The 57,671-nt window shown below is 35.1% G+C and carries 52 protein-coding genes and 1 pseudogene (2 of these 53 only partly in view); 7 read left to right on the top strand and 46 right to left on the bottom strand.

All coding sequences use genetic code 11. The annotated features are described in order from the left end of the window. The 13 genes from clpB to BHY08_RS04875 form a co-directional block, all read right to left on the bottom strand. On the bottom strand, positions 1–2,034 hold the 5' portion of the coding sequence (gene clpB / locus BHY08_RS04935; protein ID WP_071456817.1) for an ATP-dependent chaperone ClpB. It extends 564 nt beyond the left edge of the window; only the first 2,034 of its 2,598 coding nucleotides appear in the window; it begins with the start codon at positions 2,032–2,034; its stop codon lies beyond the left edge, outside the window. Positions 2,035–2,236: 202 nt separating this feature from the next. Next, on the bottom strand, positions 2,237–3,472 hold the full coding sequence (pepT, locus tag BHY08_RS04930) for a peptidase T (protein ID WP_071456816.1): 1,236 nt from the start codon (positions 3,470–3,472) through the stop codon (positions 2,237–2,239). A 13-nt stretch (positions 3,473–3,485) separates the two neighbouring features. Continuing rightward, on the bottom strand, positions 3,486–4,604 hold the full coding sequence (locus BHY08_RS04925; protein ID WP_071456815.1) for a Nif3-like dinuclear metal center hexameric protein: 1,119 nt from the start codon (positions 4,602–4,604) through the stop codon (positions 3,486–3,488). Beyond that, entirely contained in the window at positions 4,601–5,302 is a 702-nt protein-coding gene (locus BHY08_RS04920) for a tRNA (adenine(22)-N(1))-methyltransferase (RefSeq protein ID WP_071456814.1), read from the bottom strand. Before BHY08_RS04920 ends, BHY08_RS04925 begins: the two co-directional genes overlap by 4 nt. Positions 5,303–5,434: 132 nt before the next feature. Then, positions 5,435–7,279, bottom strand: a complete 1,845-nt coding sequence (typA, locus tag BHY08_RS04915; protein WP_071456813.1) for a translational GTPase TypA — start codon at positions 7,277–7,279, stop codon at positions 5,435–5,437. Positions 7,280–7,405: 126 nt separating this feature from the next. After that, the gene (locus BHY08_RS04910) at positions 7,406–8,173 is read right to left on the bottom strand and encodes an inositol monophosphatase family protein (protein WP_071456812.1); all 768 of its coding nucleotides are present in this window, start codon (positions 8,171–8,173) and stop codon (positions 7,406–7,408) included. Further along, positions 8,163–8,456, bottom strand: a complete 294-nt coding sequence (locus tag BHY08_RS04905; protein ID WP_084657302.1) for a UPF0223 family protein — start codon at positions 8,454–8,456, stop codon at positions 8,163–8,165. The genes BHY08_RS04910 and BHY08_RS04905 overlap by 11 nt, the downstream gene beginning before the upstream one ends. 126 nt (positions 8,457–8,582) lie before the next feature. Then, the gene (locus BHY08_RS04900; protein WP_071456811.1) at positions 8,583–10,019 is read right to left on the bottom strand and encodes a sensor histidine kinase; all 1,437 of its coding nucleotides are present in this window, start codon (positions 10,017–10,019) and stop codon (positions 8,583–8,585) included. A gap of 6 nt (positions 10,020–10,025) precedes the next feature. After that, positions 10,026–10,748 (bottom strand): response regulator transcription factor, encoded by a 723-nt coding sequence (locus tag BHY08_RS04895; protein WP_071456810.1) that lies wholly within the window; start codon positions 10,746–10,748, stop codon positions 10,026–10,028. Further along, positions 10,729–11,076 (bottom strand): SdpI family protein, encoded by a 348-nt coding sequence (locus tag BHY08_RS04890; protein ID WP_169817665.1) that lies wholly within the window; start codon positions 11,074–11,076, stop codon positions 10,729–10,731. The genes BHY08_RS04895 and BHY08_RS04890 overlap by 20 nt, the downstream gene beginning before the upstream one ends. Positions 11,077–11,381: 305 nt before the next feature. Beyond that, positions 11,382–12,029 (bottom strand): pyroglutamyl-peptidase I, encoded by a 648-nt coding sequence (gene pcp, locus BHY08_RS04885; RefSeq protein ID WP_071456808.1) that lies wholly within the window; start codon positions 12,027–12,029, stop codon positions 11,382–11,384. A gap of 20 nt (positions 12,030–12,049) precedes the next feature. After that, positions 12,050–12,970, bottom strand: a complete 921-nt coding sequence (locus tag BHY08_RS04880; protein WP_071456807.1) for a DUF979 domain-containing protein — start codon at positions 12,968–12,970, stop codon at positions 12,050–12,052. Further along, positions 12,970–13,659 carry a DUF969 domain-containing protein gene (locus BHY08_RS04875; protein ID WP_071456806.1) on the bottom strand — a complete coding sequence of 230 codons (690 nt, stop codon included), beginning with the start codon at positions 13,657–13,659 and terminating at the stop codon, positions 12,970–12,972. The genes BHY08_RS04880 and BHY08_RS04875 overlap by 1 nt, the downstream gene beginning before the upstream one ends. A gap of 242 nt (positions 13,660–13,901) precedes the next feature. On the opposite strand from BHY08_RS04875, the gene BHY08_RS11115 reads away from it, so the two are divergent. Further along, entirely contained in the window at positions 13,902–14,057 is a 156-nt protein-coding gene (locus tag BHY08_RS11115) for a hypothetical protein (protein WP_169817664.1), read from the top strand. A 196-nt stretch (positions 14,058–14,253) separates the two neighbouring features. Here the strand turns inward: BHY08_RS11115 and BHY08_RS04870 are convergent, their stop codons facing one another. The 9 genes from BHY08_RS04870 to parE all read right to left on the bottom strand — a co-directional run bounded on the left by BHY08_RS04870 (position 14,254) and on the right by parE (position 26,939). Beyond that, positions 14,254–14,604, bottom strand: coding sequence for a hypothetical protein (locus BHY08_RS04870; RefSeq protein WP_071456805.1), 351 nt, complete (start codon positions 14,602–14,604; stop codon positions 14,254–14,256). Between the two features lie 19 nt (positions 14,605–14,623). After that, complete coding sequence (locus tag BHY08_RS04865; RefSeq protein WP_071456804.1) at positions 14,624–14,962, bottom strand: thioredoxin family protein; 339 nt, start codon at positions 14,960–14,962, stop codon at positions 14,624–14,626. A gap of 56 nt (positions 14,963–15,018) precedes the next feature. Further along, a complete protein-coding gene (locus tag BHY08_RS04860) occupies positions 15,019–15,978 on the bottom strand; it encodes a DUF1803 domain-containing protein (RefSeq protein WP_071456803.1) in 960 nt (319 codons plus the stop codon). Between the two features lie 61 nt (positions 15,979–16,039). Next, the gene (locus tag BHY08_RS04855) at positions 16,040–16,969 is read right to left on the bottom strand and encodes a manganese-dependent inorganic pyrophosphatase (protein ID WP_071456802.1); all 930 of its coding nucleotides are present in this window, start codon (positions 16,967–16,969) and stop codon (positions 16,040–16,042) included. Between the two features lie 513 nt (positions 16,970–17,482). Continuing rightward, on the bottom strand, positions 17,483–18,100 hold the full coding sequence (locus tag BHY08_RS04850; protein ID WP_071456801.1) for a PepSY domain-containing protein: 618 nt from the start codon (positions 18,098–18,100) through the stop codon (positions 17,483–17,485). Between the two features lie 935 nt (positions 18,101–19,035). Continuing rightward, positions 19,036–19,809, bottom strand: a complete 774-nt coding sequence (gene pflA, locus BHY08_RS04845) for a pyruvate formate-lyase-activating protein (RefSeq protein ID WP_071456800.1) — start codon at positions 19,807–19,809, stop codon at positions 19,036–19,038. Between the two features lie 78 nt (positions 19,810–19,887). After that, positions 19,888–22,134: a formate C-acetyltransferase gene (pflB, locus tag BHY08_RS04840; protein WP_071456799.1), complete on the bottom strand. Its 2,247-nt coding sequence runs from the start codon at positions 22,132–22,134 to the stop codon at positions 19,888–19,890. A gap of 304 nt (positions 22,135–22,438) precedes the next feature. After that, complete coding sequence (gene parC, locus BHY08_RS04835) at positions 22,439–24,895, bottom strand: DNA topoisomerase IV subunit A (protein ID WP_071456798.1); 2,457 nt, start codon at positions 24,893–24,895, stop codon at positions 22,439–22,441. 28 nt (positions 24,896–24,923) lie between these two features. Then, entirely contained in the window at positions 24,924–26,939 is a 2,016-nt protein-coding gene (gene parE, locus BHY08_RS04830; protein ID WP_071456797.1) for a DNA topoisomerase IV subunit B, read from the bottom strand. Positions 26,940–27,201: 262 nt separating this feature from the next. Here parE and BHY08_RS04825 point away from each other — a divergent pair, with 262 nt between their 5' ends. After that, positions 27,202–28,407: an MFS transporter gene (locus BHY08_RS04825; protein WP_084657178.1), complete on the top strand. Its 1,206-nt coding sequence runs from the start codon at positions 27,202–27,204 to the stop codon at positions 28,405–28,407. A gap of 43 nt (positions 28,408–28,450) precedes the next feature. Here the strand turns inward: BHY08_RS04825 and BHY08_RS04820 are convergent, their stop codons facing one another. Both BHY08_RS04820 and BHY08_RS04815 read right to left on the bottom strand, forming a co-directional pair. Beyond that, positions 28,451–29,080: a DUF1361 domain-containing protein gene (locus tag BHY08_RS04820; RefSeq protein ID WP_084657177.1), complete on the bottom strand. Its 630-nt coding sequence runs from the start codon at positions 29,078–29,080 to the stop codon at positions 28,451–28,453. A 44-nt stretch (positions 29,081–29,124) separates the two neighbouring features. Further along, positions 29,125–29,313, bottom strand: coding sequence for a hypothetical protein (locus BHY08_RS04815; RefSeq protein ID WP_071456795.1), 189 nt, complete (start codon positions 29,311–29,313; stop codon positions 29,125–29,127). A gap of 163 nt (positions 29,314–29,476) precedes the next feature. Here BHY08_RS04815 and BHY08_RS10945 point away from each other — a divergent pair, with 163 nt between their 5' ends. Then, a complete protein-coding gene (locus tag BHY08_RS10945) occupies positions 29,477–29,650 on the top strand; it encodes a hypothetical protein (RefSeq protein ID WP_157093631.1) in 174 nt (57 codons plus the stop codon). Positions 29,651–29,931: 281 nt separating this feature from the next. On the opposite strand, the pseudogene BHY08_RS04810 reads toward BHY08_RS10945, so the two are convergent. Together BHY08_RS04810 and gdhA are read right to left on the bottom strand one after the other, a co-directional pair. Next, positions 29,932–31,282 (bottom strand): annotated as a pseudogene (locus tag BHY08_RS04810) (glucose-6-phosphate isomerase). Positions 31,283–31,399: 117 nt separating this feature from the next. Continuing rightward, entirely contained in the window at positions 31,400–32,746 is a 1,347-nt protein-coding gene (gene gdhA / locus BHY08_RS04805) for an NADP-specific glutamate dehydrogenase (protein WP_071456794.1), read from the bottom strand. Positions 32,747–32,876: 130 nt separating this feature from the next. Between gdhA and BHY08_RS04800 the strand changes: the two genes are divergently transcribed. Continuing rightward, positions 32,877–34,148 (top strand): BaiN/RdsA family NAD(P)/FAD-dependent oxidoreductase, encoded by a 1,272-nt coding sequence (locus tag BHY08_RS04800; protein WP_071456793.1) that lies wholly within the window; start codon positions 32,877–32,879, stop codon positions 34,146–34,148. Positions 34,149–34,171: 23 nt separating this feature from the next. On the opposite strand, the gene BHY08_RS04795 is transcribed toward BHY08_RS04800, so the two are convergent. From BHY08_RS04795 to BHY08_RS04780, 4 genes are all read right to left on the bottom strand, one after another. Continuing rightward, complete coding sequence (locus tag BHY08_RS04795; RefSeq protein WP_071456792.1) at positions 34,172–35,884, bottom strand: hypothetical protein; 1,713 nt, start codon at positions 35,882–35,884, stop codon at positions 34,172–34,174. Between the two features lie 179 nt (positions 35,885–36,063). Beyond that, positions 36,064–36,564 carry a Cys-tRNA(Pro) deacylase gene (ybaK, locus tag BHY08_RS04790; protein ID WP_071456791.1) on the bottom strand — a complete coding sequence of 167 codons (501 nt, stop codon included), beginning with the start codon at positions 36,562–36,564 and terminating at the stop codon, positions 36,064–36,066. A 2-nt stretch (positions 36,565–36,566) separates the two neighbouring features. Continuing rightward, complete coding sequence (gene aroD / locus BHY08_RS04785; protein WP_071456790.1) at positions 36,567–37,340, bottom strand: type I 3-dehydroquinate dehydratase; 774 nt, start codon at positions 37,338–37,340, stop codon at positions 36,567–36,569. Between the two features lie 30 nt (positions 37,341–37,370). Next, the gene (locus BHY08_RS04780) at positions 37,371–38,546 is read right to left on the bottom strand and encodes a class I SAM-dependent rRNA methyltransferase (RefSeq protein ID WP_071456789.1); all 1,176 of its coding nucleotides are present in this window, start codon (positions 38,544–38,546) and stop codon (positions 37,371–37,373) included. 206 nt (positions 38,547–38,752) lie between these two features. On the opposite strand from BHY08_RS04780, the gene BHY08_RS04775 reads away from it, so the two are divergent. Further along, a complete protein-coding gene (locus BHY08_RS04775; protein WP_071456788.1) occupies positions 38,753–40,921 on the top strand; it encodes an LTA synthase family protein in 2,169 nt (722 codons plus the stop codon). Positions 40,922–40,940: 19 nt separating this feature from the next. Here the strand turns inward: BHY08_RS04775 and abc-f are convergent, their stop codons facing one another. Next, positions 40,941–42,521 carry a ribosomal protection-like ABC-F family protein gene (gene abc-f / locus BHY08_RS04770; RefSeq protein ID WP_071456787.1) on the bottom strand — a complete coding sequence of 527 codons (1,581 nt, stop codon included), beginning with the start codon at positions 42,519–42,521 and terminating at the stop codon, positions 40,941–40,943. A 351-nt stretch (positions 42,522–42,872) separates the two neighbouring features. Between abc-f and BHY08_RS04765 the strand changes: the two genes are divergently transcribed. Together BHY08_RS04765 and BHY08_RS04760 are read left to right on the top strand one after the other, a co-directional pair. Continuing rightward, entirely contained in the window at positions 42,873–43,571 is a 699-nt protein-coding gene (locus BHY08_RS04765) for an AzlC family ABC transporter permease (RefSeq protein WP_071456786.1), read from the top strand. Next, the gene (locus BHY08_RS04760) at positions 43,568–43,900 is read left to right on the top strand and encodes a branched-chain amino acid transporter permease (protein ID WP_211267918.1); all 333 of its coding nucleotides are present in this window, start codon (positions 43,568–43,570) and stop codon (positions 43,898–43,900) included. Before BHY08_RS04765 ends, BHY08_RS04760 begins: the two co-directional genes overlap by 4 nt. A 195-nt stretch (positions 43,901–44,095) precedes the next feature. On the opposite strand, the gene BHY08_RS11350 is transcribed toward BHY08_RS04760, so the two are convergent. The 15 genes from BHY08_RS11350 to pcrA all read right to left on the bottom strand — a co-directional run. After that, positions 44,096–44,218, bottom strand: a complete 123-nt coding sequence (locus BHY08_RS11350; protein WP_276325582.1) for a hypothetical protein — start codon at positions 44,216–44,218, stop codon at positions 44,096–44,098. 55 nt (positions 44,219–44,273) lie between these two features. Next, entirely contained in the window at positions 44,274–45,125 is an 852-nt protein-coding gene (locus tag BHY08_RS04750) for a VOC family protein (RefSeq protein WP_071456784.1), read from the bottom strand. Positions 45,126–45,218: 93 nt separating this feature from the next. After that, positions 45,219–45,515 (bottom strand): sensor histidine kinase, encoded by a 297-nt coding sequence (locus BHY08_RS10705; RefSeq protein WP_276325591.1) that lies wholly within the window; start codon positions 45,513–45,515, stop codon positions 45,219–45,221. A 34-nt stretch (positions 45,516–45,549) separates the two neighbouring features. After that, positions 45,550–46,611 carry a histidine kinase dimerization/phospho-acceptor domain-containing protein gene (locus BHY08_RS04745; RefSeq protein WP_084657174.1) on the bottom strand — a complete coding sequence of 354 codons (1,062 nt, stop codon included), beginning with the start codon at positions 46,609–46,611 and terminating at the stop codon, positions 45,550–45,552. Further along, complete coding sequence (locus BHY08_RS04740) at positions 46,590–47,258, bottom strand: response regulator transcription factor (protein ID WP_071456783.1); 669 nt, start codon at positions 47,256–47,258, stop codon at positions 46,590–46,592. Before BHY08_RS04740 ends, BHY08_RS04745 begins: the two co-directional genes overlap by 22 nt. 2 nt (positions 47,259–47,260) lie before the next feature. Then, positions 47,261–47,992: an ABC-2 family transporter permease gene (locus tag BHY08_RS04735; protein ID WP_071456782.1), complete on the bottom strand. Its 732-nt coding sequence runs from the start codon at positions 47,990–47,992 to the stop codon at positions 47,261–47,263. Further along, positions 47,985–48,740 carry a lantibiotic immunity ABC transporter MutE/EpiE family permease subunit gene (locus BHY08_RS04730; RefSeq protein WP_071456781.1) on the bottom strand — a complete coding sequence of 252 codons (756 nt, stop codon included), beginning with the start codon at positions 48,738–48,740 and terminating at the stop codon, positions 47,985–47,987. Before BHY08_RS04730 ends, BHY08_RS04735 begins: the two co-directional genes overlap by 8 nt. After that, a complete protein-coding gene (locus tag BHY08_RS04725; protein WP_071456780.1) occupies positions 48,733–49,440 on the bottom strand; it encodes a lantibiotic protection ABC transporter ATP-binding protein in 708 nt (235 codons plus the stop codon). The genes BHY08_RS04730 and BHY08_RS04725 overlap by 8 nt, the downstream gene beginning before the upstream one ends. A 120-nt stretch (positions 49,441–49,560) precedes the next feature. Next, positions 49,561–50,937 carry a 23S rRNA (uracil(1939)-C(5))-methyltransferase RlmD gene (rlmD, locus tag BHY08_RS04720; protein WP_071456779.1) on the bottom strand — a complete coding sequence of 459 codons (1,377 nt, stop codon included), beginning with the start codon at positions 50,935–50,937 and terminating at the stop codon, positions 49,561–49,563. 33 nt (positions 50,938–50,970) lie between these two features. Further along, positions 50,971–51,996 carry a diacylglycerol kinase gene (locus tag BHY08_RS04715; RefSeq protein WP_071456778.1) on the bottom strand — a complete coding sequence of 342 codons (1,026 nt, stop codon included), beginning with the start codon at positions 51,994–51,996 and terminating at the stop codon, positions 50,971–50,973. Positions 51,997–52,029: 33 nt separating this feature from the next. After that, positions 52,030–53,460, bottom strand: coding sequence for an Asp-tRNA(Asn)/Glu-tRNA(Gln) amidotransferase subunit GatB (gatB, locus tag BHY08_RS04710; RefSeq protein WP_071456777.1), 1,431 nt, complete (start codon positions 53,458–53,460; stop codon positions 52,030–52,032). Beyond that, positions 53,460–54,929 carry an Asp-tRNA(Asn)/Glu-tRNA(Gln) amidotransferase subunit GatA gene (gene gatA / locus BHY08_RS04705; RefSeq protein WP_071456776.1) on the bottom strand — a complete coding sequence of 490 codons (1,470 nt, stop codon included), beginning with the start codon at positions 54,927–54,929 and terminating at the stop codon, positions 53,460–53,462. The genes gatB and gatA overlap by 1 nt, the downstream gene beginning before the upstream one ends. Further along, positions 54,929–55,234, bottom strand: coding sequence for an Asp-tRNA(Asn)/Glu-tRNA(Gln) amidotransferase subunit GatC (gene gatC, locus BHY08_RS04700; RefSeq protein WP_071456775.1), 306 nt, complete (start codon positions 55,232–55,234; stop codon positions 54,929–54,931). The genes gatA and gatC overlap by 1 nt, the downstream gene beginning before the upstream one ends. 13 nt (positions 55,235–55,247) lie before the next feature. Next, the gene (gene ligA / locus BHY08_RS04695) at positions 55,248–57,278 is read right to left on the bottom strand and encodes an NAD-dependent DNA ligase LigA (protein ID WP_071456774.1); all 2,031 of its coding nucleotides are present in this window, start codon (positions 57,276–57,278) and stop codon (positions 55,248–55,250) included. A 6-nt stretch (positions 57,279–57,284) separates the two neighbouring features. Continuing rightward, a protein-coding gene (gene pcrA / locus BHY08_RS04690; protein WP_071456773.1) for a DNA helicase PcrA crosses the window boundary here: on the bottom strand, positions 57,285–57,671 show its end. Its footprint extends 1,857 nt past the window's final position; 387 of the gene's 2,244 nt are visible here — the last part of the coding sequence; the start codon falls outside the window, past its right edge; it ends in the stop codon at positions 57,285–57,287.

Genomic DNA, 57,671 nt, shown 5'->3' with positions numbered 1-57,671 from the left:
ATCAAGTAAAACAATGGTGTAGGGACTTCTTCTTACTGCCTCTGTTAATTGGCCACCTTCTTCGTAACCAACATAGCCAGGAGGAGCTCCGACTAAACGAGACACGCTATGTTTTTCCATGTATTCACTCATATCCAAACGCACCATATGGTCTTCAGAGTCAAACAAGTTTTCAGCTAATGATTTCGCTAACTCTGTTTTACCCACACCAGTAGGTCCTAAGAATAAGAATGAACCAAGTGGACGATTAGGGTCTTGCAATCCGGCACGAGACCGAATCACCGCATCAGATACTGCATCGACTGCCTCATCTTGACCAATCACACGTTTATGGAGTGTTTCGTTTAAGCGTAAGATTTTTTCTCTTTCGCCTTCTTCAAGTCGTTTCACTGGAATACCAGTTAAGCGACCCACAACAATTGCGATTTCTTTTTCAGTTACCACTTCTTGTACCATACGGCCGTCATGTTTTTCTTTTTCTTCTAATTCTTTTAACTCTTTTTCAAGTTTTGGAATTGTTCCATGACGTAAGACAGCAGCTTCTTCTAAATCATAGTTGCTTTCTGCATTTTCAAGTTGTGTTCTAGCTTGATCTAACTCAGAACGTTTTTCATTTATTTTATTTAATTCTTCTTTTTCAGTTTCCCATTGCATTTTTAGTGTATTGGCTTCTTCTCTTAATTCAGCCAACTCACCTTGAAGAATGTCTAAACGTTTTTTACTTGCGTCGTCATCTTCTTTTTTAAGAGCCGCTTCTTCAATTTCTAATTGCATTAAACGTCTGGTTACTTGGTCTAATTCAGTTGGCATTGAATTCATTTCCACACGAATAGTCGCACACGCTTCATCGACTAAGTCAATCGCTTTATCAGGTAAGTAACGATCAGTGATGTAGCGGTTAGACAACGTACTTGCAGCGACTAACGCATTATCATGAATGTTTACCCCATGATGAATTTCAAAACGTTCTTTCAACCCACGTAGAATACTAATAGTGTCTTCTACAGTTGGTTCTTTAACTAATACTTTTTGGAAACGTCTTTCTAAGGCTTTATCTGTTTCCATGTATTCACGGTATTCATCAAGTGTTGTTGCCCCAATACAATGCAACTCACCACGAGCAAGCATTGGTTTAAGTAAGTTTCCGGCATCCATACTACCTTCTGTTTTACCCGCACCTACTATTGTATGAATTTCATCGATGAACAAAATAATCTCGCCATCGCTATTTTTGACTTCTTTTAAGACTGCTTTTAGACGCTCTTCAAATTCACCTCTGAATTTCGCCCCAGCAATCAATGATCCCATATCTAATGAGATGATGGTTTTATTTTTTAAGTTTTCAGGAACGTCTTTTTTCACGATACGTTGTGCCAATCCTTCGATGATGGCTGTTTTACCAACACCAGGTTCACCGATTAAAACAGGATTATTTTTTGTTTTACGTGATAAAATACGAATCACATCACGAATTTCTTCGTCACGTCCAATGATTGGATCTTGTTTTCCAGATTTTACTGCTTCATTAAGGTTTGTTCCGTATTTTTCTAGTGCTTCATATTGTTCTTCTTGATTTTGACTAGTCACACGTTCTCCTCCTCTCAAATCTTTAATACGTTCAGTTAGTTCAGCTTCGGTCACTTTTTGTGCCATTAAGAAACGGGTTAAACTAAAGTTTTTAAGTTTCATTAAGGCTAAAACCACTACTTCAGTTGACAAATAGTCGTCATTAAATGATTCTCTAATTTTATCTGCTTCTTGCAATAAGTGAAACAAGTTTTGACTTAAGTTTTGTCCATATTGGACATTTCCACTAACGGTTGGTAATTTATCTAATTCATTATCGACTTCTCTTTCAAATGCATCAACATCTAAGCCAATACCGGCATATAAGTTTCTAGCAAAATGATTGGGTTGTAAGAATATTTTCCATAAGTGGACAATATCAATCTCTTGATTTTTTCGAGTGATTGCAACTTGTTGCGCTTCTGCGATTGCTTGTTGCAATGTCGTAGTCATTTTTTCTATATTCATATCATTACCCCCTTATTCTTAACTACAAAATATATTTTACATCATAGGTCAAAATAGGTCAAACAAAAAGACTCGACATCAAACTGATAAGTTTATTCTAATATATATAAGTGATTAAAACCACACTTTTTAGGTCTTTAAAACGACAGTTTTCATCAAAAGACATAAAAAAGACTCGATTATCACCGAGTCTTCAAACTATTTACGATTTTTCTTCATTAAGTTTAACAATTTCTACGATTAAGCTAGTCGCTTTTTCCATGCTTTCAACTGCCACATATTCAAAACGTCCATGCATGTTTTCCCCACCAGCAAAAATATTTGGTGTAGGTAATCCCATGTAAGAAATTTTAGAACCGTCTGTTCCACCGCGTACGGGTGCTTTATTTGGTTCAATGTCTAAATTACGCATTGCTTCGTCTACTAAATCAATGATACTCATATCTTTTTCGATAACTTCACGCATGTTGTAGTATTGGTCAAATAAGTTTAATGACACACGTTCTTGACCAAAGTTGTCGTTAAATTCTTTTACGATGGATTCAAGTAGTGATTTACGTGCTTCAAATTTTTCACGGTCATGATCGCGAATAATGTAAGTCATCGTTGCTTCATCAGGCACACCATCTAATTGTAATAAATGGAAGAATCCTTCATATCCATCTGTTTTTTCAGGAACTTCATCTTGTGGTAATTTATTATGTAAGTCAATGGCTACTTGCAAGGCATTAATCATGGTATTTTTCGCTGTACCTGGGTGAACGTTTTTACCTTCAATTGAAATTTCTGCTTGAGCAGCACTAAATGTTTCAAATTGTAATTCACCAACTGGTCCACCATCCATCGTATAAGCAAAGTCTACTGGGAATTCTTCGACATTAAATTTATCCGCTCCAACACCGATTTCTTCGTCTGGACCAAACGCTACCATGATTTTACCATGTTTAATTTCTGGATGATTCACTAAATATTCCATCGCAGTCATAATTTCAGCAATACCTGATTTATCATCTGCTCCTAAAAGAGTTGAACCATCCGTTGTAATCAATGTTTGACCTTTGTAGTTAGCTAAGTTAGGGAAATCTTTAACGGTTAACTTAAATTTGCCTTCTTTATCTAAAGGAATATCACTTTGACCATCATAATTTTCTACAAATTGTGGGTTCACACCAACTGCATTAAAATCAGCTGTGTCCATATGTGCAATAAATCCAATGCTACGCACGTCTTTGTCTGTATTGCTTGATAATGTCGCAATCACAAACCCGTTTTCTTCGTTATGGAATACATCTGACATACCAATCTCTTCTAATTCTTTTTTCAACTCTTTGGCAAAGGCAATTTGAGTTGTTGTTGATGGTGTTGTCTTGCTTGTTGCGTCCGATCTTGTTTCTGTCTTAACATACTTGATAAATCTTGGTACTAAATTTGTATACATAATTGACACTCCCTTATATTATTTCAAATGGATTAGTATTCACGTCACTTTCGATGAACGTGACATCCCAATCATTTTGTTGTTTCCATTGATTAAATAAATCAACATAGTATTTTTTACATACTGACTCAATATAATGTCCTGGGTCAATCACTGATAACCCTTCTTCCATCATATCGTGAGCTGTATGGTAATACACATCTCCGGTAATATAAACATCTGCCCCTTTTTTAAGGGCGTCTTTATAAAACTTCTCACCACTACCACCACAAATGGCCACTGTTTTTACTTGTTTATCTTTTGTATCAGTCGTTAAACGAATGGCATTTAAACCAAATGTCTGTTTAACTTTTTCAACAAAATCAAGCAAAGGCATTGGTTGTGGTAGAATACCAATACGACCGATTCCATATGTTTTTGATATATTTTCTAGTGGAAAAATATCAAACATCGGCTCTTCATATGGGTGATACTCATTAATAATTGACAGCACTGTTGGGTACTCTTGGGGTAAAAACATCACTTCAATTTTTTCTTCTTCAACACTTGTCAGCTCGTTATTCTCACCAATTGCTGGTTGCGCCTTTTCAAGTGGACGGAAACGACCTGTTCCATGAGAAGAAAAACTTGTGTAATCATAATCATGATAAGCACCAATGCCTGCAGCACCAAATGCTTCTCGTAGTGACTCTGCATGAGTTGTCGGAACATAAACTACTAACTTGCGGTAAAAATATTCGTGAGTTTGACGTAAATAATCCGTCGCGTCAATATCTAACATCTCACAAAATAAATCATTCAACCCATTGTCAACAATATCCATATTTGTGTGTGCTGCGTAGACGGCGATATCATGTTTTAATAAGTCAGCATACATTTTAGTTTGAAAATCATCGACCAACAAATGCTTCACTGGGCGAAAAATCGGTGGATGTTTGGCAACGATTAAATCTATCTTTTTATCAATTGCTTCTTGCACCACATCTGGTCTCACGTCTAATGTCATCATCACACGGTTAATCGGTTTATTCAGTGTACCAATATGCAAGCCAACTGGATCGCTATCTTCAGCTAGATCTAATGGTACGACTGATTCAAATTGTTTAATAAATTCAGCTCCTGTTATTTTCATGACAGTACCTCCTTGATTAAATCACATTGATGATTAATTTGGGCGATTTTCTCGTCTTGATTTGTTTTAGATTGAGATAGTTGTTTTTTCACACGTTCATATTGTTCTAGTTCAAATTGCCATTTTTTCTTAAAGATATCTGATGACTCTTTCATTAAAAATGGACCAAATAATTCTTCTGATTCAGTTAGCTCTACTTTTCTATCAGATGCTTCAGCGACCATAATTTCGTATGTTTTATCATTCTCACTCAATATTTTTTCATCTTGAATGATGTAATGATTTTCAACTAACCAATGTCTTAGGACATGAGAGCCAACGTTTGGTTGTAAGATTAATAATTCTTTGCGGGTTAAACATTTTTTGTTTTTACCTCGTTCTAAAATATCTCGAATTAATGTGCCACCCATCCCACAAATCGTGATAGCACTCACGTTATCATAAGCTTTGATGACTTCCAAGCCATCTCCTAATCTAACATCTATTTTATCTGTCAGTAATAAATCATTGACTAATTTTTCAGCAGATTCATATGGACCTTTGACGACTTCTCCGGCAATAGCTCCTGTAATCTGATTATTTAATATTAAATGAGCAGGCAAATAAGCATGGTCAGAGCCGATATCAGCTAAAAAACTACCCTGTGGTACTAACTTCGCTACTGCTTCCAAACGGTTTGATAATTGTTGATAATCCATATATTCGCCTCACTTTTTGTCATTAATCTTATTATAACACTAATCGTATTTTTTTAAATAATATTAACTGTATGATTTGTGTTATTTATAAAAAAAGACCGACAAGTAAACTTGCCAGTCCTTTAAATTTAATTAAGCATTGTCTGCTTGTTTTTTACGTTTTGCTGCTTTTTCACGTTCAGCTTTGTTTAATATTTGTTTTCTTAAACGAATGCTTTCTGGTGTTACTTCACAGTATTCATCGTCATTTAAGAATTGTAATGATTCTTCTAATGTTAAGATTTTTGGTTTTTTAATAACTGATGTTTGGTCTTTTGTTGCAGAACGCACGTTAGTCATTTGTTTTGCTTTCGTGATGTTAACACCTAAGTCATTTTCACGAGAGTTTTGACCAACGATCATTCCTTCGTATACTTCTGTACCTGGCTCAACAAAGACAGTACCACGTTCTTCAATACTCATGATAGAGTAAGTTGTTGCTTTACCTTGGTCGATAGAGACTAAGGCACCATTACGACGACCACTTACTAAACCAGAAATAACTGGTAAGTATGAGTCAAACGTGTGGTTCATGATACCATATCCACGAGTTAATGACATAAATTCAGTTGAGTAACCAATTAATCCACGAGCTGGAGCTAAGAAGATTAAGCGGACTTGACCATTACCTGAGTTGATCATGTCTTGCATTTCTGCTTTACGTTGACCTAATGACTCGATAACCCCACCCATGTATTCTTCAGGTGTATCAATTTGCACACGTTCAAATGGCTCACATAATACGCCATCAACGTCACGATAAATAACGCTTGGTCGAGATACTTGTAACTCATATCCTTCACGACGCATGTTTTCTATTAAGATAGATAAATGCAATTCTCCACGTCCAGAAACGATCCATTTATCTGGCGATTCAGTTTCTTCAACTTTTAGAGACACATCTGTTTGTAATTGGTTTTGTAGACGTTCTTCGATTTTACGAGCAGTCACGTATTTACCTTCGCGACCTGCAAATGGAGAGTTGTTTACTAAGAAAGTCATTTGTAATGTTGGCTCATCAATGTGTAAGATTGGTAACGCATCTTGGTTGTCAACGGGTGTAACAGTTTCTCCAACGAAGATATCTTCCATACCTGAAACCGCAATTAAATCTCCCGCTTTAGCTTCATTGATTTCCACACGAGTTAGGCCTAAGAAACCTAATAATTTAGTGACACGGAATTTTTTAACAGAACCATCTAATTTCATTAAGGCAACTTGGTCCCCAACTTTGATTGTTCCGCGGAATACACGACCAATCCCAATACGTCCAACATAATCGTTGTAATCAAGTAATGATACTTGGAATTGTAATGGCTCATCACTATTATCAACTGGAGCTGGAATATGCTCAATAATTGAATCAAGTACGTGATTCATTGTGTGTTCTTGATCAGCTGGATCATCAGATAAACTTGATGTTCCGTTTACAGCTGCAGCATAAACAACTGGGAATTCCAATTGATCATCATCAGCCCCAAGCTCGATGAATAACTCTAATACTTCATCCACTACTTCAGCTGGACGAGCAGTTGGTTTGTCAATTTTATTTACAACCACGATTGGTGTTAATTTTTGCTCTAAGGCTTTTTTCAACACAAAACGTGTTTGAGGCATTGTTCCTTCATACGCATCAACAACAAGTACCACACCGTCTACCATTTTCATGATACGTTCAACTTCTCCACCAAAGTCCGCATGTCCTGGTGTATCTAAGATGTTGATGTGTTTTCCAGCATAGTTGATGGCTGTATTTTTAGCTAAAATCGTAATACCACGTTCTTTTTCAATATCACCAGAGTCCATTGCACGTTCTTGTAACTGTGTATGGCCTTCCAATGTATTAGATTGTTTTAACAACTCGTCTACCAAAGTTGTTTTACCATGGTCAACGTGGGCGATAATGGCCACATTACGAATATCTTCTCTTAATTTCACTATTATATACTCTCCTTACTGTTTAAAAAACATAAGCGATTAATCCTCGCTTAAATTAACCGACTATTCAGTATAACAAAAAAATTACATGAAAAAAAGTGAAAGTTTTTCATTTTTCACTTATTTTTAAAAAAATTTTTGCATATCACTAAATGTTTGTGGTGTGGCAACGACAAAATACTGGCGATCGCCTAAAATATCATAATCAGAATCTGGGTATTTCCGACAAACAAATCCTAATGCCTCAGCTAAAACTGTACCAGCTGCAAAATCCCAAGGAGCTAAGTTTGATATATAGCCATTTTGTTTGCCACGAATGACACTTAAAAAGTCTAATCCGGCACAACCTAACATTCTAACGCCAATAGCTGCTGAAGCAATCTCTTTACTGTGCTTGTAGTTCTCCGAATACATACCAACATTACATCCTATCAAGCCATCTGCCAAAGATAAATCTTCTGGTTTATCTAATTTTGTTCCATTTAGATAAACGCCGATTTCTAGTCCACCATAAGCAAATTCATTTTTCATCACATCATAAATAAACCCAAGAAGTGGTTTACCGTTTTCAAAAATCCCAACCATAATACAAAAATTTTCTTGTTGTTTTACGAAATTCAACGTGCCATCGATTGGATCGATAATCCAAATACGTCCATCAGTTGTCGACACATCTCTTCCTGTTCCTTCTTCTCCAATAATCAAGTCATCTGGATAAGTTTCATTGATTTTATTTACTAAAAAGGCTTCGGTACCTTTATCGACATTAGTAACTAGGTCGCTGCGATTTGATTTTTGTTCCACTTTAACAACTTGTTTTAATTCAGTTTTTATGTATTCACCAGCTTCTTCAACCCATCCCTTAACTTGCTGCATTAATTCTCTATTTTCCATTGTCTAGGTCCTTTCTTTTGATGATTCCTGTTTGCTTTTTCTTTGCGACAGTTACAACCCGGTATAACGAATACCCGCTAACGTCCTCAAAGTCTCGCCCTAATTGACGTTCTTCTCCGATACTTTTTACCACTGATTTAAATTCTTTATAGGTATCAAAAAATTCATCCACGTCTATTTTTGATTCGTAAGCCCTCTCAACTGCTTGCCAAATTCCCATTACTTTTATCAATTCATCTGTCGTCCAATCTGGATTCATTGGATACGTAAAGTTCTCTTTCACATACTCACCTGTTCTTTTTATAATATCTTGTCTAGTTAAAAGTGTATCAAAAAAACAAGTAAAGAGATAGTAAAAACGAACAAAAGCCAAAAAAGACTTAAACAAACATCTTTCTTGGCTTTATTTTTATTTTGGTAACTCATGATCTGGAAATGTTACTTTAAAAGTTGTCCCTACACCAGGCTCACTAAATACTTGGATGGTTCCTTTATGAAGCTTGACTAATTGGTCAACAATCGATAGACCTAGTCCTGATTCACCGTATTTTGTGTTTTTGCGTGATGGGTCAGCTTTATAGTAGCGATCCCACATATTTTTTTGCTGTTCTTTATCCATTCCAATACCATTGTCAGAAATCGTGACAACAGTCGCATCATCAAGACGTTCAAGACCTAATTTAATTTCACCATCTTCGGTAAATTGGATCGCATTTGTTGTGATATTCACCACTACCTGCACGAAGCGGTCATAATCAGCGTATACATCAATCGGTTCAACTGTCTCTAAAATAAGTTTATCATTTTTGTCGGTCGCCTTACCTTTAAGCTGTTCAACAATCAACTCAAGCACTTCTGTGGCATTAAATTTCTGGATAATCATCTTTATCTGATTGGTTCGAATTTTTTCATAGTCAAGATTTTCATTAACTAACCGAATCAATCGTTTTGTTTCATTTTGCATTAATGTGATACATTTTTCTTCTTGATCTTTCGGAATAGCACCATAAGCTATACCTTCTAATAAGCCATTTATCGTTGTCAATGGCGTACGCATTTCATGAGCAACATCTGCCATAAAATTACGTCTTCGCTCTTCTTGACGCTCGATTTCTTCCTGTGATTCTCTTAGCGCAATGGCCAATAAATTAAAGTCAGATGCTAATTCATCCAACTCATCACCTTTATCTTTTACCTTGATTTGCACATCATAATTTCCATTAGCTAATTGGTTGGTTGCTTGTTTCATACGATCGATTCGTTTTACTTGAAATTTCGCTAAAAAATAACTTAACCATATGGCGATAATGGTTGCGATTAAAAATCCTTTAAATAAATCGTTGGTTAGTGATTTTAAACTGGCATCTATGCTGCTATCAGGTCTGGATACAAGAATCAATCCAATAAACTGCAAGTCAGGTGAAGAGAAAATCGGTTGGATAAACAGTGAGGTTGGTTGACTACCTACAGAAAGTTTTGTGTCTTTCACTGTTTTTTTGATCGTATTACCATTTCTTAACGATTCCAATTCACTCTTTGTTACATAACTTGAGCCACTTTGCCCCTCAAACTCAATAGGATAACTCACTGTTAAGTCTGGATTCAAGACAGTAAATGCCACTTTTTGTTTTTTCAAAACAGATTGAGAAGTGTCTAATGATTGCTGAAGCGTCCAATTTTGTTGTTTGATATTATCAATAACGGTATCAGAGTACCCCTTTAGCTGAGCATAAGAGGTCTCTGTCACAGTTCGCTTTGTATACGAGCGAAACGAAATACCGAAAATGATTAATACTGTCAAAATTATGACGACAAAAGCCAGCATCTGCTGAAGTAGATATTTCATCGTTATCTACACTTTAATACCTGAATCATCAAATTTATATCCAACTCCCCAAACTGTTTGAATCGCTTGTGGCCCAACTTTTTCAATTTTTTGTCTTAATTTTTTAATGTGTGCGTCAACTGTACGTTCATCGCCAAAATATTGGTAATCCCAAACTAATTCCAATAATTTTTCACGTGAAAACACTTGTCTTGGTTTTTTAGCTAAAGTTAATAATAAATCAAACTCTTTAGGCGTTAAGCCACCAACAATTTGATCGTCAAAATAAGCTTCACGGGTATTAACATTAATTTTAAAGTGCTCTGTTTTAACATCGAAGTCTTCACTGCTACCATTAGCAGTACTATCGCTACCTTCTTTTATTTGTGAACGACGATGTAACGCCTTAATTCGAGCGATTAAAGTAATTGGACTAAACGGTTTAGTCACATAATCATCAGCGCCCATCTCAAGACCAATAACTTGATCACTTTCAGAATCCCTAGCCGTTAACATAATAATCGGTACACTAGAAGATTCTTTTCTAATTTCACGACAGACAGTCACCCCATCCATTGTTGGTAAATTTAAATCCAGTGTAATCATATCCCATGATGATGGATCCTCAAGAAATGTATCTAATCCTTCTTTTCCATCATACTTGAAGGTGACATCCCACTCCTCATTCAAAAAGAACATTTTCATCATTTCTGAGACAGACTCGTTGTCTTCAATCATTAATAACTTCATGTGTATCCCCCATTTCATTTTTACCAATCTTGCGGTCGAAGTCATCATTTAATATCTCAAGACGACGTTCAATCTGATAGAATACGCTAATAATAGGTATTGCTATCAAAAATATTTCTAACATAAAGAATTGTGATACTCCATTACTCTTTAAAATAAGCCCTATCACCCAAGTGCCTAATCCTATTAAGAGTAACATTTTGGCAGCCACTTTTTGAGCATACTTAAACGAGGCATCTGTGTATCTTGCTCTTTGTGTGCGGTATCCGTATTTATTTTCGCGCTTTTTCGAAGGAAAAATCAAATAAATAACACCTAAGATTGTCATAATCATTCCAACAAAACTAAATATCAAACTAACACCTACCTTACATTCCTTCTAATAGTATACTCTTTTTAGAACATATATGAAACTAAAATGGACATAATTATTAAATAAGCACCTAAATAACTTTACAAAAATCTTTTAATTATTTCAATCACAACTGGCTTCTTTTAAATAAATATTTAACTTTCTATTTATTCTTCGTATTTTCGTTTATTTTCTTTCTTATTCTAAGTTTAAATCATAAAAAATAGGAAGATGAACGCAAATGTCCTTCACGTTTTCTTCCCATTCTGCTAGTTCTACGATTAATGTGTTTCTCCACCAATTGTTCGAATATCTTCTTTATTGTTAAACAACACGATAGCTTCTAATGCTTTTTCTAAAGATTGCACAATATCATCTAAACTCATACTTGGTTGATTTGGTTTATCAACCACTTGCGACGTAATAAAAGGAACATGGATAAACCCTGCTTTAACATTAGGAAATTGTGTATCAATTAAGTACTGAACTTGGTACATGATATGGTTACATACAAATGTACCTGCTGTATTGGATACCGAACCAGGAAATCCAGCATCTTTCATTCTTTGAACCATGGCTTTCACAGGTAGTTGGGTAAAGTAAGCTGCCTGACCTGTTGGTTGAATGACTTCATCAATTGGTTGATTGCCTTCATTATCTGGAATGCGTGCATCATCAACATTGATTGCAACACGTTCTGGTGTCACCGAAAAACGGCCACCTGCTTGTCCAATATTTACGACAACATCTGGTTGATGTTTTATCATTGCTTCTTTCACTACTTCTGCTGATTTGTTAAAAACAGTGGGTATTTCAAGTTTTATAATAACTGCATCTAAAATAGTTTCTGGTAATTTTTTAACAGCTTCTAAAGCTGGGTTAGTTGATTCTCCACCAAATGGATCAAAACCTGTTACTAATATTTTCATCTAATATCTTCCTCTCTTTATTAAAAAGCTAACACATACATCAAAATGATGTGAATCATAATCATCACAATCGCCATTGGGGCCTGTGCTTTTATGACACCATTTGTATCGTCCATCTCAAGCAACGCAACAGGTAACGCGTTAAAATTTGCGGCCATTGGTGTTAAGAGTGTCCCACAAAAACCAGCTGTCATCGCAAGTGTTCCGGCCACAACAGGGTCTCCTCCTTGCATCATCACAAATGGCACACCAATACCTGCTGTAATCACAGTAAACGCCGCAAACGCATTTCCCATTACCATGGTAAATATCATCATACCTAAACAATATGCTATAACACCAGCCAAACGATTTCCTTCTGGGACAACACCTGAAATAGCTTGCGAAATCACGTCACCTACACCAGCTGCATTAAACACCACACCAAGTGCTGCTAATAATTGTGGTAAAATACCCGTTGTTCCAACTGATTGAAACATGCGATCTGTGTCATCAAGCGCAACTTTTGGCGGTGCTTTGGTTATAATCATTGCCACAATCAACGCTACAATAGAAGCAATCCCAATTCCAACTTGTCCACCAAGTGGCGTATAAGAAATCACAACTGCTATAATGGCTAATAAAACTGATGGGAAAAAGACCCAACTGCCAATTCTTTCGGCTGATTTTTGACCTTCTTCTTCACTAATCTCAGCTAATTTCCCAATTTTCACTTGTTTGAATAATGTTAAAACCCCAATAAGAGCTAATAATACACCTGATACAACATAAGGCATCAATTTTCCTGCCGCAAAAATAACCCCAAGGATTAACCAAAATAGTCCCGTTCCAATACGCGTGTCATTGGTTTCATCTCTGAAACAACGCACAGCAGTCATCATAGAAAGTAGACCGATCAAAATATAAAAGAATTCTAAAATTGCCGGAATATATTGTGCCATTATTTGTCTACTCCTTTTATTTTATTATATTTTTTTGCTAATTTTTTATCAAATAACCAGTTTGAAATAGCGGATAATACTAGTGCAATCACTGCAACTAAAAGTGCCATGCGCGCAATGCTTGCATCTGTCACCTCATAACCTAAATCCTTTAATGTTCCATAGATTAGCAATACACCAGCTGAGGCAATAAATGTATTTTGGGCGAAAAAATTTCCAAAGTTTTCACTTGCTGCTGCTTTTGCTTTGATTTTATCCTCATCCTCTTTTGATATATCGCCGTATGCATGTTCGGCAGATGCTTGTGCCATTGGATTGACAATTGGACGCACAAATTGTGGGTGCCCAGATAATCTAAGACCAAACAATCCTGCCAATTCGCGTAATGCCGTATACAATGTAATGAATTTACCAGGAGTGAGGCCTTTGATTTTTTTGATTAAAATAACTGCTTGTTGTCTCAATCCAAAGCGTTCAGACAAACCAATCATAGGCAATGTTAGTAGAAAAATAGTGACCAAGCGATTGTTAACAAATGCCTCTCCCAACATGCTGAAAAATTCATAAAACGACATACCTGATACCAAAGCTGTCGATAAAGCCGCAACAATAACAACAGCAATTGTATCAAATTTAAAAATAAATCCGACTAAAATAATCAAAATGCCGATTAGTTTAATCCATTCCATAAAATCCCTCCTAAAAAATCAATAATTTAAAGTATAGATAACGAACGACATCTTGTAAATACTTTTTAAAAATAAACTTTAAAAATAGAAACATTTCCATCCTAATTCAACATTTTACAAATTTTTTACAAACTATTCATAAACTTCACACTAAATCAGTTGATTACAAAATTGGTATATGTTAATTTTAGAGTATGATACTTAATTAATCCACACAATTTTTATGAAAAGGAGGAAACACTATGGTTTATAAACAACATGCTATTTCATATCGTGTCACATTAAATACAGACGATAACATCTTCATTGTATCCGATGCAACAAACGACGAAATATTTGCTACTGGCATAACAATTGAAGAAGCTAAAAATAAACTAAATCAACTTATTAAGGAGTAATAGCATTGGACAAATCCAATTATTAAAGCAAGTATTCATTTCATAGCCGGATGAATACTTGCTTATTTCATTTATTCAACAATGTAAACAGATTTGTTTTTATCTGAACCACACTATCGAATCCAATTTAGGAACAATGGTATAGTTATAAATTCATAAAAAAAGACAATGTTTAAATGTAACATTGCCAATTAACTTATTTATCTTTAATAGGTGCGTCATCAAATACGGCCAAGATTTTTCCATCTGCTTGTTTAGTTGCTGACACGAGATATAGCGACGTATTTGGATACTCGTCTACACTGTAAACACCGTCCTTAGCCTTCTCGTCTAAAGCATCCCATGAATCAAATGACACTTGATACTTCCCTTCACCAGTATTCGATTCAACCGTTTGTTCTATTTTCGATAGATCAATGCTACCTGTATCTTTAGCAACAATATCAGGTGATCCTCCCTTAATTTGTTCGGTATAAAAGTAGTAGCCTACCCCACCAATAATAACTAATAAAATTAAAATAGATACAATTCGTTTTAATAATTTCATTTATTCTCTCCTTTTAAGGTCATGCCATACTGTTAACCCCTGTGACAATTTTCTTAACATCTGCATACAACTCTGCAATTGGAACAAACCGAGCTTTCCGCATATATTCTCTACCATCTAAAAATAGTAAAATTACAGGAACTGTCATCACTTGATACTCTCCAGACACTTCTGGAATATCTTCAGTATTCACATCGAGAAATGCGATGTCATCACTAAATTCTTTTAATTTAGCTTCTACTTGAGGTTTTAACCCATGACACACACTACAATTGGGTTGACTAAAATAAACCAAAACCAATCCCTGACTTGATACTAAGTCATTTAATTCATTCAATTCCTTTACTTGTTTGAACATCTCTATCCCTCTTTTCTCATCATTATTATATAAAGAGAAACAGCCTTGTCCAACTTTTATGCTTTCACACGATAATATCCAGTTAATGAGTCCGACCCAATCATCAACTCATATCGCTTTAGGTTATCCAGACAAACTAATAGTTCATAAACCCCAAACTCTTTGGCTAAATGTTGTCTCATTCTATCGATAACTGGTTTCAATACCTCTAACATCATCTGTTCAATATCCTTTTCAATAACAGTTAGACTTAGTCTATAGCTATCATTTTCAATCATTAGATAATTTAAAATCTCTAACGCCTCTAAAAAGATATCCGGTGAAGTAGACGATACATGCCGCCCTTTATCAATACGCCGTAATTTCCGATCAATATACGTCATAAAATAAACTTTGTTAACATCACCTATTTTATTATTTAATTCTATAAAATTTGATGACTCTGTATTTAAATGATAACGTTGTTCAAAAAAATAAGAAGACAAACTCTTACACTCGCCTAACCCATTCAAACTTTCGTATGACATAAATGTCGTTTTAATTCCGGACAATTTTTGAAGATAGAATGGCAAATGAGTTATGTCGTTTAAACTTTCGACGTCTTCTATATAAGATAATTTTGCCATTTGTTTGCTTAACAGATTAAATAAAGCATGAGTAAGGTAAAAGGATTGGTCTTTCATAGATACATTTAGACTGAAAATACTTTTTCTCAAATCTGATAAATAATGATTGAAAGATTCGTCACAAATATTTTGTATATGATTTTGTTCATCCTTTGATAAGATTTCGCCATTTAGTTGATAACGACCATTGCAACGAGAGACAACCCCCATATCAATCCATGATTCCATTTTTCTCTCGATATTCTTCTGATCAGGAAGATTACGTTTTATCTCTCTTAGCGTGACGTCAGATTTTTGTGATATAAAGAAATTTGCAACTCTTATATACATTTCATCTTGCATTAATTGTCTAAAGGCCGGTTCTGTTTCTAATGTTAACATCTTATACATGTACTAGCCCCCTTAATCGAAAAATCTCCAAGTTTCCTCAGAGATTTTCCTCTTTGTTGTTTTATGCATTAAATGCGTTTGTTAATGGTGGTACCACTTGTTTTTTACGTGACACAACACCAGCTAATTCTGCTGTATTATTTTCAAGCGTCACATTAAATGCTGCTTCTATTTTTTCTTTAGGCTCTCCTACTACAAGAATCACTGAATCACTGTCTAAAATATTTGTAATCACTAATACAAATAAGTCAAATCCGTTATCAGCATTTTCTTTTGCCATCGCTTCTTCTAATTCTGATTGACGAGCTAATACGTCATTCACATCAACTGTGTTTACTTGACCAATACGAACTGACTTATCAGCCATTGGGAATGTTTTAGCATCTGCATTGATTAATTCTACTGCTGTTTTAGTCGAAAGGTTTGTTCCTGCTTTAAGCATTTCTAAGCCATAACTTTCTACATCAACCCCAGCAATTTCAGCTAATTCTTTTGCTGCTTTAACATCTTCATCAGTACATGTTGGTGATTTGAATAGTAATGAATCAGATACAATAGCTGATAACATCATTCCGGCAATCTCTTTTGGAATGTCAATGCCATGTTCTTTAAAGATTTTCAAGATAATTGTATTTGTACACCCTACAGGTTCTGCACGATAGTACAATGGATTTGCTGTTTCAAAGTTTGCAATACGGTGATGATCTACCACTGCTAGTACTTCTAGCTCTTTAATATCGCTCACACTTTGTTGTGCTTCATTGTGGTCGACTAACATGACTTGCGTTGTTTCATTCGCACAATTTTCAACAACTCTTGGCGCGTCAACTTTAAAGTGATTTAACGCATAAGCAGTTTCTTCATTAGGTTCTCCAAGAGCTACTGCCTCGGCGTTTACACCTAGTTTATTTTGTAGATAAGCAAATGAAATCGCTGAAGCAATCGCATCTGTATCCGGATTTTGATGACCAAAAATTAATACCTTTGTCATAGTGATATATCCCTCCAGTTAATGTCATACATTTAACATTATATCATAATTTTAAAAAAGAGCATTCAAAAATTTATCATTCAAAAATGTAAAGTATGCTTGACAAAACAAGATATCGCTAACGCTTTAGATATTTCGCGATAGACCATCATTTCTTTAAAAATCGGGAAATTTTTTAATATAGCAATTGAAGACATCTTTTTACTTGAAGATGATGACGAATAACCAAAGGAGAGAAACTCCATAAAAAAACTAGCCTATTATTACTAATCGCAAGAATTTCCCTACTATTTTTCAGCTTACTAGTCGACTCCGACCTATCTCCCATTTCAATAGGGGTATGATCTGGCTTTGTTTGTGAATCAGTTGTTAATTTTATAAAACACAAAAAATTTGTCAATAATCATCAGTATGCAAAAGTATGCGAAATAGAAACAAACGTCCCAAGAAATATTGTAATCAAACAATGTAGTAAAAAAAGATAGATTAGCCAAAAACTAATCTACCTTTTTATTAATCTACGTCTGTTTCGATGATTTCACCAGTTTGAGCATTGATTTTATACTCAGTTTCTTTTGTCATACCATCTTTAATAGACACTTCCCAATAAGTTACACCCATGTCTTCTTTGATTTTCCAATCATCAATTTTACCCGAACCTGCTTCGTTTAATGCAATGTCAAATATTTCTTTCATATCTTTTAAGTTAGTTAAATCTAGTCTGTTCTCTTTTCGTTTCACTCCATTTCTCTCATCACGGTCTAAGTTTTCTTCACGTTCTTTTTTCACTTCTTTTGTATCAGTGTTGATTTTTATTGTATATTCTTTATTGTCATCTATTCCTTCAATATCATAAACTGTTTGCCCAAAACTAGTATTTAAACTAATTGATATGATATCAGCATTTGGATAAGTTTCCTTATATGTTTCTATCGCTTCTGATAAACTCACATTATAAACTGTTTCACTTGTACTTGATTCACTCATTGTTGAACTCACTGCGTTACTTGAATCTGAAACTTGTGAGCTTGATGACTTAATCGTCTTACCCGAATCTGTATTTTGTGATGAACATCCTGCAAAAAAACCTAGTGATAATACTGCCCCACTTAATAAAATTATTTTTTTCATTTTTAAATTCTCCTTTTCTTTATTTAACATAATTTCATTATAAAGGATGTTTTATGAAATTAAAATCCTACTTAAGGATGATTTCTAGTCAGCCCCTTTATTGAACTCGTTCTAATAAAATAAAAAAATCTGATATATATAGCTTTCTCAGGTTTAAATCTATTGGATGTAGACTAAATCGTGTTGATAGCTTAAATGCTATCAATGTGATTTTTTGTTTTGAGAATAGAAAAAGGGCATTCTTATTGATAAAATTGAGTCGACTATAACTGACATCACAAAAGATAATCCGCCTATGGATAATAATACAAGAAAACTAATCAATTTAACAGATGATTCTCTTATTTTTAATGAGGATTAGTTGTCTCGCGAAGCGAGAAACAACTGCTCGGTTAACATGATGATAGGAAGATTAGTGAATAAAGATAAACAATACAAGGAATGTGTATTTTACCAATCCGTTAAAAACGGAATGTATCAAACCATTAGTCAATTGTCTGAAGTTGAACATCGCACAACTTATCTGACACTTCACATAAAAAACACCCTTTATAGAAGCTGTTGATCAACTTTCAGTGCTTCTACTTCTCTAGCAGATGACTATTGTCACGTTTCTAAACAACTTAAATACCAAATTGCTTTTGACTTAAAAGAGAAACAATCACGTAACCCAATTACAGAATACCACAGTGTATCTGAAAATACGGTTATTAGAAGGAAGGCATTAACAATAAAATTAAAGTGATTATATGCGGCCTATAGCTATTGAAACTTTCTACTATTCAAACGACGTCTCTTTTTGATTCCAGATCAAGTTTTCAGGTTAAATAAAAAAGCGAGAGAATTTCTTCCCTCACTTCATTTAATTCTATTTCATTATTGAGACTTTTTTATCTACATTATTGTCCATCAACACGATTTGATATAGAGCCAATCTATTTCACTGCACGTTTTTCTTTGTACTTATTATAGTCTGCCGTATGAAGTAATTCTTGGGCATTTTTTACTCGCTCTTGAGTTGGTGGGTCAATGCCTTTTAATGGGTAATCAATCCCTAAGTCTTGCCATTTGAAAAGACCCATTGTGTGATATGGCAACACTTCAACTTTGTCGACATTTTTTAATTCTTTTATGAAATCGTCTAGACGAATCAAAAATTCATCATAATCTGTTCTTTGCGGTACTAAAACATGTCGAATCCATACAGGTTGACCAATATCAGATAAATACTTCGCCATTTCAAGAATATTATCATTAGTATGCATCGTTAGTTCTTTGTGACCTTGTGGATCGATATGTTTGATATCAAATAAAAACAGATCAGTGTATTTCAACATTTCATTAAATTTACTAAAAAAGGGTTCGTCAAACGTAAATGGTTTACCACAAGTATCTACCGTTGTATGAATTCCATGTTTTTTCGCTTTTTTAAACAAATCAATGATGAAATCAAGTTGAAGTAACGGCTCACCACCACTAATTGTAATGCCGCCATCTTCGCCCCAGTAAGATTTATAACGTAGAGCTTCTTCTAATATTTCATCAGTTGTCACTTCACGTCCTCCACCGATTTTCCATGTATCAGGATTATGACAAAACTGGCAACGCATTTTACACCCTTGCATAAAGACTATAAAACGTACACCCGGACCGTCAACTGTCCCTAAATTTTCTGTTGAGTGAATTCTTCCTGTTACTGATTTTGTCATTATCGTCACTTCCTAACTTTGCTTTTAAAAAAGGATGACCGCCAAAACAGCCATCCTCTTATTTTACGAATTGTTTAATTACATTCTATCATGAGCAGTACGAGAAATAACGTCTGCTTGTTGTTCTGGAGTCAAATCACGGAATTTAACTGCGTATCCAGATACACGGATAGTTAAGTTGGGATATTTTTCTGGATGAGCTTGAGCGTCTAATAATAAATCTGTTGTAAAGACGTTCACGTTCAAGTGATATCCTCCTCTATCGAAGTAACCATCCATTACGTTACGTAAGTTGTTAATACGAGTATCATCATCTTTACCCAAACCATTAGGGTTAATTGTTTGAGTATTTGAGATACCATCTAAAGCTGATGTATAAGCAAGTCTTGCAGTTGAGTTTAATGATGCTAAAAGACCATTTTTCTCACCTAAGAATTTACCGTCTTGGTAACTTGGGTTAGCACCTGGTGCTAATGGTTTACCTGCACGACGTCCGTCTGGTGTGTTACCAGTTGCTTTACCATAAACAACATTAGAAGTAATCGTTAATAATGATGTTGTAGGTGTTGAGTTTCTATAAGTATGTTGACGTTTAATTTGAGTCATGAAGTAGTCTAAAATCCAGTTTGCCATTGCATCTGCTTCTTCATTGTCATTTCCGTAAGTTGGGAACTCATTTTGTGGTACATAATCAACTGCTAATCCATCTTCGTCACGGATTACTTGTACGTTACCATGTTTGATGGCCATGATACTATCAGCCGCATGAGAGATTCCCGCAATACCAGTTGCGAATGTGCGTTTTAAGTCAGTATCCATGAATGCTAATTGTGGCGCTTCATAAGCATATTTATCATGCATGTAATGGATAACGTTTAATGTATTTACATATAATTCTGCTAACCAATCTAATATATCTTTGTAACGAGTGATGAAGTCATCATAGTTTAATGTATCACCAGTCATTGGACGGAAACGAGGTGCAACTTGTGCTTTTGTCACTTCGTCAACCCCACCGTTAATTGCATATAACACTGCTTTAGCTAAGTTAGCACGAGCTCCGAAGAATTGCATGTCTTTACCCATAACAGTGGCAGACACACAACAAGCAATCGCACAGTCATCTGATCCCCAGTTAGCACGTAATAAATCGTCATTTTCAAATTGGATTGAAGAACTTTCTTTCGCAATTTTAGCTGCATAAGTTCTGAATCCTTCTGGTAAATGAGAAGAATACAATACGGTTAAGTTTGGTTCTGGAGATGGGCCCATGTTTGTTAATGTATGTAAGATACGGAAATCATTTTTAGTTACTAATGAACGTCCGTCAATTCCCATACCAGCAATTGATAAGGTTGCCCAAATTGGGTATCCAGAGAATAATTGGTTATATTCAGGCGTACGAGCGAATTTAACCATACGTAATTTCATAATTAAGTGGTCAATTAATTCTTGTGCTTCCGCTTCGTTGATTACGCCATTTTCTAAATCACGTTGGATATAGATATCTAAAAATGCAGATATACGACCGATTGACATAGCGGCACCATTTTGAGATTTAATGGCTGCTAAGTAACCGAAGTACACCCATTGGATCGCTTCTTGAGCATTTTTAGCAGGTTTAGAAATATCAAATCCGTAGTAAGTCGCCATTTCTTTAATGTCAACTAATGCTTTAATTTGATCAGACACTTCTTCACGTAAACGGATCACATCATCTGTCATCACTTTGTTCCCTACGTTAGATAAGTCTTTTTTCTTTTCAGCAATTAAGAAGTCAATTCCGTATAATGCTAAACGACGGTAGTCACCGATAATACGTCCACGACCATAAGCATCTGGAAGACCTGTAATAATCTTATTTTTACGAGCGGCTCTCATTTCTGGAGTGTAAGCATCGAATACACCTTGGTTATGTGTTTTTCTCCAGTTAGTGAAGATGTTAGTCATTTCGTCGTCAACTTCGTATCCATTTGATACTAAAGCATTGTTTGCCATGTTAATACCACCAAATGGCATGAATGCTTGTTTTAATGGAACATCAGTTTGTAATCCAACGATTTTTTCTTCTTCTTTAATTAAGTAACCAGGTTCATGTGATGTTACTGTAGCAGGGATGTTGTTATCCATGTCATAAACACCATTTTGTTCGTGTTGCACTTCAAATAATTCTTGTAGTTTTGTCCATAATTTTTCTGTGCTATCAGCAGCTGGCTCTAAGAAACTGTCGTCACCTTTGTATTCTGTGTAGTTTGCTTGAATAAAATCTCTAACATCCACAGTTGTGCGCCATTTACTACCTTTAAATCCGTCCCAGTATCCCATAATATGAGAACCTCCTTAAGTTAGTTGTTTCAAAGTTTTATTTTTAATTTCTTTACATGTTCAGTATAACACAAAAACAGATTCACGCAAGTGTTATAGTGAAAAAAAATACAATTTTTGTTAAAAAAAACACAATATGCTTTTAATCGCGTGTTTATACAGTTTCTTAAGGTTTTATTAAGAAAGCCAAAGTGCCACAACTGTTCTACTTTACTGACTCATCTGTATTATAACAACGGTTACATTTTATATTGTGTCATATAACAGAAAAAGAAGAAACCGTTAAACGATTTCTTCTTTTTAACTAATCTAAGTTCTCTTTTTGTGAAATACTTATCTTTGTGATTTCGCCATCTGTTTTTTCATTTGTCGCAAACGATCCATTAGACGTCCGATCATTGACAGGTATGTTTTTTACATCTAATGTATAACTTGCACCATTTTCAGTTTCCACCATTAATAACTCATTTTGATTATTTGTTGAAAGGCTTGCATAGACACGATGCGGATTATTTTTCAATTCTCTTAAAACCATCAAGCCACGTTTGGCACGACCTAATTTATTAATCTCAAGAATATTCATTTTCTTAACCGAACCTCGTTGTGTCACAAGTGTCACGAAATGCTCTTTCGCATCACTTAAGAAAATATGAGTGGAAACTAAATAGTCTCCCTCTTTTAAGTTAATAGCTTTCACACCTGATGCTTTTGCGCCAACTGTTGGTACCTCGCTTAAATCATAACGTAAACCAAAGCCTAAATGACTAATTAATGTGACGTCATACGCTTTTGTAGAATCAATTAAGTTAGCACTAATCAACTCGTCTGTCTCTGTTTTAAGCTTCATACACATCAACGGACGACTCTTATATGTTCGCCAGCTAGCAAATTCATTCATCAATGTGCGTTTAATCATTCCCTCTTTTGTGACAAAGACAAATTCTTTTGTATCGTCTAGGGTTTCATATGGAAATACTTTTAAAATCTGCTCATTTGGTAAGAGTGTACTCAGTGTTTGTGAAAAATGTTCACCAACATCCTTCCATCTCTTATCTGTTAATTCATGCACAGGTCGATAAATTATATTCCCCTTTGTTGTAACAAACAACACGTGATGATGGGTATTTAATTGACCAGAATAAATCAATTCATCGGTGTCTTTCATTTCGATGTCGTCTTCTTTAGAAGCCCCATATGAACGTAAACTACTACGTTTCACGTAACCTTCTCGTGTCACACTGACCATCACATCTTCTTGTGGCACGATGACAGCTGTTTCAATGTTGATTTCTTCAATTTTATCTTCTAATAAAGTTCGTCTGTCAGTATCATAGGTTTTCTTCACTTCTCGAAGCTCTTTTTTCATGACTTTTAATAACTCGCTTGGGTTATTAATGATTAACTTAAGTGCTTTGATTTGCTCATCCAACTCAGCTGCTTCTTGCTCAAGAGCAGTGATATCTGTATTAGTTAAGCGGTATAATTGTAATGACACGATAGCTTCTGCTTGTTCTTCACTAAAATCATGTGCTGAAATCAAATTGTCTTTGGCATTCTTTTTGTCTTTACTTTGACGAATAATACGAATCACATCATCTAAAATAGACAAAGCTTTCATTAAACCTAATACAATATGCTCTCGTTTTTTCGCTTTATTTAAATCAAACTGACTGCGGTCAATAATCACTTGTTTACGGTGAGTGATGTAGCCTTCTAAAATATCTTTTAATCCCACTTGTTGTGGTCTTAGTTGGTTAATCGCCACCATATTGAAGTTATAATTCACTTGAAGTTCCGTATTTTTCAGTAGATAGTTTAGAATACCTTCTGCATCCACTTCTTTACGTAACTCAACAACAATACGCAATCCTGTTCTATCTGTTTCATCTCTGACCTCTGATATACCTTCTACACGTTTTGTTAAACGTAGCTCGTCCATTTTTTTCACTAAGTTGGCTTTATTGACTTCATAAGGAATTTCAGTAATCACGATTTGCTCTCGTCCACCTTTTAGTGGTTCGATTTCTGTTTTAGAACGAATAATCACGCGACCTTTTCCAGTTTCGTAGGCTTTTCTCAATTCTTTTTTCCCTTGAAGAATCGCACCTGTCGGAAAATCTGGTCCAGGAATAAATTCCATTAATTTTTCCACACTAGCATTTGGGTGATCGATTAAATAAATCGTGCCATCAATGACTTCACCTAAATTGTGTGTTGGAATTTCGGTTGCATACCCAGCTGAAATCCCTGTTGATCCATTAACTAATAGGTTAGGAAATCCTGCAGGTAAAACGGTTGGTTCTTTTTCTGTATCATCAAAGTTCCAAACAAAATCCACGGTTTCTTTTTCAATATCTTTTAATAATTCGCCACTAAGTTTTGATAAACGCGCTTCAGTATAACGCATCGCAGCAGGTGGATCACCGTCCATACTCCCGTTGTTCCCATGCATTTCGATTAACGGCTCACGTAACTTCCAATCTTGACTCATACGCACCATTGCTTCGTAAATACTGCTATCCCCATGAGGATGATAATTCCCCATAATATTTCCGACAGATTTTGCCGATTTTCTAAAACTCTTTTCATAAGTATTACCGTCTTTATTCATCGAAAATAGAATACGACGTTGAACAGGTTTTAATCCATCTCTTATATCAGGTAAGGCTCTATCTTGGATGATGTATTTTGAGTATCGACCAAATCGGTCCCCCATTACATCTTCCAGACTAAGATTTTGAATCCCATGCTCTTGATTCATTCTTGTTCTCTCCTTTTATTGGTACTAACTAATCAAACAAATTTATTTCTTCAATGTCTTCTACGTCATGAGTTGTCTGTTCCTCAATGATGTCATGGTTTTCTAAAATACTACCATCTTCTTCTAACGTAAATTGAACATGTTCTTCAATCCATTTACGACGTGGCTCTACTTTATCTCCCATCAAGGTTGTCACACGTCTTTCGGCACGAGCAGAATCGTCAATGGTCACACGAATCAAGGTTCTTGTGTCAGGATTCATTGTTGTTTCCCATAACTGGTCTGCATTCATTTCACCAAGACCTTTGTAACGTTGGATTAAATAGCCCTTCCCCATACGTTTTGTGATATCAGCCATTTCATCATCTGTCCATGCGTATTCAAGCTGTTCAGTCTTACCGCGACCTTTACTCACTCGATAAAGTGGTGGCAAGGCGATATAAACTTTTCCTGCTTCGACAAGTGGCTTCATGTAGCGATAGAAAAATGTCAGTAGAAGCACTTGAATATGTGCCCCATCTGTATCCGCATCTGTCATGATGATGACTTTATCGTAATTGACATCATCTAGTTGAAAATCAGGACCAACACCAGCACCGATTGTATAAATCATGGTATTGATTTCTTCATTTTTTAATATGTCTTGTAGTTTTGCTTTTTCAGTGTTAATGACTTTCCCTCGAAGTGGTAAAATCGCTTGGAATTTTCTGTCACGGCCTTGTTTAGCAGATCCTCCGGCAGAGTCCCCTTCGACTAAGTACAATTCATTTTTCTTTGGATTACGTGACTGTGCTGGCGTTAATTTACCAGATAGTAATGATTCACCCTTGCGACGCTTTTTCCCATTACGACTATCTTCACGAGCTTTTCGTGCGGCTTCTCTAGCTTCACGAGCTTTTAGAGCTTTTTTGACAAGCATTTGTGATAAATCATTGTTTTCGAGTAAGTAAAATCCTAATTGGTCACTAATAACTGTTTCAACAATCGTTCTAGCAGCAGGTGTCCCTAATTTACCTTTTGTTTGTCCTTCAAATTGAAGTAAATTTTCTGGTATACGCACACTAATAATCGCTGATAATCCTTCTCTAAAGTCACTACCTTCAAGGTTTTTATCTTTTTCTTTTAATAAACCTGTTTTCCTAGCGTACTCATTAAAGGATTTGGTTAAAGCTGTCTTCATCCCTACTTCGTGCGTTCCGCCATCTCTTGTTCGCACGTTGTTTACAAAAGATAAAATGTTTTCAGAATAGCCATCATTATATTGGAAAGCAAATTCAACTTCTATGCCTTCTTTTTCGCCAGCAAAATAAACAATTGGTGACAAATCATCTTTGCTTTCATTTAAGTAAGCAATAAATTCTTTAATTCCATCTTCGTATAAGAAGACGTCTTCTTTTTCTTGGCCTTCACGTTCATCTGTTAACGTGATTTTAATGCCTTTAAGTAAAAAAGCTGACTCTCTTAAACGCTCTGATAACACATCATATGAAAACACTGTCGTCGAAAAAATTGACGCATCTGGTTTAAATGTGATGGTTGAGCCATTTTGTTTATTTGATGTTTTACTCTTTTTAAATTTGCCATCTGTGTGTCCACCATCTTTAAAAGCTAGGGTCGCCATTTGGCCATCTTTTATTGTTTCTACCGTAAGTGAACTTGATAAGGCATTTACGACACTTGCCCCAACACCATGAAGACCACCTGATGTTTTATAACCACCTTGACCGAACTTTCCTCCCGCATGTAATACAGTAAAAATAACTTCTATAGTAGGTTTTCCTGAAGCATGGATACCAGTTGGCATACCGCGACCATAGTCTTTCACACTGATACTATTATCTTTATGTATGGTGACATCAATTTCCGTCCCATATCCTGACAACGCCTCATCAACTGCATTATCAAAAATTTCAAAAACCAAATGATGTAATCCTTTAGAGTCTGTTGAACCAATATACATCCCTGGACGTTTTCTTACCGCCTCTAGACCTTCTAATACTTGAATGGATGAATCATCATATTGTCTATTTATTTCTTTTGACATAGGTAAACTCCTTTTCTAGCATCATAACGTAAACAAGTTGTGTGCTTGTCTTTATCAATAATAGGCTATCTTTTCTCCGATGTAAAGAACAGGTATTCCCCTATTCTTTTGCAACATCACTTATTCTATAATAAAACAAGACATCTTGCAAAGTCACATTTTTTCCGAAAATTATATGAAGTTTTTAAATTTAATTTACAATGTTTTAAAAAACCTGTATATTTAATAAATACTAATATCGTTAGTAAGAAAGGACATGCTTATGAATAACACAAAAAATCAAGTAAATTTATCTCTTTTACTCTCAACATTATTTTTAGGCTATGTAATAGTCTATATAGATAAATTGTCTGTTGGTATTTCAATTATTTCAATTAGTAAAGACATCCCTATGACAGAAAGCCAAAAAGGACTTATTCTGAGTGCTTTTTTTATTGGATATGCTATCATGCAAGTCCCAATGAGTTTTGCCATTAATAAATTTGGTGCAAAGAAAGTGCTTATTTGGTCAATTTTTATGATTGGTGTATTTGATTTAGTTTTTAGTTTTGGCCAAACGGTCACGATGTTGTTAGCTATTCGTCTATTAACCGGGATGTTAGCTCACTCTGGTTACCCATCAGCATCAAGTAAAGAAATCATCGATCATTTCCCGATAGAACGACGTACATTCGCTAAAGGAATTTTAATTTCCTCTTCTGGTATTGCTGGAGTAATTGGTCCTGTTTTACTCTCACCAATCATTGATAAATACAACTGGAAATTCGCTTATATGTTACTAACTATTTTAGCCATTGTGGCATCATTCATTATTGCAAAAGGAATTCCAGCTCCACAAAAACAAACAAAAGCAATGATGAAAGAAGATGCTGAAAAAATCTCCTTACTAAAAATCTGGAAAAACCGTAACATCTGGACTTTATTTGCTGCTGCTTTTTTTGTTAATAGTTTACTTTATGGTATTAACAACTGGTTACCTAGTTTTTTAACCAGTCAACGTGGGATTACATTAACACAATCAGGTTTTGTCAGCTCATGCGTTGGTGTCTTTGCTTTGGTTGGAGCAATTGGTGGTAGTTTTGTTGTCAGCAAGTTTTTCGCTGATAAAGATACGCTTGTGATTAAAATGATGGCTATCATCGGTTCATCTCTTGTCTTTTTATCTTATTATGTTCACTCTTTAGCTTTGTTCATCCTTATATTAGGTTTAGCAACATTAAGTATGACTGTTGCCTTTGTTACATTGATGACCATTCCGTTAAAAGTATTTACTGGAAAAAATTTCGCACCAAGCTACTCGACCATTTCAACTGGTGGTATTTTAGGTGGCGCGACCGCTCAAATTATCATTGGTGCCTTAGTTGATAGTTCAGATTCGTATTTATCAGCTTTCATTTATTTCCTAGCACTGGGTATTTTAGCTGCTGTATCTTTAATGTTCCTTAAAAAAGGAGCAGAAAACTATTAAAAAAACTCATCGAACTTATTTTCATAAGTTGTCGATGAGTTTTTTAGTTCAATTTTGATAACTGTCGATTCATGGTCATCACACCTATAATACATAAATGTAAAATTAAAAATAGTAACACGATTTCTAATTTTACAACTGACCAATCAAGGAAGATAGTTTTAAACACATACCACGGTCTACTGAAAACATCAATCGAATGAAATCGTGGTGGAAATCTTCCAGCGTAAATTCCTAGTGACGATAAGAAACAAATTAACGTTAAAGCTAGATTGACTTGTACTGTTGATAATTCATATCGTTTTTTAGTATACATCATGAGTTTAAGAAGTTGACCAAATCCTAAAAGAACAAAACTAAAAATCGATAAAAAAAGAACGATTGTCAACGTCCAATCACTTAAGTTTTTAATACTATCGCCGGTAAATTGATTATATATATTTAACATATGCATATGAATAATATCTGTCACTAAATATGGTATATTAGGAAAATAGAGCATAAATAATGCTGCTATACCTAGCTTTACATAAGAATGTTTCACACGAAAAAACTGAAATGATAGTTCTAGTGGAATATAAGCCAAGAAGATATTTAATGATAAAAATGAAAAACGTGTATTATATGCACCAATAATTATAAACACACTAATAAATCGTATAATATTTTTCATCTCTTCACCCCCCAAAAAAAACTTTTTGTTATAATCATTAATTGTTAATGATTAATTAAATTTCTAAAATAGAATAATTCTTCCATCATTTCTTTGTTAACTCGCTCACCTCGAATCATCTGATCAATTGCAGTGTTATACAACTGATTAAAACGAGCCATATCAACGTTTTCTTCTAAAACGAGTATAGCCTTTAAATGGGATAGTTCATCAACAAAATCTTTAGCCATCATAAACTCTTTCTCCTTAATAGTCTAATTATTCCTATCTCAATATTATACCATCTTTTATCACTAATAAAAAATATTTCACAAAATATCCTCATATTTCAAACACTTTTTTCGTTCTACTTTTGCTATAATATAATAGTAGAATGACTAAAGGTGGGTGAAACGTATGATTTATATTGATAAAGAAAAATTTGCTCAATCTGTTTTAATGTCTGAAAAAAAAGATTTGACTCTTGAACAAAAGTTAGATTTGTACGTCAAGGCAATGGAGTTAGCCGCTCAGCACAATAAGGAAATTCCAAAACCAAAAATGAATATGTTCGGGACTAAAGCACCCTAGTCATCCCTTCCAATTAATTGGAAGGTTTTTTACTGTTTTCAGGTACTTTTTTGTACTTGAGATAATCAACATATATATATTCTCCTTTTGAAATGTGTAAAGTAACTCTAACTAAAAGTGGGTTATATTTTATTTTTAATCATCTCTTTGGTTAGTTTTCTTAGTTTCGGTATCTTCTTGTCTTAACTAATTCTATGAATGAATTTTACATTTAATACCTTGTAAATCGTGTCTGGCATTAAAAAAGTGCCTGGCAAAATTGCCAGACACTTATATTAGTCTTATTTAAGACGTTCGTTTAATTCTTTTGCTAACTCTTCAAAACCTGGTTTTCCAAGTAAAGCAAACATATTTTTCTTGTATGCTTCAACACCTGGTTGATCAAATGGGTTTACGCCATTTAAATAACCAGAAATACCAACTGCGATTTCAAAGAAGTACATTAAGTAACCTAATGTGTAAGCATCAGTTTCAGGAATATTTACCACAAAGTTTGGTACGCCACCATCAGTATGTGCTAAAAGTGTTCCTTCAAATGCTTTTGTGTTAACAAAATCAATTTCTTTTCCTTGAATGTAACCTAAACCATCTAAGTCTTGATAAAGTACTGGAATTTCTACATTTTTACGAGGTTTATCTACTTTAATAACTGTCTCAAAAATGTTACGACGTCCTTCTTGAATGTATTGACCTAATGAGTGTAAGTCAGTTGAGAAGTTCGCGCTTGATGGGGTAGATGCCTTTTTGGTCTTTCCCTTCAGACTCGCCGAATAATTGTTTCCACCATTCAGAGAAGTATTGTAAGTTTGGTTCGTAATTGATTAATAACTCAGTTACTTTTCCTTTACGGTATAAAATGTTACGTAATGCGGCATATTGATATGCCTCATTTTTCGTTAAATCATCAGAGCTGTAAGCAACGCGCGCGTCAGCAGCACCTTTCATTAACTCATCAATGTTAGCACCTGTTACAGCGATTGGAAGTAATCCAACTGGTGTTAAAACAGTGAAACGTCCACCAACATCATCGGGAATAACAAATGTTTCCCAACCTTCAACGTCAGCTTCTGTTTTAACAGCGCCGCGTGCTTTATCAGTTGTTGCATAGATACGTTTGTTTGCTTCTTCTTTACCGTATTTTTTCTCTAATAAATCTTTAAAGACTCTAAAAGCAATTGCTGGTTCAGTAGTTGTACCAGATTTAGAAATAACATTCACTGAGAAGTCTTTGTCGCCAATTATTTGGATTAAATCAGCTAAATAAGTTGAGCTGATAGAATTTCCAGCAAAGAATACTTGTGGTGTTTTTCTTTCTTCGTTGTCTAAAAGATTGTAGAATGAGTGGTTTAAAAAGTCGATAGCAGCTTTAGCTCCTAAATATGATCCACCGATTCCGATGACGATTAAAATATCTGAATCTGATTGAATTTTTTCTGCTGCTTTTTTAACGCGAGCAAATTCTTCTTTATCATAGTTTTCTGGTAAGTCAATCCAACCGCGGAAATCATTTCCTGGTCCAGTTCCCTCACGCAATGTTTTGTGGGCAGCAGAAACTTCTGCTTGCATGTAACCTAATTCATGCTCACCAATAAATGTACCGACATTTGAATAATCAAAACGAATATGTGACATAATCATCCTCCTAGTAATATGTGATTCTTCGTACAAGAATACATACCTATTTTACCATTTTTTTGTTTATTTCACATCTTTTTCAGATAGTTTATAACAAAACGTGGAGAATTTTTATTACACAAGTCCTTGAGCTAACATTGCTTTAGCAACGCGCTCGAATCCAGCGATGTTTGCACCAGTTAATAAATCATCTTCTTGTGCATATTTTTTTGCCGTTGTCGCACATGTTTCGTAGATGTTTTTCATGATGTTATCAAGTTCTGCATCAACTTGTTCGAAAGTCCATGGTAACCGTTGCGAATTTTGAGCCATTTCTAAAGCAGATACTGCCACACCACCAGCGTTTGATGCTTTACCTGGACAATAAACCACACCTGATTGAGTTAATTTGTGTAGAGCATCAAGTTTAGTTGGCATGTTTGCCCCTTCAGCTAAGACTTTTACCCCGTTTTTGATGAGGATAGCTGCTTCGTCTAATCCAATTTCATTTTGAGTGGCACATGGTAAAGCTACTTCATAGGCAATATTTTCTGTCCAAATTGACGCATTTTCAACGTACTTAGCATTTGGTTTTGCTGCAGCATAGTCACTTAAACGACCACGTTTCACTTCTTTAATTTCTTTAACTAACTCACAGTCTATACCATCTTCGTCGATGATGTAACCAGAAGAATCAGAACAGCCAAGAACTGTCGCACCTAATTCTTGTGCTTTTTCAATCGCGTAAATGGCAACATTACCACTACCTGACACCATCACACGTTTGCCTTTTAATGAGTCGCCTTTGTCTTGTAATAAATACTTAACAAAATACACTAAACCATAACCTGTTGCTTCTGTACGAGCTAAACTTCCCCAGAAAGCTAATGGTTTACCAGTTAAAACACCTGCTTGATAACCATTTAGACGTTTATATTCTCCGTATAAATACCCAATTTCACGGCCTCCAACACCCATATCACCAGCTGGCACATCCATACTTGGGCCAATATGTTTTTGTAATTCTTGCATAAAACTTTGACAAAAACGCATGATTTCACCATCAGATTTACCTTTAGGTTCAAAATCACTTCCACCTTTACCGCCACCGATTGGTAATGAGGTTAAACTGTTTTTAAAAATTTGTTCAAACGCTAAGAATTTCATGATACTTTGATTGACAGAAGGATGGAAACGTAATCCACCTTTGTAAGGTCCTAACGCTGAGTTGTATTGAACGCGGTAACCAATATTCACCGTCCACTCACCTGAATCCGACATCCATGGAACGCGAAACTCAATTAAACGTTCAGGTACAATTAATTGACCTAAAATGTTTTTCTCACAGTAAACCGGATTTTTTTCTAAAAATGGTGTGACTGTGATTAAAAATTCCTCCACTGCTTGAATATACTCTGATTGGTAACCATATTTTTCTTTTACTTCATCCAACATTTTTGTTACATAATCTTGTGGTGACATATTGCATCATTCCCTTCTTAAACTTAATTAGTATTATATAATATTTAAATAAATAAAAAAAATCTTTTCTCATCAAATTTTAAAAAAAGTATGCTAAACTATCATTTAATAATGAAAGGAGTGGCAATAGATGAATATAGATGTCATTGTCATTGGTGGAGGAACAAGTGGTATGATGGCTGCCGTTTCTGCCGCAGAAAAAGGCGCTCGCGTCATGATTATCGATAAAAATAAAATGCTTGGAAAAAAATTACGTTTAACCGGCGGAGGTCGATGCAATGTTACAAATAACAGACCGCCCGAAGAAATTATTTCGTTCATTCCTGGTAATGGAAAATTTCTATATAGTACTTTTTCACAATTCAACAATTATGACATCATGGAATTTTTTGAAAGCCACGGTGTGCACTTAAAAGAAGAAGATCACGGGAGAATGTTTCCTGTTGCCAATACGTCAAAAGCGATTGTTAATGGGCTATTTGACCGTTTAGCTGAGTTAAATGTTGAGTTAAAAATGAAAACAACCGTTAAAAAATTATTAGTAACTGATGGCAATATCACTGGCGTTGTGACTGATACAAAAGAAAAAATTCACGCTCCTTGTGTCGTTTTAGCAACTGGTGGTAAAACATATCAATACACTGGTTCGACTGGAGATGGGTACACGTTAGCTAAAAAAGTTGGGCACACTATTACGAAATTATTCCCCACTGAATCACCTCTTTTATCAGAAGAGCCATTCATCCAAAGTCGCGAGCTTCAAGGCTTATCGTTACGAGATATTGGGTTATCGGTAATTGATGAAAAAGGAAAAGTTGTTGTCACTCATGAAATGGATGCATTATTTACCCATTCTGGTATTTCTGGTCCTGCAGCACTTCGTTGTAGTATGTTTGTTAATCAATTACTTGAAAAAGGACAAAAAAATGTCACGATGTCTCTCGATTTGTTTCCATTAAAATTAGACCAAGATATCAAACAGCAAATTATTTCCATTCAAAAAGAAGATGGAAATAAATCCATTAAAAATGCGTTAAAACCATTGATGCAGGAACGGTATCTAGAGTTTTTACTTACTCGCAGTGGGATTGACACACAAACACCTTTCAAACAAGTAACAGAAAAAGAGATTGATGCTCTTGTCGGCGAAATCAAACACCTTACGTTTACAGTTTATAAAACCTATCCACTTGATAAATCGTTTGTCACTGGTGGTGGCATTAGTCTAAAAGAAGTGAATCCAAAAACGATGGAAAGTAAATGTGTCAATGGCCTATTTTTCTGTGGTGAGTTATTAGATATTAATGGCTACACTGGTGGGTACAACATTACCGCCGCGTTTTGTACGGGGCATGTTGCTGGAGAACATGCCGCAGAAATTGCCAGTTATTTTAATTATTAAATCGGAAAAGACCTACCTTGCTTTTAATCACAAGGTAAGTCTTTTTTTCTTGTTTTAACTAAATAAAAACCATAACACAACGCCACTAAACTAGAAATTATTCCACTGTATTTAATGGCTAACGGTGGTTCATAAGAAACAGTCAACTGATGGCGACCTTTTGATAAAAGAACAACTAGCGTTCGCGATGAAGACAAGGTACTTTTTATTTTTTTACCTGTCTCATCTCTTACGATAAGTCCACTGTACCCAATGATTGGCGTTTCAACACTTGTTATTTTTTCTTTTATCGTAACGTTTATAACAGCTGTATCTTTATCAAAACTATAAGGCATGGATACTTCTCGTTGATTGATTAAGCCGATTTTATCTCGAATTCGTTTTGTTTGATCGCTAGATAGTCTGGCTGGAAAATAATCTTTGTTGACTGATTTTTGATACCGTTCAGTTACCACCACATCATGTTTACTAAACATCAAACGGTCTAGAGAGCGATGAATCATCAACACATTCACACTAATCGTTGAAAGAATAACAACACCTACACTTAAGCCAATCGTCATTTTTTTCACAGATAATCCTTTTACCTGACTTAAATAATCCGCTAATAAAGACGCACCTAAAAAGCTCCCGAAAATTGTCAGAAACGGCATTAGTCGGAATGGAAATTGAATGATGGATAACGGTGTATGTTGTAATAATCGCCAGGGAAAAAGTGTTGTCATCATAATCATAAACACAAGTGAGAGAATCAGAGATTGTTTTAACAATGGAATGTGTCTAATAACAGAATCTTTTTTCCAAATAACCTGATAAACGCCCACAACCAACGAGCACAGTAAAATCAAGCCGATGCTCATGTAGTTTAGATAATTCACGCTGGACGTCACTAACATTGTTCCTAGACCACTCGCCTCTCGTGCTAAGTCATGGACACTAACCGAACGAATAGGAAACGTCAGCATCTCATAAACGATTGGGAGTAGTGCTCCTATTGATAAAAGGCCAGTCATCACAGCACTAAATAGAAATTGTTTAAACATGTTGATTGTTATATTTTTTCTTATTAAACTAACTAAAAATAATACAGCTAAAACAACGACCACTAACATCAGAGATAATAAATGAGAATAAGCAATGAGTGATAAGCCAATAATCAACCAATGTTTCTTTAATCCCTTATCTTTTAAAATGCTATAAAAACCAGCAAAAACTAATGGATACAGTGTTAAAACAAAAAACTCTCCTAAGTCAAATCGCTGATAAAAACAAATCATCCGGTAATGAGAAAAAACATAGAAAAATGAAAACACATAAGGCGCAAATATTCTAAGTCGGTTATTTTCTTTTGGAAAACATAGTTGACTGATATAATCGGCGCAACGATAAGCAATAAAAAAAGTGAGCAGATTGACTAAAAATAAATACACATACACGCTGGAAATAACCGAGTGAACAATCATCGAAATGAGTGCAATGGGTAACACTGTTGTCAGTGTAGGATAAAATATATTGGCACCATAAAAAATATCATGTTCCCCGAATCTTGCGATAGGTTGAATGTGTCCTGTTGTATTTAATTGCTCAATCGCACTAAATATCCTGGCAAAATGAAATGGGTAATCATCGCCACGAATAACTGCAAGATGTAAGCCGCTCAGATCAACCATAGGCAATAAATATAGCAATGATAAAACAAGCCAACTAGTGATGATAAACACGCGTTTTCTTTTCATTTTAATTCCTTCTTCTGCCTTCACATATAAAACATTAATTGATTTAACGGTTACTAGGCATTTAATTTAACTTACATAATATATCAAATAAATCATAATAGTTAACTACTTTTAAATGTTTCTTTCTGAAATTTAATAAAATCTTTCATTTTTCACAACAAAAAAAAACGATTCTAGGGTTATCCTAAAATCGTATTATCTTCTGTTAAGTCAGCATAAGCGCCACTAGTCACATTGATTAAATCAGTTGGTGACACACTCATCTGCAAGCCTCGACGACCTGCTGACACATGAATCATCTCAAATTGTTGTGCTTCATTCGCATAAAATGTTGGAAATGATTTTTTCATTCCCACTGGAGAACAGCCACCATGAATATAGCCAGTTAATTCTTCTAACTCTTTCATTGGTAGCATCTCTATTTTTTTATTGCCACTTGCTTTAGCTAGTTTTTTTAAATCTAGTGTTTTATTTCCTGGAATAACTGCAACAACCGGGCCTGTTTTATTTCCCACTGTGACAAGCGTTTTAAACACTTGATTTTCATCAATGCCTAACGCATGCGCCGTTTCAAGTGCTGCTGCATGAGAGTCACTGTATTCATATTCTCGTGTCTCAAATGGAATTTTCTTTTGTTCTAGTTGTCTTACTGCATTGGTTTTTGCTTTTTTCTTTGACATCCTTATTTGCTCCCTCGTTTGTATCCAATCACTTCCATGCCTTCTCTTACCACTGAAATTGGTAATTGACCTGGGGCTGATAGATACTTACCATTTGAAGCATACGTTAAGACCGAACCATACAACTCACCTGTCATACGAGATAGTTGTCCCATCTCTCCCATACTGATCAGCACAAACGGAATCTCTGGATGATTTTCTTTTACTTTATTTGAAATTTCTAAAACATTTAAGACATCTTGTTGGCTATTTGGTGTGACTGATAATTTAGATATATCTCCGCCTAATTGATACATGTCTTTAATCGTTTCATACATTTGATTTTTTTCTGGCGTCAACAAATGGTTATGTTTGGATAACAACACTTTGACATTCTTTTCTTTTGCATGCACCATTATATCAGATGGCTTTTCCAACACCATTTCAAATTCTAAATCCACCACATCAACTAATCCAGTGTCCATCATCATCCGATTTAATTTTATGTAATCGTCTAAACCAATATGTTGTCCACCACCTTCTTGCAACGTTCTATAAGTAAAAATCAGCGGTTTATCATCAATAGCATAACGTACAAAATAAGCGGCTTTTTTCATAAAACGCTCGTCATGAGCATACATAAAATAATCAGCACGCCATTCAATCACATCACAATCTAATTGACTAATCCGAAGAGCCTCGGAAAATAATTCCTCAAAGTTTTTAGCAACAAGAGGTACACATACTTTTGGTTTTCCTTTCCCTAATTCAAGGTTACGTACTTTTAATTTAGACATCAAACCCCACCCATCATTTCATAATCACGTTTATTTCACTCGGTAAAAGAGTACTTTTAAATAATTTCCTTCATTAAATTCTTTCTTCACACGGAAATCCTCTGGTAGTTGATATAATTCTAAATACTCAAATGAACGATGAGTATCAGCTATTCCCATCTCTACCATTTGTTTAAATTTATCTAATGACACATTGGCCGCATTGGTTGAGGCAATTAATAATCCGTCTTTGTTTAACAACTCAACTGCTTCAGTCGTCAGTTGTTGGTAGTCTTTTGCTACGGTGAAGACTTTCTTTTTATTTCTTGCAAAACTCGGCGGGTCCATCACTACTATATCAAAAGTTAACTGTTTTTTAAAAGCATATTTAAAATAATCAAACACATCCATTACTATTATAGACTGATTGTCTGTTGTAAGTCCATTCACAGCGAACTGTTCTTGTGTTTTTTTTCGACTCCTTTTCGCTAAATCAACACTCGTTGTACTTATCGCACCACCCATTGCACTAGCTACAGAAAAAGCACCGGTATAACTAAACGTATTTAATACGGTTTTACCAATCGCATAAGCATCTGTTAATCGGCTTCTGACTTCTCGCTGATCTAAAAAGATACCTGTCATTAAACCTTCATTTAAATAAGTGGCATACGTTACATTATTTTCTTTTATTAATAATGGTTCTGGTGCTTGGTCACCATATACATAGGTAGACTCTGGTAAACCTTTCGCTTGGAAACGAATTTTTTCATACATACCACAAATCTCAATATCAGATGATATCAAGGCTTTTAAGATATTTTCTTTTAACGCGTAGATGGTTTCATTATACCATGACACAACTAAAAATCGGTCATACCAATCAATCGTCATTCCACCAAGACCGTCACCTTCACCATTAAATAAACGAAATGCCGTCGTTGCCTCATCAGCAAAAAATGTCGCACGATATGCTTTTGCTTCATTAAATAAGTTGACTAAAAATGTGATGTCGATTGGTTGTTGTTCAGCAAAGCTAATCATCCACCCTGATCCTTTGTGTTGTTGTCCTAGATAACCATATCCTAAAAATTCTTGCTTTTCAGAATAAAAGCTTACCCACTCTTTACAAGACATTTTCGAATCCACTAAATCTTCTGCTTTTATGAGTGGGTAGTGCCCTTTATATTTTTGACTTCTGTTTTGTTTTATATATACTTTTTTCATGCAGTCAATCCCTTTAATTTCTATCATTTATTGTATGATACTACTATATCAGTTTTTAGGTTTTTTTTCCCCTTTTTTTAAGTTGTGAGTTCTATATTTTTTTTTAAGAAAAATGCCGAAAATTGACAGACATGTAAGTAATATGTAAAATGTAACATGGAATATTCAACTTGATGGTCTAGAGGCATCTAAGTTGTTAAGAAAGGATGTTTATTTTGAAACATAAATATAATAAAAATTGGATTAACACCAGAATGGGATTTTTCACCCTGATGGTTGTGTTATTCTGGTTGAAAAACCTACTAGCATACGCTGTAGATTTTAACTTAGGCATTGAAAGTTTCTTCCAGTATGTGATTTTATTTATAAGCCCAATCGCAACGACTGTCTTTTTATTCTCAGCCGCTCTTTATGTAAAGAGTCCGAAAAAAGCCTACATTACGTTACTGATTATCTCATCATTAACCACCTTGTTACTTTTTTCTAACGTCATTTATTACCGAGAATTTACAGATTTTATTACCGTTAACACCATGCTTGGTGCCGGTAAAGTAGCTTCTGGTCTTGGTGAAAGTGCTCTTCGTATGTTTAGACCATATGATTTATTGTATTGGATTGATATTATTGTTGTGATTGTCTTACTTGCAACAAAAAAAATCAAAATTGATAAAAGACCAATTGCTATTCGCTCAGCATTTGCTGTAACAAGTTTTTCTATCCTTCTATTTTCTGCTAACTTAACTTTAGCGGAAACAGATCGACCTGAATTATTAAAACGTACTTTCTCAAGAGATCATATCGTGAAATATTTAGGGATGAACGTCTTTACTGTTTATGATGGCGTACAGACGTATAACGCGACACAACGACGTGCTCAAGCGAGTCAAAATGATTTAGTTGATGTTCAAAAATATGTGAAAACACATTATGCTAAACCAAATGATGACATGTTTGGAATTGCCAAAGGGCGTAATGTCATTTATGTCCATTTAGAAAGTTTCCAACAATTTTTAATTGATTACAAATTAAAAGATGAAAATGGTGTTGAACACGAAGTAACGCCATTCTTAAACAGTTTATTCCATTCAAATGAAACATTTAGTTTTGATAATGCCTTCCATCAAGTGGGATCAGGTAAAACAAGTGATGCTGAAACCTTGTTAGAAAATTCATTCTTTGGTTTAAGCCAAGGCCCTTTATTTACTCAATTGGGAGATAAAAACACATTCCAATCCGCACCTAACATTTTAGGTCAAACACAAGGTTATACAAGCGTAGCCTTCCATGGTAATGGTGGCTCATTCTGGAATCGTAATGAAACTTACAAACATTTAGGTTATAACTATTTCTTTGATGGTAGCTACTATGATGTGAATGAAAACAATTCATTCCAATATGGATTACATGATAAGCCATTCTTAGCACAATCTATTAAATACTTAGAGCATGTTCAACAGCCGTTTTATTCTAAATTTATTTTAGTATCAAATCATTACCCATATGCGAAATTTAAAGATGATAATGCTGGTTTCCCAATGGCTAATACATCGGATGCCACAATTAATGGGTACTTTGCAACAGCAAACTACTTAGATACAGCTGTTAAAGAGTTTTTCGATTACTTAAAAGCATCTGGACTTTATGATAATTCAGTCATTGTGTTATACGGTGACCACTATGGTATTTCAAATTCTCGTAACAAATCTTTAGCTGAGTTACTTGGTAAATCAAAAGAAGAATGGAACGACTTTGATGACACAGCTGTTCAACGTGTTCCTGTAATGTTCCATGTTCCTGGTCAAACTAAAGGTGGGATTAATCATACATTTGGGGGACAAGTTGACGTCTTACCTACTCTATTACATTTATTAGGTGTTGATACTCAATCATATATTCAATTAGGACAAGATTTCTTCTCTAAAGACAAAGACCAAATTGTCGCCTTTAGAAATGGAACTATTGTCACACCAAAATACACAATCTTAGGTGAAACCGTCTATGATACAAAAACGGGTGAATTGATTGATTCACCAACAGAAGAACAATTGACTGAAATAGCGGACATTAAAGAAAAAGGAACCACACAACTTAATATGTCTGATGCTATTACAAACGGTGACTTATTACGATTTAACACAAACAGTGGATTAAAACCTCTTGATCCTGCTAAGTTTGATTATAAAAATGAGTTAGATAAACTCCTTCAAGTTGAACAACAAAAAGGAGATAAATCAACAAGTCTTTACTCACTACACAATAACCAATCAACCGTTGATTTATTTAAAACACAGACCTATAAAGAAATTCAAGAAGAAAAAGGTGTGACGACTCAAAGTAGTGGAACCACTGAAACATCTTCTACAACCACAAAATAAACGAAAAACACACAAGACATTAATTCTTGTGTGTTTTTTTGTACGACATTTTTTGTGTTATTAACGACTGAAATTCTTGTTCTAACTCTTCACTGGGCTCAATACATAGCTTACCTAGTACTTCACTAATTTTTGTTTCAATCACTAATAAACTATCCTTTTCCTTTGACTTATTCTTAACCACTTTACTTGCTTTGTAATCTGATAATCGTCCTTCAAACATATTTATCTTTTTATTTTCAATGATTAATAACTTTGTTGCCACCGAGTTAATAAACTCCCGGTCATGCGACACAAAAATAACTGTGCCTTCAAACGCTTGTAATAATTCTTCTAATGCTCGCATTGCTTCAATGTCTAGGTAATTTGTCGGCTCATCTAGCACTAACGTATTAATATCACTTAATAATAGTTTTGCTAAAGTCACTTTAACACACTCTCCTCCACTTAATACACTGACAGGCTTTTCTATATCACGGTCAAAAAACTGCATTCGTGCCAACACTGTTCTTGCTAATGTCTGGTTATAATCACGCATACTTGATAAAACATTTTCTAAAACTGTTTCGTTATCATCTAGTAAATCAACTTCTTGTGAGAAATAACCAAACTCAATTGATGGTGACACTTTAATAGAACTTTCTTTATCTAACATCATTTTTAGTAACGTCGTTTTTCCTACACCATTGTCCCCAACTATTGCGACCTTTTCTCTATTTTTAATATAAAAATTGCTATCATAAAAAAGCACTTGATGATTTATTTCAGCTGATACATCCATCCCTCTTATCATAATATGGTCACCTGACATATGAGAAAGAGAGGTTTCCATAGTGAGTGATTTTTCTTTTTTTGGCGCTTCCACTCGTTCTAATTGTGATAATCTTGTTTCCAGTGCTTTGGCTGATTTATCTAGTTTTTTCTGCTTTTTAGCATAGTATGGTTTGCTAATACCAACTTTTTCTCCAGCTTGTTTTTTATTTTTAGGAACAGACATGGCCCCATTTGCTTGTTGTTTTTTAACACGAATCGCTTGTTCTAATTCTTTCTTTTCACGTTGATAAATGTCATAATCTTCTTTGTGTCGTCTTTCTTGCTCCTCATATTGCGTTAAAAATGATTGATAGTTTCCTTTATAAACCGTTATTTCCCCATCCTTTAAAAACCAAATTTTATTACACACTTGATTTAAAAAATGACGATCATGTGATACGACCACGACACCTTCGTGATGAGTCAACACTTGTTTTTCAACCCACTCAACATGACGACTGTCTAAGTGGGTTGTTGGTTCATCAAGTAACCACACGCTATCTTGTTTAAAGGCTTCTTGCAAATAGCGTTGCGTTTTTTCTCCCCCACTTTTATCATCAAATCCGTCTTTAAATTGCTTAACAAGTGTGACAGATAAATAATGTTGGACACTTGGTATCTCTAACGAAATTTTTTGCGCTAAAAGATGTAGTAACGTCGTTTTCCCACTACCATTATTTCCAATTAACCCAATTTTATCTCCCCTGTTCACACTTAGGTTGTCTATCTTTAATTCTAAATCTGGGTTTATTTGATAACTAAATGTTTGTATTTCAATTTGTTTCATCTTACCATCTCCTTAATTTTAGGAGAAAAAAATCCCTCCTATTGTTTGAAATAGGAGGGATTAAACGTGTTTAGGGTATGCTCAAAAAGACATTAACCCACACTCATACAACCACTCCTATTCCACAAATAAAGACAAACGCATAACAAAAAAGCTTGTTCGATCGTTTTCTTCATTTTGCTTATAAATAGGATTTAGTTGTACATGTATTTGGGTCACCCTTTCTTAAATTGTTAAGACAACTATAACACGACGTGGCTTATTTTGACAACTCACTTTAATTGACTGACTTGACAGATAATTCTTACAACTGTATGATGGAAAAAAGTTTCATTCATTAGGGGGAGTTAAATGAAAAGAAAAGCGTTCGAAACAGCTCTGCCCTACACACTGCCAATTTGTGTTGGGTTTTTGTTTTTAGGAATGTCTTATGGTTTTTTGATGCGTAGTATGGGGTTTAGTGTGTGGTATCCAATGCTAATGAGTTTTTTTATTTATGCTGGTTCAATGGAATTTGTCACAGCTAATTTACTCATGTCAGCTTACAACCCACTTTATGCCTTTGTTTTAACGCTTTTGGTCAACGCTAGACATATGTTTTACGGTATTTCAATGTTAAATAAATATAAAAATACTGGTTGGAAAAAGTTTTATTTAATCTATGGGATGTGTGATGAATCATTCACGATAAATTGTACCGTGACACCACCAAAAGATGTCGATAAAGGATGGTTTATGTTTTTTGTAACATTGCTAAATCAGATTTATTGGGTAGGTGGCGCAACACTTGGTGCGTTACTTGGTTCATTTATCACATTTGATACAACTGGCATTGGATTTGTGATGACTGCTTTATTTGTTGTCATGTTTATCAATCAATGGGAAGAATCATCCGACCATAGACCAGCTCTTATTGGACTCATTAGTTCGTTTATTTGTTTGATCTTATTAGGTGCTGACAATTTTATGTTGCCTGCCATGGCGTTAATCATTTTAATTTTTACTTTAGATAGAAAAAATCTAGATAAACAGGAGGTGACGACATTATGACAACGATGTCTTTTCCTCATCAAGTGATAACGATTGGTGTTGTGGTATTTGGCACGATGTTAACTCGTTTTCTACCATTTATTTTATTTCCAGAAAATAAAACACCCCCTGCTTATATTACTTATTTAGGAAATGTCCTACCTTATGCCACAATGGGATTGTTAGTTGTATTTTGTCTGAAAGATACCATCACAAGGGCCTTTGCGTTTCCCGAATTACTCGCTATTTTATTTATTGTCATCATCCACAAGTGGAAACACAGCACCTTTTTAAGCATAGGATTAGGAACTGTTTTTTATATGGTATTAGTACAAAATATCACCTTTTGAAAGTAGGTCATGCTATGAAGAAAGTATTTATCAGTTTTGGTTTGGTAATACTGATGGTTGGATGCCTATTTGGTTTCAAAAAGTATCAATTCAACCAACTTGTCGAGAAAAATATGTCAAATTATGTTTCAACAAAAATAGTCGATAAAATTCAGTTGATAAAGCCTCTTTATCTTATAGTTGGTTTGATAACACTTATACGTATAAAGTCAGTTTCTCAAAATCAACTGACTCTTTTATTTCTTTAGAGTACAACGTGCCACGATCTATTGTCACAACAGTTTTAAACGGCACATTAGATGAGTATGAACCTAGCATTTATACTTTCTCATCTAAATAAACCATCTACCCTCATTTGGATAGATGGTTTTTCTTAACCAATCATCAATTTTAGTTTTATATCTGACGGATCAAATACAGTAACCTCATTTTCTTCTTCCATTACTGGAATACCTAATTCTCTTAATGACGCCACAGTCTCTTGTCGTTTTTCTTCGCTTGGAAAGACAATTGAATAACTTTCGATGCCTGTTTCTGTTTTTTCAGCGTGTTTAATTTGTGTCCCTGACCAAGTGTTTAAAGCAATATGATGATGATAGTTTGAATCAGATAAAAATAATGCCTCTCTTCCATAGCGACTGACCACATCAAACCCAAGCCCATCAACATAAAACTCTTTATTTTTTGCTAAATCATTTACTTGTAAATGAATATGCCCCATCACCGTTTCTTTTGGCAAACCATTCCAAAAAGGGACAACTGATTCTTTTAATAAATCATCAAAATCAACTGGGTCAGTCGTCATCGAAACTTCACCATTCGACCATTGCCAAACACTCGCATCTCTGTCGACATAAATTTCAATCCCATTGCCATCTGGATCATTTAAATAAATGGCTTCACTAACTAAATGATCTCCGCCACCAAATCGGACACCTAGATTAACAAAATGTCTCACGACTTGCGCTAAATCTGATCGTTTTGGTAATAACAAAGCAAAATGATACAACCCTGTTCGTGGTTCTTGTTTTAATGTTATATTTTTTGGTTCTGTGATAGTCAACAAAACATCCTGACCATTTGTTGTAAATGATATACTATCTGATGTTTGTTCTTTTATGTTTAATCCTAATACTTCCGTATAAAAACGTGTGGATTGTGTTAAGTCGCTCACTTTAAGTTCAACATGACTAACAAAGGTAACTGGATTTTTATGAAATGACATATGCTTCAACCTCTTTCTTTTGTATAACTCTTACTTTATGTAAGTAACTATACTACGAAAAATAATCCAGAACAACTAACTTGTTTCATGATGTTATTTCTTAAATACTAGCGTCACTTTCGCACCTGTTTGATTTTTTTCTGGACGATTTTCGATGAGCAATGTTCCATTATGTCGTTCAACCATTTCTTTCACATGATACAAACCTAAACCATGAGAAGCTGTATTATCTAGCTTACTTGATACATATTTGCTAGGTAATGAGGCTAAAAATAAATCCGAAAATCCTGTTCCTTCATCTGTTATGGTCACTCGATACTCTGTCTCTAAATCTCTAAAATCTAATGTAATCGTTGAATTTAGGTTAGAATGCTCGATTGAATTACTTATTATATTTGTAACGCCATCGTGACATTTTCAGTTTCTAGTGGAATATTATATTTTGTAACGCCATCGTGACATTTTCAGTTTCTAGTGGAATAGAACTTGTGTCAGTTTCCATTAGGCTAAGTTGTCGTTGATGAGTGTCACATAATAAACGTGCGACATCAATCCAACGACTTAACACCTCTTCACTCACTGGCATTTTTTCTTCAGTGACATGACTTGAAATTTGTTTTAATCTTTCAACATAAACTTCTAATCGTGATACACCTTTTTCAATATCTTTCACTCGTTCACTTGAACTAGCGGTCAACGCTTCTTCATCTAACAATTCAAGATTCCCTTTTATTAACGTAATGGGTGTTCTAATATCATGAGTCACTGACTCAATTAAGTCTCGCTTCGTTTCTTGCATTTGCCACTGTTCTTGCAGAGATTTCTTTAAATCATTTGCCAATAAATCAATGGTAGATAATACGTCATTAATTTCTTTATAGTCACTGTTTATTCTCGGATAATCAAGATTTTGTTGTTGAATGTAGACACTGGCTGTTGATATTTTTTTAATCTCTCTTTTTAGTATCTTAGTTAATCTCACAATCAAAAATAAAAAACCACTTATCCAAACAAAAAAAACAACGAGAAAATAAACTCCTTCAAAATGTGGAATCAACTGATTAAGTTTTTGTGATGCAAAGAATGGACTTAATTTGTAGCTGACAACTAGTTCTTTATCATTTGTAGTGTAGTATCGAAACACTCTTGCCCCAATAAAACTATCTTTTGACGCTCTTGCTGTTTCTTGTGCTTTTTTGACATAAGGTTGATAAGTCTCACTGATGTTACTACTCACCACTTGCCCATTTTTCATATATTCATACTCATAAAAAAATGGAAGTTGATCTGGTGTCCAACTCTCAGATTTAAAGTCTTTTTCAACTTTACCCAACTGACTTTCAGGGTAATTAGCTGGGTAAACAATACCAGTATTGACCAATATATTTAGTAACAAAAAGAAAAAAATCATCACGAAAAACGTATAAAGCAACTCCATTACAGCATATGTTGTTATTAAACGAGTCAGTCCTTTTCGATTTGCCATTTATACCCAACTCCCCATACTGTTTTAATTGGATTAATGCCAACTAAATCAAATTTTGCTCGAATCTGTTTCACTCGCTCTGTAATCGTTGTTTGACTATCTCCAACTGCTTCTAATCCATAAACAGACGTATAAAGCTGTTCTTTTGAAAAAACTTGTCCTTTATTTTTTAATAGCAATTCACATAACTCATATTCACTTGAGGTAAGTGATACTTCCGTTTCCTCGTAAAAAAACTGCTTGGCAATCAAGTCACAGGACACCGGATAATCAATCAGTCGATGATGCTTTTGTCGTTGCTCTCTTCTTAGATGAGCGGCAACTCGTGCTCTTATTTCTTTGATAGAAAAGGGTTTGGTCACATAGTCATCCGCCCCTAAAGCAAATCCTTCAAGCTTATCTTTTTCAAAATCTTTTGCTGTTAAAAGAATGATGGGTGCATTAATCAGTTCCCTGTACTGTTTTAAAAAGTCAAATCCTGACATCTCTGGCATCATCACATCTAATATCACTAGATCATAATGCTTTAACTCATCAGGATTAACTTTATTTGCACCTAATATAGTCTCAACTATGTACTCTTTACTTAACGCATTTTCTATTAGCTTTAATAAATCCTCGTCATCATCAATGATCAATATTTTCATCACTATTCCTCCAATCGTGTGACACCATCCCACTTATTATACCAAAGTGACAATATCCAGAGTGTGATTGCCGTTACTAAAATTGTTCCTATTAACACTAGACTGACAATACGAAGACTCATTGCTCCTTTGCCTACTTCAAAAGTTAATTTAATTGGCCAAGTAAAGGGTAAAAACAGCCACACTCTCTCACCCAAATTCGTTGTCCCAAGTAAGATTGCTGCTAATGTTATCAAGCATCCTACCAAAATACTACCAGTATAATTAAATCGTAAAGATAAATACTGATAAATAGCAATCATGGGCAGTAATGTCATTAACAGGATAACTGTTAAGGTAATAACTTGTATCAGGTTAAACTCACTATTTGTAACACATAAGAAAAGAATAAAAAAGCTCACTGTTAAAAGAATAATCACTAGACAAATCAGTGTGATAAAAACAAATCGGGTAAAAAATACTCGTCGTCTATTGATTCCGATTCGTAAATCATTGGCATAATGACTGGCTGTTTTATCAGGGTCATAAATCATTGGGACAAGAAGACTTAATGTAAAAGTCGATATAATGGCTAACATCGCATAAAACGAGAGGACTTCCTGTCCTTTCAAAGTATTTGTAGAAAAGAAATACAGACACATGATAAGTGAATATAAAATTGGGGCAAGGATCATCAACACTCTCACTGGAGTCCTTTTAGTGCGTAGCCAATATGATTTTAAGAGATTAGTCATGATTTTTCCTCCTAATAAGAATGTTCAAAGTAATTAAAACAAGTAGATAAACCATTAAACTTAGCAAAATACCTAAATAAGTTGCATGAGTAGTCATCAGTGGATTCTCCTCAGTTAAAAATGTGCCATTTGGATGGACCCCTATAATTGGTGCAAGCATACGTAAACTATAAGCCCATGGGAAAAAGACCCATTTTGATTGAACTGCTATTAATGCTGACGGAAAAACCAATAAAAAGTTTATCAAGATAACTACTACTTTTTTATGAAAGACATAAAATAATAAAAACGACATCCCAACTACAGGTAAGCTACCTATAAAAAGTGTGATGGTAGCCATGATTAATGTCTTAATGTGAATCGTTTCCTTAAAAATAAATATTCCTAATCCATCTGCCAGTACAGAAGATAAAATTAACATAACCAATAATTCAACTAATACCACCACATTTTTCGCAAATAACGTTTTACTACCACTGAGTCCCAAACTCTTTTGACTAACAAGGTGTGATGGTGTTTCCTTACTGCAACTATTGACTACCAATAAACTTAATATGACAGGTAAAATCAAAATTGGATACCAATTAAAGGTCGTTGCCATCACGTAACTTTTACCAGTTGGTGCTACTCCCATTAGACTGACCATCAATAAATTAAACACTACAACAATCACTGGAACAAGTTTCATCAAGGTCGCATTAGCAGAACGTTTGTCTTTAATGAATTCTGCCTTTATATAGTTATTCATAATCCTTATCATCCTTTTTGATGATAGTCATAAACAAGTCTTCAAGATGAGTATCCGTCATATCATTTTTCCCTTCGTAACGTAAATGTCCATGATTGATGATCCCTACTTTATCAGCAACTTGTTGTACTTCACTTAAAATATGACTGGACAAAATCACGGTTATTCCTTGTTTTGAAAATGATTTGATTAACTCTCTTAATTCTTGTATCCCAACAGGATCTAAACCATTTGTTGGTTCATCTAAAATCAATAACCTTGGTTGATGAATCAATGCCATCGCAATGCCTAAACGTTGTTTCATCCCAAAAGAAAAATCTTTTGCTAGCTTTTTTCCAGTGTTTTCTAACGACACAACGGATAGAACCTCTTTGATACGTGTTTTTTCGATATTAAGTAAGGTCGCTAAAACGTCTAAATTTTCATAAGCTGTTAAGTTAGGATAAATAGCTGGACTTTCTATAATCGCTCCTATCTCAAGTAAATCAGATTGGTTTAATTCATGTGAGTCAAAGTAAATCGTTCCAGAATCTGGTTTAATTACTTGAGTAATAATTTTTAATAAGGTTGATTTCCCAGCCCCATTTGGTCCTAATAAGCCATAGACTGTGCCTTCTTCTATCGTTAATGAGATATTATCTAAAACAGTTTGATGTTTAAATTGTTTTGATACCTCTTTTATTTCAATTATATTTGTCATTTTATGTTCCTCCTTTTCATACCTTTACTATAGAGACTAAATATAATTGAATTGTAACTATTAAGAATTTTTTATACAAAAAGAGACTTAGGATACTCCCTAAATCTCACAAAATAATATTTAATTCGTCAACACTGTCACACACTCAATATGTGTTGTTTGCGGGAACATGTCAACTGGATAAACGATATCAGTTGCATAACCTAAACTAGCAAATAATTTCATATCACGTGCCATAGTACTTGGATCACATGAAATGTACACAATTTTTTCTGGTTTTAATTCGACTGATTGTTTAATAAAATCTTCTGTTAACCCTTTTCTTGGTGGGTCAACGACTATCACATCAAACTTAATGCCATCTGCTGTCCAATTTTTTAGAACTTTATCGGCTGCTCCGGATTTAAATTCAACATTTGTGATGTCATTGATTTCAGCATTATGAATCGCATCTTCAATCGCTTCTGGCACGATTTCCACGCCGTACACTTTCTTCACTTTGTTAGCCATACTCAAGCCGATTGTTCCAATACCACAATACGCATCAAGAACCACGTCATCTTCTTTTAAATCAGCTAATTCAATCGCTTTTTTATAAAGGTTTTCAGCTTGTTCAGTGTTCACTTGGTAGAATGACTGTGCTGAGATATGATATGTTTTACCTAATAACTCATCACTAATGCTATCTTTACCGTATAACACGTTCAAACGTTCGTCTAAGACTTTGTTTGTCACGTTTGGTTGGATATTTTGCATCACAGATACCACGTTTGGATAAGCTGCCACAAGTTCAGTCACAATATCATGTAAGTAGAAAATTTTCTTTTTACGTGTCACAAAAGTTACCATCACTTCATTTGAGTAATGACCTTTACGAATCACGATGCTTTTCAGATGTCCTGAATGTTGGCTTTCATCATATGGTTTGATTGAATATTTTCTAAGTCTTTCTTTCAAGAATAATAAAATCTCATCAATCATTTTATCTTGAATTAAAAAGTCTTCTACCACAATTAAGTCATGACTATTTTTTCTAAAGAAACCAAGTTCAATGTCAGCTCCAATCATACGTACTGGAATTTGGGCTTTATTACGATAAGCAAAGGGGTGTTCCATTCCTAAAACGTCCGCAACGTTTAATTCATCAAAGCCACCGATACGTTTCATCGCTTGAGTCACTTGATTTTTCTTGAAATCAAGTTGCGCGTCATAGCTCATATGATGTAGTGGGGCAATCCCTGTACGAATTAAATCTTTTTCCACCGTTTCAACACGATTTTCACTTGTTGTTTCCCACGTCATAATTTTTGCGAAGGCAAATTTTTTCATGACCTTCATCACATGAATTTTTACTCGCTCGCCTGTAATCCCTTCTTCAACAAAAATGGGGAAACCATCCACTTTTGCTACTCCACGTCCGTCATAAGTCATATCGACGATATCAACAACTAAACGTTCATTTTTTTTCACTGGTGCTTCTATTTTTTGTTTTTTCATAAAATCCTCTTTCTCTTTTAAACAGTGCACGTACTACTCTTTATTGCCAAAAATAGTGCCATCTTCATTAATATCTTCTTGAGTGAGTTGTTCGACTTGTTCGATAAATCGATCAGACGCTTCTTCTTCATCAATTGAAATAGCCGATTCAGGTATTGCATCCAGATTAGCATAAATTTCTATGTGTTGTTTGTAATTTATAAATTCCATTGGGGCATCTCCACCATATTCCCCATCTAAATTAATCATCATACGATAATCATCATCAAAGGCTTCAGCGTGTAATCTTGACGTTTTAATGTATTCTATTCTAGGGTCGTCAATGTGTTTTCCACCGTTTAACATCAAAGCCACCAAATGCATGATTTCTAATACATTGGCTGTTTTCACGATTAACAGTGAAAATTTCCCATCATCTAACTGAGCGTCGGGAACAATTTGTTCAAAGCCACCAATTGAATTGGTTAGCCCTAAGAAAAACATGGATGCTTTGCCATCAAATTCACCATCGTCATATTTCAGACGCATCTTGATTGTTTTCACTCGTGGCAACATCTCTGCTCCTTTTGCTAAATAGGCAAGATAGCCAAAAACACTTTTCAGATGAGATGGTACATCATAGGTCAATTCAGTTAAGTAACCACCTGCTGCGATATTCATAAAATATGTGTTCCCAGCTTTTCCAATATCTGATCTAATGGTTTGATTTTTTAAAATCACCTCTGCAGCTTTCACCACATTATCACGCGGAATTTGCAACGCTCGAGCAAAATCATTGGTTGTTCCACCAGGAATAACTGCTAATTTAGGTCGTTTTTCTAGTGGAGCAATACCGTTAATCACTTCATTAATCGTGCCATCACCACCTGCTGCGATAATCAAATCAAAACCAGCATTCGCGGCTCTTGCTGCTTCTTTTTTGGCAGAAAAAGGCTCCGGTGTCGTCGCAAAGGCACTGGCTTCATATCCAGCTTTTTCAATCACCATTAAAATATCTGCTAAATTTCGTTTTAACAACTCTTTGCCAGATGTTGGATTATAAATTAATCTTGCTCTCATTTAACTTGCTCCTTCATATCGAACGTTGTCAATTTAACGTTTCAATAATTCCTCTTTTAATAATTTATTCACGACTCCTGGATTTGCTTTTCCTTTTGTTGCTTTCATAATTTGACCGACTAAGAAACCAACGGCACGATCTTTTCCATTTTTAAAGTCTTCGATTGACTGTTCATTTTTATCTAATACCTCGTTAATCATTGGTAATAATTGTGCTGGATCAGACAATTGGACTAATCCTTTTGCTTCAACAACTTCTTTAGCGTCGCCACCGTTTTCGATTAATTCTTTAAAGACTTTTTTCGCAATTTTAGAACTAATTGTTCCATCAGCGATTAAGTTAATCATACCAGCAAGATTTTCTGGTGTTAGTTTTGTTTTAAGTAACTCTAAGTGCTCGCTATTTAAGTAAGCTGATACTTCACCCATTAACCAGTTAGAGGCTTGTTTGGCATCTGCTCCGTTATTCACTGTGGCATCAAAGAAGTCAGACATATCACTAGATAGAGTCAATACCATTGCATCATATTCAGGTAAACCAAGTTCACTCACATAACGAATACGTCTAGCAGCTGGCATCTCTGGTAATGATGCTCTCATTTCTTCCACCCATTCTTCACTAATATCAATTGATGGAATATCTGGTTCTGGGAAGTAACGGTAATCACTTGCTCCTTCTTTAACACGCATCAAGATAGTTGATTTAGTTGATTCATCATAACGACGTGTTTCTTGTTGGATAATACCACCTGACATTAAAACTTTTGCTTGACGTTGTTCTTCAAAAGCAAGTCCTTGTTTCACGTAGTTTAGTGAGTTCAAGTTTTTAAGTTCTGCTTTTGTTCCAAACTTTTCTTGTCCATAAGGTCTTAGAGAAATGTTCGCGTCACAACGCATTGACCCTTCTTCCATTTTCACATCACTGACACCAGTAAATTGGATGATTGAACGAATGGCTTCTAAATAAGCATAAGCTTCTTCAGGTGAGCGCATATCTGCTTCAGATACAATCTCAATAAGTGGTGTGCCTTGACGGTTTAAATCGACATATGAATAACCATCAGTACCATGAATATTTTTACCCGCATCTTCCTCTAAATGCACGCGTTCAATACGGATTTTTTTCTTTTTACCTTCTACTTCGATTTCAACCCAACCATCATAGCCGATTGGTTTGTCATCTTGAGAAATTTGATAGGCTTTTGGATTATCTGGATAAAAATAGTTTTTTCTATCAAAATTTGTGTGACGGTTGATTTTACAGTTAAGTGCTAAAGCGGCTTTCATACCATATTCAAGTGCGCCTCTATTTAAAACAGGTAAAACACCTGGCATTGAAAAATCAATCACGTTTGTATTCGTATTTGGGTCTGCACCAAAGTGAGCGGCAGACGTTGAAAAGATTTTTGATTCGGTTTTTAATTCCACATGGACTTCTAACCCAATGACTGTTTCAAAATTCACTATGCTTTACCTCCTAAAATAACAGGTTGTTTTTTATGGAAATCAGTTGCTTGTTCAAACGCATACGCTGCTTGATACATTTTTTCTTCATCAAAATGATTTCCGATTAATTGAATTCCAATTGGCAATCCTTCAGAAAATCCGCCAGGAACACTCATACCTGGTAAACCAGCTAAGTTAACTGGAATGGTTAAGATATCACGCATATATGCTGTGATTGGATCATCTTGAGCGGCACCAAATTCAAATGCCACAGTTGGTGATACTGGTCCTAAAATCAAGTCGTAGTTTTCAAAGACTTTTTTAAAGTCATTGACAATCAAGGTACGAACTTGTCCAGCTTTTCTAAAGTATGCATCATAAAATCCGGCACTTAGAGAGAATGTTCCAAGCATAATACGACGTTTCACTTCTGAACCAAATCCTTCAGAACGTGAGTTAACATATACGTCTTCTAAGTTTGAAATATTTTCTGAACGGTAACCATAGCGAATACCATCAAAACGTTGTAAGTTTGATGATGCTTCTGATGAGGCAATGATATAGTAAACTTCCACGCCATAAACCGCATTTGGTAAACTAACTTCGTCTACAGTTGCACCAAGCGCTTCAAATGTTTTCACCGCTTCTTTTACTGCTTGACGAATATCAGGATGAACCCCTTCACCCATGAATTCTTTTGGTACACCAATTTTCATTCCTTTGATGTCTTGACCAATTAAGTTTGTAAAATCTGGTGTGTCACGACGAGAACTTGTGCTATCTTTTGCATCATGACCAGAAATCGCATTTAAAATCATCGCATTGTCTTCTACTGTACGAGTCATCGGACCAATTTGATCTAAACTTGATGAAAAGGCAATTAACCCATAACGAGACACGCGTCCATAAGTAGGTTTCATCCCCACGATGCCGTTAAATGACGCTGGTTGACGGATACTTCCACCTGTATCACTACCTAAAGAAGCAGGAACTTGTCCAGCTGCCACACTCGCAGCAGACCCACCTGAAGAGCCACCAGGTACTTTTGTTTGGTCCCATGCATTTTTTGTTTTCTTGAAGTACGACGTTTCAGTTGAAGAACCCATCGCAAACTCGTCCATGTTTAATTTACCCATAGACACCAGTCCAGCTGATTCTAATTTTTCTACTGCCGTCGCAGAATAGATTGGGTTAAAGTTGTACAACATTTTACTTGCTGCGGTTGTTAACACGGCTTTTGTCACGATATTATCTTTAATCCCAATTGGAATACCTGCTAAAGGTGTTAAATCACTACGTGGTGACTCATCAATTTTTTTCGCTTCTGCTAATGCTTTTTCTTCACTTAATGTGATAAAGGCATCAATCGTTGGCTCTGTTTCTTTGATGTAATCAAAACCACTTTTCACAACCTCTTGTGAGCTTAATTCTTTTTTATTTAATGCCTCACTTAGTTGTTTTACTGTTAATTGTTGTAACTCAGTCATTATGCTCCTGCCTCCCCGTTATCCATAATTGCTGGCACTTTAATGTAACCATCTTGTGTTTCAGGAACATTGCTAAATAATTCGTCACGGCTTTCACCTTTAATGGCGATGTCTTCTCTAAAGACATTTGTTTCTTCTGTCACACTTGAAGTAAATGGTACATCTGTTGTGTCGACTTGGCTTAAATTTGCCATCATGTCAGTGACTTTCCCTAAATGTTTTGTCATCTCATCTAATTCACTATCTAAAAAACGTAATTTCGATAATTTTGCTACGTGTAGTACTTCTTCTTTTGAAATTGTCATCAAAATTCTCCTTTTACTCTGTTTTATGTGACGCGTTTATGGCATCAACCATTTGTTGTTCACTCCAAACGTCAATTCCTAATTCTTGTGCTTTGGTTAACTTGCTACCAGCTTCCTCTCCAGCAACAACAATATCCGTTTTTTTCGACACACTACCCGTCACTTTTCCACCTAACGACTCAATCTTTTGTTTGGCCTCAGCTCGTTTAAATTGTGTCAAACTTCCGGTTAAGACAATCGTTTTATCTTTAAATGGGGACTCGATTGATGTGATGTCTTCTTTTGTCACACCAAGATACGTCATATTCACCCCAGCTTGTTTTAGTTTGTCAATTTGTTCCAATGTTTCTGGAATCGAGAAATATTTGGTAATACTATCAGCCATCACTGGTCCAATCGTGTCAATCGCAAAAATCTCTTCTTTATTTGCTTCGATAATTTTATCAATCGTACCAAATTCACTTGAAATAATTTTAGCAGCTTTTGATCCAACATGTTGAATTCCTAAACCAAACAACAATCGCTCTAATGAATTGCCTTTGCTATTTGCAATGGCTTCTAAAATATTATTCGCTGATTTTTCTTTGATTTTATCAAGCGTTAATAATTGCTCTTGTGTTAGATAGTATAAATCAGCGGCTTGTTTTATCAATTCTTTTTCATACATTTGCTCTAACACACGAGGACCTAAACCATCAATATTCATCGCATTTCGCGACACGAAGTGATTCAATCCTTCTTTAATTTGAGCTGGACAAGCTGGATTTAAACATCTTAAAGCAACTTCTGACTCAATGCGTTCCAACTCAGCATCACATGCTGGGCAATGTGTTGGAAACTCGTACGGCTGACTGTCTTCAGGTCGCTTATCCAACACAACTTGAGTGACCTCAGGAATTATATCTCCAGCTTTGTGAATCACAACTGTATCCAATAATCGAATGTCTTTTTCAGCAATCAAATCACAATTATGTAAGCTAGCTCGTGAGACGGTTGTTCCAGCTAGTTGCACCGGATCCATCACCGCAGTTGGCGTTACAACGCCCGTTCGTCCAACTGTCCACTCGATGTCTCGTAAGACTGTTTGAACTTCTTCAGCCGGAAACTTATACGCAATCGCCCACTTAGGTGCTTTTACCGTATAACCTAATTCATTTTGTGCATCAAAATCATTGACTTTAATCACGATACCATCAATTTCATAATCAAGCGTGTGACGTTTATCGCTAAATTGGACAATGTATTGCCACACGTCATCAATTGTGGCACAAAGTTCACGTTGATGATTGGTTTTAAATCCTAAACTATCTAAATAATCTAATGCGTCTGTTTGGGTTGTTAACCCTAATTCTTCAGGATTAGCAATCGTATATAAAAACGTACTTAACTGACGTTTGGCTGTCACAGATGAATCAAGTTGACGTAAACTCCCTGCTGCTGCATTACGGGGGTTCGCGAACACACTTTCGCCGTTTTTGTCACGTTCCTCGTTTAGTCTAACGAACGACTCTTTTGGCATAAAGCACTCACCACGAACGTCAAGTGTCACAGGTGTTTGTAGTGATAGTGGAATAGAGTGAACGGTACGCAAATTTTGCGTAATATCCTCCCCTACAACACCATCTCCACGAGTTGCACCTTGAACAAATTGTCCATTATCATAAGTCAAATTAATCGCCAGGCCGTCAATCTTCAATTCTACCATGTAACTAATGGGTTTGCTCGTGCCTTTTCTCACGCGTTTATCAAAATCACGTAAGTCTTTCTCGTTAAAGGCATTACTTAAACTCATCATTGGTGTCGTGTGCTCGACTTTTTGAAACCCGTCTAGTAATTTTCCGCCCACTCGTTGTGTGATAGAATCACTTGTTACAAGTTCTGGAAACTGTTCTTCTAAACTCACTAATTCTTTGTATAACTTATCATATTCATGGTCACTAACGAGTGGCGCATCTTTCACATAATAAGCGCGTGCCCATTCATTTAACGTGTGACGTAACTCGCCCACACGTTTTGTTGCTTCATCAATACCCAAAATGGTCACCTCTTTTTAATCTACTTTTGTAATTGGTGCAAAAGCGGCCAATAAACGTTTAATCCCTTGAGAAGGAAATGCCACATCTAACTCCATATCTTTGGCGTCCCCACTCACTTTAACAACCGTTCCAACGCCCCACGATTTGTGTTCGACTTTATCACCTGGTTGCCATGGTGCTTTTTCGCCACCTGTTTGTTTTTTCGCCGTAACGGCTGTTGTCGTTGGCTGTTGATACGTTGCACGACGGTATTTTTCACCAATCGGTTTTTGGCTAGCTACTTTATGCACAGCTCCAACTTTTTCTAACACGTCATCGTCAATTTCTTCTAAAAAACGTGACGGACGATTGTATTGCGTACGTCCATACAGCATACGACTTGATGCGTTCGTTAAGAATAA

The organism is Vagococcus teuberi (assembly GCF_001870205.1).
GTDB lineage: Bacteria > Bacillota > Bacilli > Lactobacillales > Vagococcaceae > Vagococcus > Vagococcus teuberi.
This window is presented reverse-complemented; position numbering and strand designations above follow the sequence as displayed.

Excerpts from the sequence above, each read along its gene's own strand:
- pepT (WP_071456816.1), bottom strand. The coding sequence starts at position 3,472 with ATGTATACAAATTTAGTACCAAGATTTATCAAGTATGTTAAGACAGAA.
- BHY08_RS04925 (WP_071456815.1), bottom strand. The coding sequence starts at position 4,604 with ATGAAAATAACAGGAGCTGAATTTATTAAACAATTTGAATCAGTCGTA.
- BHY08_RS04920 (WP_071456814.1), bottom strand. The coding sequence starts at position 5,302 with ATGGATTATCAACAATTATCAAACCGTTTGGAAGCAGTAGCGAAGTTA.
- BHY08_RS04910 (WP_071456812.1), bottom strand. The coding sequence starts at position 8,173 with ATGGAAAATAGAGAATTAATGCAGCAAGTTAAGGGATGGGTTGAAGAA.
- BHY08_RS04900 (WP_071456811.1), bottom strand. The coding sequence starts at position 10,019 with ATGAAATATCTACTTCAGCAGATGCTGGCTTTTGTCGTCATAATTTTG.
- BHY08_RS04895 (WP_071456810.1), bottom strand. The coding sequence starts at position 10,748 with ATGAAGTTATTAATGATTGAAGACAACGAGTCTGTCTCAGAAATGATG.
- BHY08_RS04890 (WP_169817665.1), bottom strand. The coding sequence starts at position 11,076 with ATGACAATCTTAGGTGTTATTTATTTGATTTTTCCTTCGAAAAAGCGC.
- pcp (WP_071456808.1), bottom strand. The coding sequence starts at position 12,029 with ATGAAAATATTAGTAACAGGTTTTGATCCATTTGGTGGAGAATCAACT.
- BHY08_RS04880 (WP_071456807.1), bottom strand. The coding sequence starts at position 12,970 with ATGGCACAATATATTCCGGCAATTTTAGAATTCTTTTATATTTTGATC.
- BHY08_RS04875 (WP_071456806.1), bottom strand. The coding sequence starts at position 13,659 with ATGGAATGGATTAAACTAATCGGCATTTTGATTATTTTAGTCGGATTT.
- BHY08_RS11115 (WP_169817664.1), top strand. The coding sequence starts at position 13,902 with ATGGTTTATAAACAACATGCTATTTCATATCGTGTCACATTAAATACA.
- BHY08_RS04870 (WP_071456805.1), bottom strand. The coding sequence starts at position 14,604 with ATGAAATTATTAAAACGAATTGTATCTATTTTAATTTTATTAGTTATT.
- BHY08_RS04865 (WP_071456804.1), bottom strand. The coding sequence starts at position 14,962 with ATGTTCAAACAAGTAAAGGAATTGAATGAATTAAATGACTTAGTATCA.
- BHY08_RS04860 (WP_071456803.1), bottom strand. The coding sequence starts at position 15,978 with ATGTATAAGATGTTAACATTAGAAACAGAACCGGCCTTTAGACAATTA.
- BHY08_RS04855 (WP_071456802.1), bottom strand. The coding sequence starts at position 16,969 with ATGACAAAGGTATTAATTTTTGGTCATCAAAATCCGGATACAGATGCG.
- BHY08_RS04850 (WP_071456801.1), bottom strand. The coding sequence starts at position 18,100 with ATGAAAAAAATAATTTTATTAAGTGGGGCAGTATTATCACTAGGTTTT.
- pflA (WP_071456800.1), bottom strand. The coding sequence starts at position 19,809 with ATGACAAAATCAGTAACAGGAAGAATTCACTCAACAGAAAATTTAGGG.
- pflB (WP_071456799.1), bottom strand. The coding sequence starts at position 22,134 with ATGGGATACTGGGACGGATTTAAAGGTAGTAAATGGCGCACAACTGTG.
- parC (WP_071456798.1), bottom strand. The coding sequence starts at position 24,895 with ATGAATCAAGAGCATGGGATTCAAAATCTTAGTCTGGAAGATGTAATG.
- parE (WP_071456797.1), bottom strand. The coding sequence starts at position 26,939 with ATGTCAAAAGAAATAAATAGACAATATGATGATTCATCCATTCAAGTA.
- BHY08_RS04825 (WP_084657178.1), top strand. The coding sequence starts at position 27,202 with ATGAATAACACAAAAAATCAAGTAAATTTATCTCTTTTACTCTCAACA.
- BHY08_RS04820 (WP_084657177.1), bottom strand. The coding sequence starts at position 29,080 with ATGAAAAATATTATACGATTTATTAGTGTGTTTATAATTATTGGTGCA.
- BHY08_RS04815 (WP_071456795.1), bottom strand. The coding sequence starts at position 29,313 with ATGATGGCTAAAGATTTTGTTGATGAACTATCCCATTTAAAGGCTATA.
- BHY08_RS10945 (WP_157093631.1), top strand. The coding sequence starts at position 29,477 with ATGATTTATATTGATAAAGAAAAATTTGCTCAATCTGTTTTAATGTCT.
- gdhA (WP_071456794.1), bottom strand. The coding sequence starts at position 32,746 with ATGTCACCACAAGATTATGTAACAAAAATGTTGGATGAAGTAAAAGAA.
- BHY08_RS04800 (WP_071456793.1), top strand. The coding sequence starts at position 32,877 with ATGAATATAGATGTCATTGTCATTGGTGGAGGAACAAGTGGTATGATG.
- BHY08_RS04795 (WP_071456792.1), bottom strand. The coding sequence starts at position 35,884 with ATGAAAAGAAAACGCGTGTTTATCATCACTAGTTGGCTTGTTTTATCA.
- ybaK (WP_071456791.1), bottom strand. The coding sequence starts at position 36,564 with ATGTCAAAGAAAAAAGCAAAAACCAATGCAGTAAGACAACTAGAACAA.
- aroD (WP_071456790.1), bottom strand. The coding sequence starts at position 37,340 with ATGTCTAAATTAAAAGTACGTAACCTTGAATTAGGGAAAGGAAAACCA.
- BHY08_RS04780 (WP_071456789.1), bottom strand. The coding sequence starts at position 38,546 with ATGAAAAAAGTATATATAAAACAAAACAGAAGTCAAAAATATAAAGGG.
- BHY08_RS04775 (WP_071456788.1), top strand. The coding sequence starts at position 38,753 with ATGTTTATTTTGAAACATAAATATAATAAAAATTGGATTAACACCAGA.
- abc-f (WP_071456787.1), bottom strand. The coding sequence starts at position 42,521 with ATGAAACAAATTGAAATACAAACATTTAGTTATCAAATAAACCCAGAT.
- BHY08_RS04765 (WP_071456786.1), top strand. The coding sequence starts at position 42,873 with ATGAAAAGAAAAGCGTTCGAAACAGCTCTGCCCTACACACTGCCAATT.
- BHY08_RS04760 (WP_211267918.1), top strand. The coding sequence starts at position 43,568 with ATGACAACGATGTCTTTTCCTCATCAAGTGATAACGATTGGTGTTGTG.
- BHY08_RS11350 (WP_276325582.1), bottom strand. The coding sequence starts at position 44,218 with ATGCTAGGTTCATACTCATCTAATGTGCCGTTTAAAACTGTTGTGACA.
- BHY08_RS04750 (WP_071456784.1), bottom strand. The coding sequence starts at position 45,125 with ATGTCATTTCATAAAAATCCAGTTACCTTTGTTAGTCATGTTGAACTT.
- BHY08_RS04745 (WP_084657174.1), bottom strand. The coding sequence starts at position 46,611 with ATGGCAAATCGAAAAGGACTGACTCGTTTAATAACAACATATGCTGTA.
- BHY08_RS04740 (WP_071456783.1), bottom strand. The coding sequence starts at position 47,258 with ATGAAAATATTGATCATTGATGATGACGAGGATTTATTAAAGCTAATA.
- BHY08_RS04735 (WP_071456782.1), bottom strand. The coding sequence starts at position 47,992 with ATGACTAATCTCTTAAAATCATATTGGCTACGCACTAAAAGGACTCCA.
- BHY08_RS04730 (WP_071456781.1), bottom strand. The coding sequence starts at position 48,740 with ATGAATAACTATATAAAGGCAGAATTCATTAAAGACAAACGTTCTGCT.
- BHY08_RS04725 (WP_071456780.1), bottom strand. The coding sequence starts at position 49,440 with ATGACAAATATAATTGAAATAAAAGAGGTATCAAAACAATTTAAACAT.
- rlmD (WP_071456779.1), bottom strand. The coding sequence starts at position 50,937 with ATGAAAAAACAAAAAATAGAAGCACCAGTGAAAAAAAATGAACGTTTA.
- BHY08_RS04715 (WP_071456778.1), bottom strand. The coding sequence starts at position 51,996 with ATGAGAGCAAGATTAATTTATAATCCAACATCTGGCAAAGAGTTGTTA.
- gatA (WP_071456776.1), bottom strand. The coding sequence starts at position 54,929 with ATGACTGAGTTACAACAATTAACAGTAAAACAACTAAGTGAGGCATTA.
- gatC (WP_071456775.1), bottom strand. The coding sequence starts at position 55,234 with ATGACAATTTCAAAAGAAGAAGTACTACACGTAGCAAAATTATCGAAA.